This is a genomic window from Streptomyces sp. 3330 (genome assembly GCF_031456635.1).
Lineage (GTDB): Bacteria > Actinomycetota > Actinomycetes > Streptomycetales > Streptomycetaceae > Streptomyces.
On record NZ_JAVDVA010000019.1, the window covers coordinates 1 to 57671 of the forward strand.

A 57671-nucleotide genomic window follows, 5' to 3' on the forward strand; every position below is an offset into this window, starting at 1 on the left:
CGCAAGCAGAACCCCGCCTTCGGCCTCGGGACCTACACCGAGCTCCAGTCCTCCAACCCGGCCGTCCTCGCCTTCCTGCGCGAGGCCCCCCTGACGGCCGACGGAGGGGACGACGTGGTGCTGTGCGTGCACAACTTCTCCCGCTCCGCGCAGCCCACCGAACTGGACCTGCGCCGGTTCGACGGCCGGCACCCCGTCGAGCTCTTCGGCGGGGTCCGTTTTCCCGCCATCGGCGAACTGCCCTACCTGCTCACCCTCGCGGGACACGGCTTCTATTGGTTCCGGCTCACCAGAGCCGCGTCCCGGATCGGCCGCCGCCTGTGAGCGAGCGCCGGGGAAAGGATGGGTCACCGTGACGAAGACCGCACCCCTGCGACCGAGCAGCGCGAGCGGCGTCCGCTCCGTCGGGCCGCTCGCCGCGCTGCTGTGCGAGTGGCTGCCGCGCCAGCGCTGGTTCGCCGGCAAGGACCGGCCGCTCACCGATCTGCGCATGCTGTCGATGACCGAGCTGTACCCGGGCTGTCTGCATCTGCTCGTGCACGCGGATCAGTCGGGCGTCCCCACTCCCGGGGGCACTCCCCCGGCCGGGGACTGCTACCAGTTGCTCCTCGGCGTCCAGGAGCATCTGTCGCCGCGCCTCGGACGGGCGCTGATCGGCAGGGTCGAGGACGGGCCGATGGCCGGGCTGACCGTGCACGACGCGCTGCAGGACCCCCGGTCGGCGCAGCTGCTCCTGGAGCGGATGCGGCACCCCGGCACGCTGGGCCCGCTGTGCTTCGAGTCCGACCCGTCCGTGTCGCTGCCCGCCGGGCTCGCCCCCCGACTGCTGGAGGCCGAGCAGTCCAACACCTCGCTGGTGTACGGGGACGCGTTCATCCTGAAGATCTTCCGGCGTGTCCAGCCGGGGGTGAACCCCGATCTGGAGGTACCGGTCGCGCTGGCCGGGCAGGGATGCGGGCGGGTGCCCGCGCCCGTGGCCTGGTTCCGCACGACGCATCCGCAGGAGGCGACGCTCGGCGTGCTCCAGCCGTTCCTGCCCGACGCGTCGGACGGCTGGACCCTGGCGCTGCGGGCCCTCGCGCGCGGGGAGGACTTCACGGCGGAGGCCGAGGAGCTGGGGCGGGCCACCGCGGACGTCCACCTCGCGCTGGCCGCAGCGCTGCCGGCCGGCCCGGACGCCGAGGACGGGCGGACGGCGGCGGCGATGACCGAGCGGCTGGAGGCCGCCGCGCACCACGTGCCGGCGCTCCGTCCGTTCGTGCCGGGCCTCACCACGGCCTTCGGCGCGCTCTCCGTGTGCGACGCCGGACCGCCCGCCCAGCGCATCCACGGGGACCTGCACCTCGGGCAGGTCCTGCGCGCCGGACGCGACTGGTTCGTCATCGACTTCGAGGGCGAACCGTCCCGTCCGCTGGCCGAGCGCCGCAGTGCCCACTCCCCGGTCCGGGACATCGCCGGGATGCTGCGCTCGTTCGACTACGCCGCCCGCCAGCGCCGTCCGTGGCGGCCGGAGTGGGCGCGCCGCTGCCGGGAGGCCTACTGCGCCGGCTACGCGGCCCGCGCGGGCTGGGACCCCCGCAAGAAGCATGCCCTGCTGCGTGCCTACGAGACGGACCGAGCCGTGTACGAAGTGCTGTACGAGGCCCGTAACCGTCCCGACTGGCTGCCCGTACCCATGGCGGCGATCGAACGACTCGCCGTCCGAGGAGGCTGACCCCTGTGGCCCTGCGTGACACCTCTCCGCCCGAGTCGGCCGGCCCCCGCCCGCGCACGGCGCCCGCGCTCGACCCGGCCGACCGCGGGCGCCTGCTCTCGGGCTCCCACCACGATCCGCACGCCCTGCTGGGCGCGCACCCGGTACCGGGCGGGATCGCCTTCCGGGCGTTGCGGCCGTTCGCGGACGGCGTGAGCGTCGTGATCGACGGCGACCCCGTCCCGCTGGTCTCGGAGGGCGACGGTCTCTTCTCCGTCGTCCTGCCGCTCGACGCGGTGCCCTCGTACACCCTGCTGGTGTCGTACGAGGGCGCCGAGCACAAGGTGGACGACCCCTATCGTTTCCTGCCCGCGCTCGGCGACCTGGACCTGCATCTCATCCGGGAGGGGCGGCACGAGGAGCTGTGGAAGGCGCTCGGCGCGGAGCCGATGGCCCACCAGGGTGTGATCGGCACCCGGTTCACGGTGTGGGCGCCGAACGCCCAGGGGGTGCGCGTCGCCGGGGACTTCTGCTTCTGGGACGGCACCGCCTTCCCGATGCGGTCCCTCGGCGCGTCCGGGGTGTGGGAGCTGTTCCTGCCCGGGATCGGCGAGGGCGCCCGGTACAAGTTCGAGATCACCTCGCGTCACGGACATCGCTTCCTCAAGGCCGACCCGATGGCCCGGCGCGCGGAGGTGCCGCCGGACACCGCGTCGATCGTCCACGCCTCGCACTACGAGTGGGCGGACGAGGAGTGGATGGCCCACCGGGGCGACGTCCCCGTGCACGTGGCGCCGTTCTCCGTGTACGAGGTCCATCTGCCGTCCTGGCGACCGGGACTGACGTTCCGTGAGCTGGCCGAGGAGCTCCCGCCGTACGTCAAGGATCTCGGCTTCACACACGTCGAGTTCATGCCGGTCGCCCAGCATCCGTTCTCCGGTTCCTGGGGCTACCAGGTCACCGGGTTCTACGCGCCGGCCTCGCGCCTGGGCACGCCGGACGACTTCAAGTTCCTGGTGGACGCCCTGCACCGGGCCGGGATCGGCGTGATCGTGGACTGGGTGCCCGCCCACTTCCCGAAGGACGACTGGGCGTTGGGCCGGTTCGACGGGGAGCCGCTGTACGAGCCCGGTGACTCCCGGCGGGCCGAGCATCCGGACTGGGGGACGTACGAGTTCGACTTCGGACGCGTCGAGGTGCGCAACTTCCTGGTGGCGAACGCCACTTACTGGTGCGAGGAGTTCCACGTCGACGGACTGCGGGTGGACGCGGTCGCCTCGATGCTCTACCTCGACTATTCACGGGACTCCGGCCAGTGGTCGCCCAACGTGTTCGGCGGCCGGGAGGACCTGGACGCCATGGCGTTCCTCCAGGAGATGAACGCGACGGTCTACCGACGCAACCCGGGGGTCGTGACGATCGCGGAGGAGTCCACCGCGTGGGAGGGCGTGACCCGGCCCACCGACAGCGGCGGACTGGGGTTCGGGCTGAAGTGGAACATGGGCTGGATGCACGACTCGCTGGAGTACATCGCCAAGGAGCCGGTGCACCGCAAGTACCACCACAACGAGATGACCTTCTCGATGGTGTACGCCTACAGCGAGAACTACGTGCTGCCCATCTCCCACGACGAGGTCGTCCACGGCAAGCAGGCACTGGTCTCCAAGATGCCCGGCGACTGGTGGCAGCGGCGCGCCAATCACCGCGCGTACCTGGGGTTCATGTGGGCCCACCCCGGCAAGCAGCTTCTCTTCATGGGCCAGGAGTTCGCGCAGGGCGCGGAGTGGTCCGAGGCGCACGGGCCCGAGTGGTGGCTGCTGGACCCGGGGTACGCGTCCGCCGGCGATCACCGGGGGGTGCGGGACCTGGTGCGTGATCTCAACACGGTCTACCGGGCCACCCCGGCCCTGTGGGAGCGGGACACCGATCCCGCCGGTTTCCGGTGGGTGGTCGGCGACGCCGCGGAGGACAACGTCTTCGCGTTCCTGCGCCACGACGCCCAGGGCGCTCCGCTCCTCGCCGTCAGCAACTTCTCCCCGGTCGTGCGCCACGACTACCGGCTGGCCGTGCCCGAGGGGGCGCCGGCCTGGCGCGAGGTGCTCAACACCGACGCCGAGTGCTACGGCGGCAGCGGCGTCGTCCACCCCGCCCCGGTCGCGGCGCGGGACGGTGGGATCGCCCTGACCCTGCCGCCTCTGGCCACGGTGTGGCTCGCGCCGTCGTCCGTGTGAACTGTCCCGGGCGGGGCAGTCGGGTGCGTACCACCCACCAGAGAGAGGCCGCATCCCGTGCGCACCGTCGGAGTGGAGGAGGAACTCCTCCTGGTCGACCCGGAGACCGGGGAGCCCCAGGCCCTGTCGGCCGCCGTCCTCGCCCGCGCCTCCCGGCGCGGGGCGGAGGACGGCGTCTTCGAGAAAGAACTGCACAGCCAGATGCTCGAGTTCAACACCCACCCGCAGTCGGGCATGGGCGAACTCGGTGCGGAGATCGTCCGGATACGCGGGGAGGCGGCCCGGCACGCGGAGGCGGCCGGGTGCGCGGTCGCCGCGCTCGCCACCTCCCCGCTGCCGGTGCGCCCCTCCGTCAGCATGAACCGGCGCTACCAGTGGATGGCGGAGCAGTACGGCATCGCGACGCGTGAGCAGATGGTGTGCGGCTGCCACGTCCATGTCTCCGTCGACTCCGACGAGGAGGGCGTCGCGGTCCTCGACGGGATCCGGCCCTGGCTGTCGGTGCTCACGGCCCTGAGTGCCAACTCGCCCTTCTGGCAGGGTACGGAGACGGACTACAGCAGCTATCGCAGCCGGGTGTGGCAGCGCTGGCCGTCGGCCGGGCCGACCGAGCTGTTCGGCTCGGCGGAGCGGTACCACCGGCGGGTGGCGGACATGGTGGACACCGGCACGATCCTCGACGAGGGCATGGTCTACTTCGACGCCCGGCTGTCGGCGCGCTATCCGACGGTGGAGGTGCGGGTGGCGGACGTCTGTCTGCATGCGGACACCGCCGTGCTGATCGCCACGCTGGTGCGGGGGCTCGTCGAGACCGCCGCCCGTGACCGGGAGGCCGGCCGGGAGCCGCTGGACCACAGCGTGAGCCTGCTCCGGCTGGCCGGCTGGCGGGCCGCCCGCTCGGGCCTCACCGAGGACCTGCTGCACCCCGAGACCATGCGCCGCGCGCCCGCCGAGACCGTGGTCCGGGCGCTGCTGGCGCATGTCGAGGACGCGCTGGCGGACAGCGGCGACCTGGAGCGGGCCCGCGCTTCCTGCGACGGACTGCTGCGCGACGGCAACGGCTCCCGGTTCCAGCGCGAGGTGTGGGAGCGCACCGGCAGTCTGCGCGAGGTGGTCACCGCCTGCGTGCAGCACACCCAGGCCTGAGTCCGGCTCCCCTGCCGCCGCGCTTCCGCTTCGCGTGCGGAGCACCGACACGGGCCGGGTTCCGGTCCGGTCGCGCGTTCCGGTCCGGGGTCGGGATCGGCGTGGATCAGGTGCTTCGAGCGCCTGCGGACCGTGCGCTGCACCGGCGGCGGGCCGTCGTGGGCGCCGGGAGGCGGCAGGCCGGGATCATCAACGCGAATTTGTTATTCGTTCCAGGCCACAACCGGTCCCACCTGGGCTAGATTCGACCACCGTCGATAACAGTTCCCGTCGGCGGAGTCACAGCCCGTACACCTCAGGAGCAGCGCATGCGCGACTTCGCCCTCGCTCCCCCGGCCACCACGCCCCTGACCGGAGGCCTCGCCGACACCGTCTTCGAGACAGCCGCCCGCACTCCCACCCTCCCCGTGCTCTCCCGCCGTCCGGACGGCGCCTCCGGCGACTGGGAGGAGGTGACGGCCGTCGAGCTGCGGGACGAGGTGGTCGACCTGGCGAAGGGGTTCGTGGCGTCCGGCATCTCCCCCGGTCATCGCGTCGCGATCATGGCGCGCACCCGGTACGAGTGGACGGTCCTGTGCCACGCGCTGTGGGCGGTGGGCGCCGAGGTCGTCCCCGTCTATCCGACGTCCTCGCGCGAGCAGGTCGAGTGGATCCTGCGGGACTCGAACTGCGTGGGCGTCATCGTCGAGGACGAACAGAGTGTCATGACCGTGGGTTCGGTGTGCGCGGCCCTGCCCTCCCTGCGCAACGTATGGCAGTTGGACGCCGGGGCCTTCGAACACCTCGCACAGCGAGGTGAGTTGGTGCCGATGACCACGGTGGACTCGCTGCGCCGGATCGTGCTGCCCGACTCCACCGCGGTGATCGCCTACACCTCCGGGACCTCGGGCAGGCCCCTGGGCTGCGCGCTGAGCCACCGCAGCCTCGCCAGCCCCTGCGACACCCTGCTGGCCGGCTGGGGGCACACCGCCGCGCCCGCCGGACGCCGTCCGAGCGTCCTCGCCTTCCTGCCGTTCTCCCACGTGTACGGACTGATGATCCAGGGCCTGTGTCTGCGCGGCGGCATCCTGATGGGCCACCAGCCCGACATCGGCGCGGAAGCCCTCGCGGAGGCGCTGCGCACCTTCCGTCCGACGTACCTGTACGCGGTGCCGTCGGTGTTCGAGAAGATCTACAAGAACTTCCTGCGGACGGCCCAGGAGGCCGGCCGCGGCGCCCTGTTCGAGCGGGCGGCGGAGACGGCCCGTGACTTCGCGGCCGCCGTCGAGCGCCAGCGGCTGGGCCGCGGCTCGGGGCCCGGGTTCGACCTGCGGCTGCAGCACGCCCTGTTCGAACGGACGGTGTACCGCAGACTCCGGGCCGCGCTCGGCGGCCGAGTCCACCGCGCCACCTCGGGCGGCTCACCGCTCCACCGCGACCTGTCCCTCTTCTACGAGGGCATCGGCATCTATGTGCACGACGGATACGGGCTGACCGAGACCAGCGGCGGGATCACGATGCAGCCGCTCGGCCGGGAGAAGTCGGGCACCGTCGGACAGGTCCTGCCGGGCACGGACATCCGGGTGGCGGACGACGGGGAGATCCTGGTGCGCGGCCCGTCGGTGTTCCAGGGCTATGTCAACGACGACGCCGCGACGCGGGCCGCGCTGTGGGGCGGCTGGCTGGCCACGGGTGACCTCGGGTTCCTGGACTCCGACGGCTACCTCACGATCACCGGCCGCAAGAAGGACGTCATCATCACCAGCAGCGGCAAGAGTGTGGCGCCCGCCGCGCTGGAGCAGCGGCTGCGGATGCATCCGCTCGTCCATCAGGCCGTGGTCGTGGGGGACAACCGGCCCTGCGTGGGCGCGCTGATCACCCTGGACCCCGACTTCCTGGCCCACTGGCGGGGAACCCTGATGCTGCACGGCGACTCCCAGAGCCGGGAGGCCCGCGAGGAGAACGCCCTGCGGGAGGAGGTCGGGCGGGCGGTGGCCGCGGCCAACAGCACGGTGTCCCGCTCCGAGTCCATCCGCGCGTTCCGGATCCTGCCCCAGGCGTTCGACCAGACCAACGGCCTGCTGACGCCCTCGATGAAGCTGCGCCGCGACTCGATCGTGGCGCACTACGCGGCGGAGATCGAGGCGATGTACCAGGCCCGGGCGCGGCTGCCCCGGCAGAGCACGCCGGAGGAGGTGCTCGGGTGGGACGACGCCGACGACGTGTTCCGCTGACCGGTGGAGCCGGCGGACCCGGGGCCGGACGGGCCGCGGGTCCGCCGACCCGGTGATCACGGGGCTCCGTGACGACGCCGTGGCGGCGGTGCGGCGCCCTCCGCCCTTCCCGCCGAACGGGACTTCGCGGACCCGATCCAGGCCGTCGGACGACGGACGCGTAGCCCGGGCGCCCTCGGGAACCCTGTAGGGGCGACGCCAGAGAGCCGTACGAGAAAGGATGACGGTCCCGGAGACTCAGGGGCCGCACTGAAGACATGGCAACCGAGCCGCGTGGAAACGACGCACTGTCCTCCTGGGCCATTCCCAGCCGCACGGCCCGCTTCGCGGGCGAACCCCAGGACGTGACGGGTGCACGGCTGGCAACGGAGGAGTTCCTCCAGGAGCTGGCCGGCACCGTGCCGCCCACGGCTCCGGAGTGCTGGCACGACATCGTGCTGATCGTGACGGAGCTGGCGGCGAACGCCGTCCAGTACGCGCCCGGCCCCTTCGAGCTGGGCCTGCGCCCCACCTTCGACGGCGTGCACGTGACGCTGCACGACAGCAGCCGCGTGCTGCCGTCCCCCCGGCCGTTCCACCCCGACAGCGGGGGCGGCGGCATCGGCTGGTACCTGGTGCACACGCTGTGCAGTCAGGTCAGCGTGGTGCCGAGCGAGGCCGGTCGGCCCGAGGGCAAGGACGTGCACGTCTTCCTGCCCTGGTGAATCCGTCGGTGCAGCCGGTTCGGTCCGACGGGAGAGCTCGCGTCCGCCTCGTCCCGTCCTGCCGTCTCTCGCCCGCCCCGTCTTGTCAGGCGGGTTCCCCGGCGGTCCGGACCGGCACGAACACGCTGATCGTCTTGCCGCCGTCGTGGTGCTTGTCGATGGTGATGTCCCGGGCCAGGCGGACGACCAGCGGCCAGCCGTAGCCGCCCACCCGGTGGCCGGCCGAGCCGAGGCCCGGTCCGCCCACCGCGGCGGGCTCCGCGTCGCTGTGATCGCGTACGGCCAGCCGGACCCCGTCCCGTACCGGTGTCATCTCGAACCCGGCCAATCCGCCACCGTGCCGGACGGCGTTGGCCGCCAGCTCCGAGACGACCAGCAGCAGGTCGATGACGTCCTCCTCGCGCGCCGGCCGGGTGGAGCGGTTCCAGCGGGCGTCCACCACGGCGCGGGCGTGGGCCCGGGCCGCCGCGGCGGTCCTCACGGAAGTCCCCGCCGTCCCCCGGCCGGGTGCCGAGCGCGCGGGCGCGAGTCCTTCTTCCCTCATACCGATGGCGTTCCCCGCGATGTCAGCCGGCGATAGTGGTCACCGACGGCGTTCAGGTACTCCGGGTCCGTCGTCTCGCTGTCGGTGCGGAATCGGGGCGCGTCCTTGACCTCGTCCCCGGTGCAGCCCAGGGTCACCTTGCGCTCCGCGTGGTCGACGCCCGTCACGACGCCCACCGGCACGACGGCGCTCCTGCCGAACAGCCAGACGCCCGTGTCGACGACCAGGTGCCGCATGCCGAGCGGGTCGGCCTCGCGTTCCACGTGGCCGAGGGTGCCGTCGGCCGTCTGGACGGCGTAGTCGGTGAGGTCCTGTCCTTCGGCGTGTCCGCTCTCCGCCGTGTACGACCAGATTCCGTCGATGGTCACACTGCTCCCTTCTCGCGTTCCACAGCTGCCTTTACCCGCCCGCAGCGCCCGCATTCAAGGCATGTCTGTCCGTTCCTGACCGAAGAGAGGGGGTATCAGCACCCGTCGGAAAATTCTGTGCGGAAAGACAGGCATGAGTCGCGGAACCCGGGGCAGACGGACTCCGTCATCGACCGGCTCGACGAACGGAGTGAATGCCGTGACGGCACACGCAACGACGGCCACGGCAGTACGGGCGGGCACGGAGAGCCCGCGAGGAGGGGTTCCGCTCATCGAGATGCCCACCCAGGTGAGCCCGAAGGACGCGCGGGAGCTCTCGCGCCGGTTCTTCGACCGGCTGGCCGTCGTGGAGGAGGGCACCCACGAGTACCAGTACGTGCGCAACACCCTGATCGAGATGAATCTCTCACTGGTGCGGTACGCGGCCTCCCGCTTCCGCGGCCGGGGCGACTCGATGGAGGACATCGTCCAGGTCGGCACGATCGGGCTGATCAAGGCCATCGACCGGTTCGAGCTGACCCGCGAGGTCGAGTTCACCTCGTTCGCCATCCCGTACATCGTCGGCGAGATCAAGCGGTTCTTCCGGGACACGAGCTGGGCCGTGCACGTGCCGCGCAGGCTCCAGGAGGCGCGGGTCGAACTGGCCAAGGCGACCGAGGAGTTGCAGACGCGGCTGGGCCGCATGCCCACCACGCGTGAGCTGTCGCAGCTGATGTCGCTGTCGGAGGAGGAGGTCATCGAGGCGCGCAAGGCGTCCAACGGCTACACCTCCGCCTCCCTCGACGCGGCCCTGACCTCCGACGGCGGCGCGGACGGCGAATCGGTGCTGGCCGACTTCCTCGGCGCCGAGGAGCCGGCGCTGGAGCTGGTGGAGGACTTCCACTCGCTGGCGCCGCTCATCGCCGAGCTCGACGACCGGGAGCGGCGGATCATCCACATGCGCTTCGTCGAGGAGCGGACGCAGGCCGAGATCGGCAGGGAGCTCGGGATCTCCCAGATGCACGTGTCCCGGCTGATCGGCCGCATGGTCCAGCGGCTGCGCACCGGACTGCTGGGGACCGAGGTCGCCTGACCCCGGGAACATTCGGTCGTGACTCTGCCCGGGACGGCGTTCGCCGTCCCGGGCAAAGCTGTGCGCGTACCCCGCTTCCGCTCGTGCATGCACGGTGACCGCCTCCTGGAAATCCTGTGTGCGTAAAGTGAGTGAGGCTTTGTTGCGCCGTGCTCCGGTGGGTTAGCCTGCGGCGGATTTCCCTCATCGCGCGCACCCGTGAACTGCGGAAATCCACGTACTACATGCGGGACCGTCCACCCGGGCGGCCCGGTTCCGAGCCCCCGCCCGGGGGCTCCTGGGGAGCGGAACGAGGGTAGGCATGACCAGCAACGCGACCGAGTCCCTGGACACGGTTCCCGGTGACCACGAGCTCAGGCAGCTCCTGGCCGGCCTGACGGCCGTGCGCGACGGGGACTTCGGTACCCGGTTGCCCACCGACGGCGACGGTCTGCTGGGTGACATCGCCACCGTTTTCAACGGCATGGTCGACCAGCTGTCCGTCTTCACCTCCGAGGTCACCCGGGTGGCCCGCGAGGTGGGAACCGAAGGCACCCTGGGCGGCCAGGCGGAGGTGCCCGGGGTCTCCGGGACCTGGGCCGACCTGACGGACTCCGTGAACGCCATGGCCGGCAACCTGACGACCCAGGTGCGCGACATCGCCCAGGTGGCGACCGCGGTCGCGAAGGGTGATCTCTCGCAGAAGATCGACGTGCCGGCCCGGGGCGAGATCCTTCAGCTGAAGGAGACCGTCAACACGATGGTCGACCAGCTGTCCGCGTTCGCCGACGAGGTCACCCGCGTCGCCCGCGAGGTCGGCACCGAGGGACGCCTCGGCGGCCAGGCGCAGGTGCCCGGTGTCGCCGGGGTGTGGCGCGATCTCACCGACTCGGTCAACTTCATGGCAGGAAACCTCACCAACCAGGTCCGCAACGTCGCCCAGGTGACGACGGCGGTGGCCAAGGGCGACCTCTCCCAGAAGATCACCGTCGACGCCCGCGGCGAGATCCTCGAACTCAAGAACACCATCAACACGATGGTCGACCAGCTCTCCGCGTTCGCCGACGAGGTCACCCGCGTCGCCCGCGAGGTCGGCACCGAGGGACGCCTCGGCGGCCAGGCCGATGTGAAGGGGGTCAAGGGCACCTGGCGGGACCTCACCGACTCGGTCAACTTCATGGCAGGAAACCTCACCAACCAGGTCCGCAACGTCGCCCAGGTGGCGACCGCGGTGGCCAAGGGCGACCTCTCCCAGAAGATCACCGTCGACGCCCGCGGCGAGATCCTCGAACTCAAGAACACCATCAACACGATGGTCGACCAGCTCTCCGCCTTCGCCGACGAGGTCACCCGCGTCGCCCGCGAGGTCGGCACGGCGGGCAACCTGGGCGGTCAGGCCACGGTCCGCGGGGTGTCCGGCACCTGGAAGGACCTCACCGACAACGTCAACGTCATGGCGTCGAACCTGACGGGCCAGGTGCGCTCCATCGCCCAGGTCGCCACCGCCGTCGCCCGCGGCGACCTCTCCCAGAAGATCACCGTCGAGGCCAAGGGCGAGGTCGCCGCGCTGGCGGACGTGATCAACACGATGGTGGACACCCTGTCCGCGTTCGCCGACGAGGTCACCCGTGTCGCGCGCGAGGTCGGCACCGAGGGACGGCTCGGCGGCCAGGCGCAGGTGCCGAACGTCGCCGGCACCTGGAAGGACCTCACCGACAACGTCAACTCGATGGCCAACAACCTCACCGGCCAGGTGCGCAACATCGCGCTGGTGACGACGGCGGTGGCCCGCGGCGACCTGTCGAAGAAGATCGACGTGGACGCGCGGGGCGAGATCCTCGAACTCAAGACGACGATCAACACGATGGTCGACCAGCTCTCCGCCTTCGCCGACGAGGTCACCCGCGTCGCCCGCGAGGTCGGCACCGAAGGACGCCTCGGCGGCCAGGCCGAGGTGGAGGGCGTCTCGGGAACCTGGAAGCGCCTCACGGAGAACGTGAACGAGCTGGCCGGGAACCTGACCCGGCAGGTGCGCGCGATCGCGGGGGTCACGAGCGCCGTGGCGGAGGGCGACCTGACCCGGTCGATCACGGTGGTCGCCTCCGGCGAGGTCGCCGAGCTCAAGGACAACATCAACTCGATGGTGGAGTCCCTGCGCGAGACCACCCGGGCCAACCAGGAGCAGGACTGGCTCAAGACCAACCTGGCACGCATCTCCGGCCTCATGCAGGGCCACCGCGACCTGCCCGTGGTCGCCGAGCTGATCATGGACGAGCTGGTGCCGCTGGTGTCGGCCCAGTTCGGCGCCTTCCACCTCGCCGAGGACGGCGAGCGCGGCCCGGAGCTGCGGCTCGTGGGCACCTACGGCTACCCCGCCGACGAGGACCGTCCCACCCGCATCCCGTTCGGCCGCTCGCTGGTCGGCCAGGCCGCGCGCAGCCGCCGGACGATCATCGTCGACGAGCTGCCGGCCGGTTACGTCACCATCTCCTCGGGCCTCGGACAGGTGGAGCCCAGTGCCCTGGTCCTGCTGCCCATCGTCTTCGAGGGGCAGGTGCTCGGCGTCATCGAACTGGCCTCGGTCGGCGCGTTCACCCAGATCCACCGGGACTTCCTGGAACAGCTGAGGGTGACCATCGGCGTCAACGTCAACACGATCGTGGCGAACGCCCGCACGGACGAGCTGCTCGACGAGTCCCAGCGGCTGACGGCCGAACTCCAGGCCCGGTCCGCCGAGTTGCAGTCCCAGCAGGAGGAGCTCCAGCACTCCAACGCCGAACTGGAGGAGAAGGCCTCCTTGTTGGTGGCGCAGAACCGCGACATCGAGGCGAAGAACCTCCAGATCGAGCAGGCCCGGCAGGAACTGGAGGCGCGGGCGCAGCAGCTGTCCCTGGCGTCGAAGTACAAGTCGGAGTTCCTGGCGAACATGAGCCACGAGCTGCGCACCCCGCTCAACAGCCTGCTCATCCTGGCCCAGTTGCTGGCCCAGAACCCCTCGCGCAACCTCACCCCGAAGCAGGTCGAGTACGCGGGCATCATCCACTCGGCCGGCTCGGACCTGCTCCAGCTGATCAACGACATCCTGGACCTGTCGAAGGTCGAGGCGGGCAAGATGGACGTCTCGCCGGAACAGGTGTCGCTGCGGCAGCTCATCGACTACGTCGAGGCGACCTTCCGTCCCATGACGACGCAGAAGAGCCTGGAGTTCCAGGTGAGCACGGCCACCGGCGCCCCCGCCGACCTGCTCACGGACGACTCCCGGCTGCGCCAGGTGCTGCGCAACCTGCTCTCCAACGCGGTGAAGTTCACCGAGCAGGGCAGTGTCGAGCTGCGCATCGAGCCGGCCTCCGACGAGGAGGTGCCGAGCAGTGTGGTCCGCGGCAGCACCGTGGTGGCGTTCCGGGTGAAGGACACCGGCATCGGCATTCCGGAGCAGCAGCTGGAGACCATCTTCGGCGCCTTCCAGCAGGCGGACGGCACGACCAGCCGCAAGTACGGCGGCACCGGTCTCGGGCTGTCCATCACCCGGGAGATCGCCCATCTGCTCGGCGGCGCGGTCACCGTGGACAGCACGCCGGGCCGGGGCAGCACCTTCACGCTCTACCTGCCCGTCGCGCGGCGGGACTTCCAGGAGGTCGTCGAGGGCGGCCGGCCCGTGGAGCGCGCCCTCGCCGGGCCGCCCGCGGCGATCCCCGTCGGCTCCCCGGTCCCGCCCGCGGTCACCGGATCGGCCCGGCGTCCGCGTCGGCTGCTGGTGGTGGAGGAACGGCCCCGCGGCCTGCTGACCCTGGTCGCCGAGAGCGTCGTGGCGGACATGGCACGCGGCCGGGAGGACGGCACGTCGGCGGCGCCGGTCGACATCGTCACCGCCGTCGGGGCGCACGAGGCCGCGGGCGCGCTGGCCGCGGAACCCTGCCACTGCGTCGTCCTGGAGCTGGGGATGCCGGACGCGGAGGCGTCCCGGTTCCTGGAGGCCCTCCACGACGACTCGGTGCTGACGGGCGTGCCGGTGCTCGTGCACAGCGGGCACCGCGCCGACCTCGCCCAGGAGGAGAGCCTCCAGTCCCGGGCGGCGGGCAAGCCGATGGAGTTCCTGTCCAGCCTGGACGAGCTGCGCGAGCGCATCACCCTGCATCTCTCCGCCGAACAGCCGGGGGACGTGCTCGCCCTGGTCCGTCCGGACGAGCCCCAGCACGTGGCGCCGCACCTGCCGGACGACGCCGTCGTCGGCCGGACGGTCCTGGTCGTCGACGACGACGCGCGCAACCTGTTCGCGCTCAGCGGGATCCTGGAACTGCACGGCATCCGCGTCCTGCACGCGGAGAACGGCCGGGAGGGGATCGAGACGCTGCGCAACAACCCGGACATCGCGCTGGTGCTGATGGACGTGATGATGCCGGAGATGGACGGGTACACCGCCACGGCGGAGATCCGCCGCATGTCCGAGTACGCCGACCTGCCCATCGTCGCGGTGACCGCGAAGGCCATGCCGGGAGACCGGGAGAAGAGCCTCGACTCGGGGGCGAGCGACTACGTCACCAAGCCCGTCGACACCCACGACCTCATGTCCTGCGTCCGACGCTGGCTGACCGTCTGAGGACGTTCGCCCCGCCCGAGCCACCAGGCGTCCCAGCCGAGGAGACCGCACACCGTGAGCATCCCCGCACAGCCCACCAAGCCCGGCGAGGGCAGGTCCCTGCCCGCCGTGACGGGAGAGCAGCCCGGCCCGGAGGAGGGGGTGAACCTGCCGGAGCCGGAGGGCGCCGGCACGCCCTCCCCCGTGGGCAGGCTCGCGGCCACCGTGGACCGGCTGCGCCGGGAGGTCATGGAGGCCCAGGCGGAGGCGGACGGACGCGCTCTGGTCGAACTCGCCAAGGGCATCCTGGTCGAGCGCCTCGGCTGCGGCCCGAGCGAGGCGGCCCAGCAGCTGTCCGTGCTGGCCGGGCAGTCCGGCCTGAGTCCGCTGGAGTTCGCGGTGGACGTCATCAACCAGGCGGCCAAGGACCGCGTGTCGGAGGTGACCGAGGCGTTCCTCGCGGCGGTCGGACGGCCGGACGATCCCGCCGAGCAGTCGGCGGCCGTGCGGCTGCGGGCCGCCGAGAGCGGGGCCCTGGCGGCGGCGCACGACACCCAGGCCGTCGCCGACTCGCTGCTCCAGCACGCGCTGGGCCCGCTGGGCGCGGTCGCCGTGGCGATCTGGGCGGCGGGCTCCGACGGTTCGCTGACCCTCGCCGGCAGCGCGGGGTTCCCTCCCGGCGAGGCCGAGCGCTGGCGGTACGTGCCGCCGGAGGTGGCCACGGTGGCGCGCAGCGCCCACACCGAGGGGACGACCCAGTGGATCGATTCGCTGGCCGGGACCGGGCTGCCCACCATAGGTCGGCATCTGCACCCGGACGGCGGCCGGGCGGCCGTGCCGGCGGGCACCGCCGGACGGGTGGACGGGATCCTGGAGATCGCCTGGCCCGCCCCGCTGGACCGGCAGCCGCCCGCGGTGGTGCGTCAGGTGGAGGCCCTGGCCGACCTGTGCGCCCACACGCTCCAGGCGTACGCGCACGTCCGGGGCTCCGACCAGGAGCCCCTGGTGCTGCCGGACGCCCTGGAGCTGATGGACCTGACGGACGGGCTGCACGACCCGGCCCTCGTGCTCGTGCCGCACGTCGATCCGGCGGGAAAGCTGGCGGACTTCCGCATCCAGCACGTCAACGACCGCTTCCTCGACCCGGCGGGCCGGCCGCGTGCCGTGATCAACGGGGCCCTGCTCCTCGAGGCCTATCCGATGGCCGCGGGAGGCGGTGACCTCTTCCAGCGGATCGAGCGCGTGCACGCCACCGGCGAGCCGTTCCGCGCGCGCCGGATGAGTCTGACCGCGCTGGTCGGCGAGGTGCCGCTGGCCGCCGTCGCGGACGTCAGCATCAGCCGGCACGGCAACAGCGTGCTGCTGATCTGGCGGATCGAGGACGAGGCCGCCCGCCTGGCGAGTCTGCTGCAGAACGCCCAGCGCCTCGGGCGCATCGGTGGCTTCGAGGAGGACCTGCTCACCGGCGAGACCACCTGGAACGGGCAGCTGTTCACCCTGTACGGGCGGCCGGAGTCGAGCCCGCCGGTGCCGCTGGAGGACCTGGCCGCGCACACCCATCCCGATGACGCGGTCGTCGTCGGCAGGCTGCTGCGCACGCTGCTGCACCGGCGCCGTCCGGCGTCCGCCGCCTTCCGGCTGCAGCGGCCGGACGGGGTCACCCGGCACATGCGGATCGTCGCCGAGCCGGTGCTGGACACCGACGAACGACTGGTCGCCGTACGGGGCGCGTACCAGGACATCTCGGCGCAGCACTGGACGGAGGTCGCGCTGGCCGCCACCCGCGACCAGCTCGCGCAGAGCGAGCAGCACGCCAGCGAGCGCAGCCGGCTGGCCCTGCAGCTCCAGCACGCCATCATGCCGCCGACCCGGGCGCCGCTCGAGGCCCCCGGGCTCCAGGTGGCGGTCCGCTACCGGCCGGCGGAGGAGGAGCACCTGGTGGGCGGCGACTGGTACGACGCCGTCGTCCTGCCCTCCGGGCTGGTGATGCTGTGCGTGGGCGACGTGGCCGGGCACGGCATCGAGGCGGCGACCAGCATGGTGGTGCTGCGCAACGCGCTGCGCGGCCTGGCCGTGACCGGGGCGGGGCCCGGCCAGCTGCTGTCCTGGCTCAACATCGTCGCCCACCATCTGACGGGCTCCATCACGGCGACGGCCGTGTGCGGCCTGTACGACCCCTCCCGGCACACCCTGCGCTGGGCCAGGGCGGGCCATCTGCCCCCGGTCCTGGTGCGCGACGCCCAGGCGGCGCCGCTGCCCCTGCTGCGGGGGATGCTGCTGGGCGCCCTGCCGGAGACGGTGTACGAGGAGGAGGAGGTCCAGCTGGCGGCCGACGACACCCTGCTGATGTACACCGACGGTCTGATCGAGCGGCGCGACCGCTCCGTGGAGGAGTCGCTGACCCAGCTGCTGGTGCAGGCCCGCACGGTGCCGCCGACGCTGGACCAGCAGCTGGACCGGCTGCTCACCTACAGCAGGTCCGACACGGACGACGACACGTGCATCGTGGGCATCCGGCTGCGCTAGCCGGCCCGGGGCCGGAGTGGTCCTGCGCGGACTTGCGTCATGTGTGCATGGTGGAGAGGTTCCGGGGTATTCGCCTGTGCGCGACACCAGGTCGGGGATCCGCGGACGGAAGGGCAGGGCACACGGCACATGACGACCGTTCCGTGCGGCCTTCCCGCACGTCTTCACCCGCCGTCGCCGTGCATCGAAGTCGCCCATTGGGGTAGACGCTCCCGACCGTCAGCTTTCGGAGGTACGTGTGTCCATTGCCCAGAACCCCCTGTCCGTCGAGGTGACCCTGCCTCGCGAGGACGTCGCCCTGGTCACGGTCGAAGGCCATCTCGACCTCGACACGGCGACCGATCTACAGGCCCATCTGGCCAATCAGCTGCATCACGGCCGACGGCATTTCCTCATCGACCTCTCGGCGGTCCCGTTCATGGACTCCTCCGGCATGAACATCATCCTGCGGGTGTACCAGGAAGCCCGGAGCCTGCCGGGCAGCGTGCACGTGATCGATCCCACGCCGGCCGTGCGCCGGGTGCTGGACCTGACCGGGGTCAGCCTCACGGTGCCCATATCCGAGACGGTGGAAGAGGCCCTGGAGCGCGTCGACAAGCAGCAGCTCCCGGAGGGGCCGCAGGACTGACCGGCTGCCCGGGGGCGGCCGTCCCGCGGACGTCGGACAAGGCGCAGCTACGGTCGACTTCCGCCCAATACTTGTCATTTGACAACTGTGTACCTAAGGCAACAGAGTGAGCGGGACAGTGATGCGGGAGGGGAGACGGATGTGCCGGTGGGCGAACCCGACCACCCGGGGACACCGTCAGGCGGAGCGGGCGTCCGTGGCGTCGGCCTCGTGGAGCTGCTCGGCCGCCGCCGAACAGAACGCCTCCAGCCCTCTCAGCAGCGCGGCGCGGTGCACGGCGGGCATCTGCTCCAGCACCTTCTCCAACGCCGCCTCACGACGTGATCTGAGGTCGGCGAGGAAGGCGCTCCCGCGGCGGCTCAGGAAGAGCTCCAGCTCCCGGCGGCTCTCGGCGGCGACCCTGCGCTCGACGAAGCCGACGGCCTGGAGCCGGTCGCACAGGCGGCTGGTGGACGGCGGCGTGGATCCGAGGAACTCGGCGAGGGTGCGCAGGTTGATGCCCTCGTGGTGCTCCAGGATGAACAGCACGCGCAATTGGGAGGCGGAGACCGGCGCCGTCGAGGCACGGCCCCAGAGGACTTCCAGCAACTCCGCCGCCTCTGAGGTCACACGCGCCACCTGGAGTGGCTGCGGACGCGAGGAGGGGGACATCACGGTCACACTCTCGCAGGCTTCTCGGCGGCTGTCAGCCCACCCCCGCCGCCGGGGGCGCCACGGGCCCGGCGCCACGGCATCCGGGAGGACGTCGTGACCGACCGCGAGAACAGACTCGTCGCCGCCGGGCGGGCCCTGCGCTCCGCGGCCCCGCACCAGTTGCCCGACGCCCTGTGCCAGGTGCTGCGCACCCGGTACGGGGCGGAGTCCGTGGAGCTGCGGCTCGCCGACTACGGGCTGACGGTGCTGCTGCCCGTACCGCCCGCGCCGAGCGGCACGAAGCCGGCGCCGCTGCAGGGCAGCGCGCCCGGGCGGGCCTTCGGGTCGCAGCAGCCGTACGTCGAGGAGCCGGCCGACGGCCGGGTGCGGGCGCATCTGCCGGTCACCGTGCGCGGTGACCGGCTGGGCGTGCTGTCTCTGACGCTGCCCGCGCGGACCCGGGAGTCCCTGACCGAACTCGCCGAGCTGGCGGAGCTGCTGGGGCATGAGCTGGTGGTCGCCGAGCGGGACACCGACCTGTACGCGCGGGCCCGCCGCAGGGAACGGCTGACGCTGGCGGCGGAGATGCAGTGGCAGCTGCTCCCGGCCCGCTCGTGCGCCCGGGAGGAGTACGCCCTGGGTGCCCAACTCGAGCCCGCCTACGCCGTCTTCGGTGACAACTTCGACTGGGAGGCGTCCGACGGCCATCTGATGGTCTACGTCACCAACGGGATGGGCGAGGGCATCGAGGCCTCGCTGCTGACCAGCCTCGGCGTCAACGCGCTGCGCAACGCGCGCCGGGCCGGCATCCCGATCGAGGGTCAGGCGGCCCTGGCCGACCAGGCGCTCTACGCCCACTACCGGGGCGAGGCGCACCTGTCGGTCCTGCTGGTGGACGTCGAGCTGTCGACGGGGCGGATGCGGATCGTCGACGCGGGTTCACCGCGGTTGCTGCTCCTGCGCGACCGGGTGCTGTCCCTGGTGGACCTCGACGCGCAGCTGCCGCTCGGCATGTTCGAGGAGACCGACTACGTCGCCCAGGAGCTCACCCTGCTGCCCGGCGACCGGCTGCTCTTCGTCAGCGACGGCGTCCACGGGGTCGCGGCCCCGGACGGCGAGTCGTACGGCGAGCACGCCCTCGCGCGCGCGGTCGGCAACGCCTCCCTGTTGCCGGCGGCGGACGTCCCGGCCGCCGTGCTGCGCGGGCTGGCCGGGCACCGGGAAAGGCCCGAGCCGGACGACGACGCACTGGTCGTGTGTCTCGACTGGTTCGGGAAACGGCCCGCGTCGTAGCCCGCCGCCCGCCGTCCGCCTCCGGCGGGCCACCGGCGGCGAAAGAGAAGCCGACCAGGACTTGAGGAGAGAAACAGGTGCCGGAGCACGAAACGGCCGCAGAACACACCACGCCGGCGCGCGAGGTCGGGAACTTCCTGCACCGCCGCCGCGAGCAGATCGCCCAGCGCTGGGCCGACGAACCGCTGTTCCGCACGGTGTTCACCGTCTCGCGGGACGAGGCGGTGGAGGCCGGCCGGGTCGTCGTCGACGCGCTCGCCCAGGTGGCCGGGACCGGCCGCGTGGCCGACACGGACGCGCCCGGGTTCACCGCGGTCCGCGAGCAGCTGACCAGGATGGTCGCCTCCCGCGCCCGCTTCGGGCTCACCTCGGGCCAGGTGTCCACCGAGGTGGACGGCCTCCGCCCGCCCGCCGTGAACCTGCTGGTGGCGGACCTGCCCGAGGCGACGCCCGAGCACCTCAGGGAGTGCACGACCCTGCTGACGGTGCTCATGGGCACCCTGCGGCTGGTGGTCCTGGAGACCTCGCTGAGCGAGGGCCAGGCGCTCATCGACCGGCAGCAGCTGGAGCTGCTCGAGGCCGCCACCCCGGTCATCCGGCTCTGGGACGGCATCGTCGCCGTACCGCTCATCGGGACGCTCGACAGCGCCCGCAGCCAGGTCGTGATGGAGACCTTGCTGGAGTCGGTCGTCGACCAGCAGGCCCGCTTCGCGATCCTGGACATCACCGGGGTGCCGATGGTCGACTCACTGGTGGCGCAGCACCTGATGAAGACCGTCGCGGCCGTCCGGCTGATGGGCGCGGAGTGCGTCGTCTCGGGCATCCGGCCCGCCATCGCGCAGACCATCGTGCACCTCGGCCTGGACCTGGGGACGGTGGTGACCAGGTCGAGCCTCGCCGACGCCCTGGGGTACGCACTGCACCGGCTGGGCGCGGACATCGTGCTCGCGACGCCCGGCGGTGCGGGTCCCCGGTGAACCACGACCTCTCCCTCCCCGCCGCGGCCCACGTTCCGGTCCTCCGCCTCGGCGACGTCCTGCTGATCACCCTCCAGGGCGATCTGCACGACGGTACGGCGGAGCAGCTCCAGCAGGACATCGCCGAGCAGATCGTCCGCAACCGGGTGACCGGCGTGGTCATCGACATCTCCGGGGTGGAGATCGTCGACTCCTTCCTGGGGCGTGTCCTGGCCGAGATCGCGGCCGGGTCGCGGCTGCTGGCCGCGCGCACCGTGGTGTGCGGCATGCGTCCCGCGGTGGCGATCACGCTGGTGGAGCTGGGGCTGTCGCTCCCCGGCCTGCGGACCGCGCTCAACACCGAGGCGGCCCTCGATCTGCTCGCCATGACGGCTCCGGGCGGCCCGCGCCGGGAGCCTCGGTGAGCGGGACGGTCGCGGGCGTGGAGGCCCGCCTGCCGATCCGCTCGGACCTGGACCTGGTGTGGGTACGGCAGCACGTGCGCCAGGCCGCCGCCGCGCTCGGTTTCGGTCTGGTGGACCAGACCAAGCTGGTCACCGCGGCCAGCGAACTGGCCCGCAACACCCTGGTGTACGGCGGCGGCGGGGAGATGGCGGCGGAGCACGTGCGCGACGGACGGGCGCAGGGGCTGCGGCTGACGTTCACCGACCGGGGGCCGGGCATCGCCGACCCGGAGCGGGCGCTGAGCGACGGCTACACCTCCGGCGGCGGACTGGGGCTCGGGCTGGGCGGGGCGCGCCGTCTGGTGCACGAGTTCTCGCTCGACAGCACGCCCGGTGTCGGCACCACGGTCACGGTGACCTCGTGGGCGGCCCGCTCGCCGCGCCAGCGTGAGGAGTCGCGATGACGTACGTGTGGGACGTCCCGGTGCACGACTCGACGCGGGTGCGGGACGCCCGGGTGGCCGCGGAGGACGCGGCGGCGCTGGCGGGCCTGGAGCGGTCGCGCACGGCCGACGCCGCCCTCGTGGCGACCGAGCTGGCGACGAACCTGCTCAAGCACGCGGGCGGCGGACAGCTCCTCGTGGAGGCGGTCCCCCCGCCGAGCGGACGGCCGGGGGGCCTCGTCGTGCAGGTCGCCGCCATCGACCACGGGCCGGGCATGTCCGACGTCGTCACCGCCCTGGGCGACGGGTTCTCCACGGCGGGTTCGCTGGGCGCCGGACTGGGCACCTGCCGGCGGATCGCCGACGAGTTCGACCTGCACAGCGTCCCGGGCCGCGGGACGGTCGCGCTGGCCCGGATCGGCGGGCCGGCCCGCGTCCGCGGCCGCCGTGAGCCGGACCCCGGACGGGCCGGGGCGGCCACGACGGACGACACCTCCGCCGCGTCCGCCGCGTTCTCCGTGCGGGTCGGCGGCGTCAACATCCCCTTCCGGGGCGCCGCGTGTTCCGGGGACGCCTGGACCTGCGTCCGTGAGGGCGACCGGCTGACCCTGATGCTGGCCGACGGGCTCGGCCACGGCCCCGAGGCGGCCCGCGCCTCGGGCGCGGCGGTCGACGAGGTACAGCGCTCGCCCCACCTGCCGCCGGCCGAACTGCTGCGCCGGCTCGACACCGCGCTGCGTGCCACGAGGGGCGCCGCGGTCGCGGTGGCCCAGCTCGACCTGCGGACCGGACGGCTGCTGTTCAGCGGTGTCGGCAATGTGGGGGCCCGGCTGCGCGAGGGCGACTCCTGGCGTCATCTGCTGTCCCGGCCCGGCATAGTCGGCGCCCACCGGCCCACGACCCTGCCCGAGACCGAGGCGGTCTGGGCCCCGGACCGCCTGCTCGTCCTGCACAGCGACGGGCTGCCCAGCCGCTGGGCGCCGCCCGCCGACCCACGCCTGCTGTCCAGCGATCCCGCCGTCACCGCCGCCGTGACGGTCCGCGACGCCGGTAGTTCCGCCCGCCCGGTGCGTGACGACACCGCCGTGGCCGTCCTGTCCCCGACGCCGCCGGATGGTCCATGAATCACACCTGGCCGATCAGCACCGTCAGCGACGCGTCCCGCGCGCGGATCACCACCGCGCGGGTGGCCGCGGCCTGCGGTGTGCCGCCGCTGGAACGCACCCGGCTCGCCGCGGCCCTCAGCGCGCGGCTGCGCCAGTGCCTGACCAAGGGCGGCAGCTGGACGTTCGTCCTCACGGCCGACGGAGGCTCCCTGCGGGCCGAGGTCTCCCCCGCGCCCGCCGACGGCGAGCGGCCGTGGTGCGTCACCGTGCCGTGCCCGGAGCCGGCCGCGGAGCCGGTCTGCGAGGCCGCGGCGGGCGACGAGAACGCCCTCGCGGAGGCCCTGCTCGGCGCCGACGAGGACACCGCCCTGGTGCTGGAGCGACTGGCCGAGCAGGAGGAGCTCGTCGCGTTCCACCGGGACGAGCTGCACCAGACCAACCAAGGTGTGCTGGCGCTGCACGCCGAGCTGGACGCCGCCGGACGGGCGCAGCGCGAGGCCTTCGCGGCGGAGCGCGCGGCGCGCCGGGAGGCGGAGGACGCCCGGCGCAGACTGACGTTCCTCGCCGACGCCAGCGCGACGCTGACGGCTTCTCTCAACCATGAGGAGATCGCCCGGCTGCTGCCCGAGCTGCTGGTACCGGAGTACGCCCGCACGGCCGACGTCTGGCTCTTCGACGCCGAGGACGAGCGGGGGTCGTCCGTGCCGCGGCCCGCGGCCGCCGTGATCGCGGCCCGCACCGGGCGGCCGCAGTACGCCGCCGCGCACCCCGGGGGTCTGCCCGGGGTGGACGACCAGCCGCCGTCGGCGCTGCATCCGAACCGGTCCCTGCTGTGTGTGCCGCTGCCGGCCCGCAGCGGGCCCCTGGGTGTCGTGACGCTGACCGCGCCCGGCGACCGCTGGAACCCGGACGACGCCGTCATGCTCCTGGAACTCACCCGGCGGGCCGGCGGCGCGCTCGACAACGCCCGCCGTTTCGAGCACAACCGGGACATCGCCGAGACCCTCCAGCGCGCCCTGCTGACCGATCTGCCGGCCACCCCCGGCCTGCGGCTGGCGGCCCGCTACCTGCCGGCGACGTACGGACTGAACATCGGCGGCGACTGGTACGACGCGTTCCGGCAGCCCGACGGCAGTCTGATCACCGTCGTCGGCGACGTGACGGGGCACGGCCTGCACGCGGCCGTGATGATGAGCCAGCTGCGCACCGCGCTGCGCGCCTACGCCGTGGACGGGGGCAGCCCGGGCGTGCTGCTGACCCGGCTGCACATGTTCCTGCACCACCTCCAGCCCGACCTGTACGCGACCGCCGTGATCGCCCGCTTCCAGCCCGACGAGCCGGTGCTGACGTGGGCGGCGGCGGGTCATCCGCCGCCCGTGCTGCGCGGCCCGGACGGGCGGGTGCGCACCCTGGACGCCAAGCCGGGGGCGATGCTCGGCATTCCGCTGCACCAGGAGATCGCCGACCACATGGAGCCGCTGGAGCCGGGCTCCACGCTGGCGCTGTACACCGACGGGCTGGTCGAGCGGCGGGCCCAGGGCATAGACCCGGGCATCGCGCGGCTGGCGGCGGCGCTCGGCGCGTTCCGTACCGAGACGCTGGACGCGGACCTGGACGGCTCGGCGGAGCGCATCCTGGACCCGATGCTGAGCGACTCCGAGCGGGACGACGACGTCTGCCTGCTGCTGTGTCACGTGGACAGTCACGGCGGTCGCCTCCTCGACGGCCCCGCCGGGCCCGGGACCTGAGGAGCGGTCAGCCGTCGGCCGGCTCCTCGGCCTCCCGGGCCGACGTGTGCGCCTGGTGGAAACCGTGGAGCCCGTGTTCCAGCGCGGTGCGCTGGGCCGGGGTCATCGCCTCGAACACGGAGGCGAGCCGTCGCACCCGGCGCTCGGCGACGTCGGTGAGGAGGTGTTGTCCGTAGGCGGTCACCACGAGCTGCACCTCGCGCCGGTCACTGGGCTGCACGGTCCGCTCCAGCAGCCCGGCGGCCTCGAGCCGGTCGCAGAGGCGGCTCGCGGTGGGCAGACCGACGCCCAGGTGCTCGGCCAGGGCCGTCATGTTGAGTTCCGGACGGCTCCGCACCGTCCGCAGCGCCAGCAACTGCCGGGCGGGCAGCCGGGGTCTGGTCTCCTCCGCGGCCGTGAGCCAGCATGCCACCAGGCTCTCGACCGCCTCCGCGAGTTGCCCGGCCTGTGTCCGACGACTCTCCCAGCGGCCGTCGTCGGAGCCGTCCGCGCACCACACCGCCACTATCCTCCGGCCTCCGCGATTGTCATGTACGACGGCCTACCCGAAGGCAACGGGCGTACACAGGCCCTGAGGGGGGTACGTCGGTGACCTCAGGAGAAACGTTCGTCTGCATGCCTCGCCCGGCTGGCGGAACCCGTCCGGGCGCGGTGGGATCGATGAGGTGCGAGCGCCCGCGGGCGGGGCACGCGCATGACGTCGGGGCAGACCGCCTGGAGCCGCAGAAAGGGATGGACATCGTGACACGACCCAGGATCCTGGTAGTGGGCGCGGGCTTCGCGGGAGTGGGGTGCGTCCGCCGTCTGGAACGCGCGCTCTCCGCGGCGGAGGCCGACGTCACTCTGGTGACGCCGTTCGCCTACCAGCTCTATCTGCCGCTGCTGCCACAGGTCGCCTCCGGGGTGCTGACGCCCCAGTCGATCGCCGTATCGCTGCGCCGCAGCAAGAAGTACCGCACCCGGATCATCCCGGGCGGCGCCATCGGCGTGGACCTCAAGTCGAAGGTGTGCGTCATCAGGACCATCACCGACGAGATCGTCAACGAGCCGTACGACTACATCGTGCTCGCTCCCGGCAGCGTGACCCGCACCTTCGACATCCCGGGGCTGACCGAGCACGCCTTCGGGATGAAGACCCTCGCCGAGGCCGCGTACATCCGCGACCACGTCATCAGCCAGCTCGACCTCGCCGACGCCAGCAACGACCCCGCCGAGCGGACCTCGCGGCTCCAGTTCGTGGTCGTCGGCGGCGGCTACGCAGGCACCGAGACCGCCGCCTGCCTCCAGCTGCTCACCCACAACGCGGTCAAGCGCTATCCGAACCTGGATCCGAGCCTGATCAAGTGGCATCTGATCGACATCGCGCCGAAGCTGATGCCGGAGCTCGGCGACAAGCTCGGCCGCAGCGCGCAGGAGGTGCTGCGCAAGCGGGGCATCGACATCTCGCTCGGGGTGTCGATCGCCAAGGCGGGCCCCGAGGAGGTCACCTTCACCGACGGACGGGTGATCCCGACCCGCACCCTGATCTGGACGGCGGGCGTGGTGGCCAGCCCGCTGATCGCGACGCTCGGCGCGGAGACCGTCCGCGGGCGGCTCGCCGTCACCGCGGAGATGAACCTGCCCGGGAACGACGGGGTGTTCGCGCTCGGCGACGCCGCCGCCGTGCCGGACGAGGCCAAGGGCGAGCCGGGCGCGGTCTGCCCGCCCACGGCGCAGCACGCGATGCGGCAGGGCAAGGTCGTCGCCGACAACGTCATCGCGACGCTGCGGGGCCGGGCGAGGCGGCCGTACGTGCACAAGGACCTCGGTCTGGTCGTCGACCTCGGCGGGACCGACGCCGTCTCCAAGCCGCTCGGCATCGAGCTGCGGGGGCTGCCCGCGCAGGCCGTGGCCCGCGGCTACCACTGGGGGGCGCTGCGCACGGGCGTGGCCAAGGCGCGGGTGCTGACGAACTGGACGCTCAACGCGATCGCGGGCGACGACTTCGTGCGCACCGGCTTCCAGGCGCGCCGGGCGGCGAAGCTGAAGGACTTCGAGTACACGGACAGCTATCTGACACCCGAGCAGGTGCGGGCACAGATCGAGGGGCCCGGGTCGGAGACCGCCTGAGGTCGCCCGGCGGGAGAGAGTACGGCGGCGTGAGGGCGGCGGCACGGTCGGTCGGGGCACGGTGGCGGGATCGGATCGCGGCATCCGATCCCGGGCTGCTGCGTCTGGCGGCGGGACTGCGCACGGTCGGTGCGATCTCCCTCACGCTCGCCGTGCTCTCCCTGCTGGGCGCGGACGTCTCGCACCTGGTGGCGGGGGCCATCGCCGCGATGGTCGCCACGTTCGCCATCCGGGAGAAGCAGCGCGACCGGCAGGCCGTCACGCTGGCGCTGGGCCTGCCGGTGGCGTTCGCCTCGATGTCGCTCGCGGCGCTGCTCAGCTCCCGCACGGTGGCCGGCGACCTCTTCTTCGTGGCCCTGATCTTCTGCGCCGTGTACGGCCGCCGGTTCGGCGACCGGGGCACGGCGCTCGGCCTGGTCGGCTTCCAGGTCTACTTCCTGTCCTTGTTCGTCGGGGTCAGCGGTGCGAGCCTGCCGGGGTTCTACGTGGTGCTGGCCGTCGCCTTCGCGTGCAGTGCGGTGGCCCGCTTCGTGCTGGTGCCGCAGACGCCGACCGGGATCCTCCAGCGGCTGCGCGGGGCCTTCAGGGCGCGGCTCGCGCAGTTGCTGGCGGCCCAGCTCGACCTTCTCGACGCAGGTCCTGACGACGTGGAGAAGGCGCTGGCCCATGTGCGTGAGGGCACCGCCCGGCTGCACGAGACGGCCATGCTGATCCAGGGCCGGCTGGAGGAGGGCACTCCGGACCAGGCGACGGCCCGGCTGGTGCAGCGCCGCATCGCCGACGCCGAGATCGCCGCCGAGCGGCTCGGCCTGCTCCTGCTGACCGCCCGCAGCGCCGAACGGGCCGACACCCTGACCCTGCACCTGCCCGGCGCGCCGCTGCCGGAGGGCGGCCATCTCCCGGTGCGGGACGAGGCGCTCGCCGCCCTGCGCCGCGATCTGGGGGCGCTGCGGCTGCTGGTGCGCATTCCCGTCGCCGAGGGCGCCGCCACGGCCCACGTCCGCAACCGGCTGCTCGGCTACCGGGACGAGGAGAACCTGCCGAAGGCCTCCCCCGCCGTCCAGGACGTCTTCCGGGGCGTCGGTGAGGCGGCGCGCGCGGTGCTGGGGCTGCGGGTCGCGCTCGACGGGCCGCAGGACGAGTCCGAGGACAGTCCCGAGACGGCGCGCTCGCGCGAGGAACTGGACGCCGAGGACGCCGCGATCGGCGGGGGCGAGGGGGACGAGGACTCCGCGGCCGGGCAGGAGACGGGGCTGCGGCGCCCCACCACCCGGGCCGCCGTGCAGGTCGCCGTCGGGTCGGCGCTGGCCATCGTCGGGGGCGAGCTGCTCTCCTCGCACCGCTGGTACTGGGCGGTGCTGACCTGCTGGATCGTGTTCATCAACACCGCGTCCACCGGGGAGATCCTGGTCAAGGGCTACCGGCGGCTGCTGGGCACCGTGCTCGGGGTGGTCGCCGGAATCCTGCTGGCGGGGCTGGTCGGGCACCACACGTGGACGGCGTTCGCGGTGGTGCTGCTGTGCGTGTTCGCGATGTTCTACACGGCGCCGCTGTCGTACACGCTGATGTCGTTCTTCGTGACGGCCGCGCTGGGTGTGCTGTACACGCTGCTGCACACCTACAGCACGTCGGTGCTGGTGCTGCGGGTGGAGGAGACCGCGCTGGGGGCGGCCTGCGGGATCGTCGCGGCGGCGCTGGTGCTGCCGGTGCACACGGACCGGCGGACGAACGAGCTGCTGACGACCGTGCTGGACCGGCTGGCCGAGGTCACCGAGTCGGCCGTGGAGCAGCTGAGCGGGGGTCCCCCGGCCGAGCTGCTGGATCTGGCCCGCGATCTGGACCAGGCACTGGCCGATCTGCGGGCGGCCACGCAGCCCCTGACGCACCCGGTCACGCCGTTGCGGACCCGTCGGGACACGGCCCGGTACGTCGTCGCGCTGCTCGAGACCTGTGCGTATCACGCGCGGACCCTGGCGGCCATGGCCGAGCTGCTGCCGACCCAGCGGGCGATCGTGGCGGACCCGGGGCTGCGCCGCGCCGGGCAGCGGATCCGGCACAACATCGGGGCGATCTCGGCGCGCGTGGCGGGCGAGCGGACCACGGCCGAGGTGCTGACCGGGCCGAGCATCGCCTCGCTGCTGATGCCGGGCGGTCCGGGGACGCCGCGCTACGGCCGGGTGACCGACCGCGTGCTCCGTCACCTTCAGCGGTTGGACGAAGCGGTGGTCGGCCTGGCCCGGCCGCTCGGCGCACCGGTGGCCCCGCCGCGCACGTGACAGCGGGTGCGGCCCCGGTCAGAAGTCCGTGGACATGTCGCTCGCCGCGGCGATGCCCCGCAGTTCCTCCGTGTCCTGGTGGCGCTGCCGGATGCAGCCGGCGATCTCGGCGAGGCGGGTGGGGTCGGACGCGGTGCCCGCGTCGGTGACCACCCGGACCGGGCCGGTTCCGTCGACGTCTATCTCCACCAGCTGGTTGTCCAGCCGGCCGGTCACGGCGGTGGCGATGACCAGTGCGGCCTCGTCACGGATCTCCTGGGGCAGCTGTTGGGTGTCCTCCGGATCGAGGGCGAAGTCGAGGCTCTCGGGACGCTGCTCCTCGAGTGCGCGCAGCGCGGGCGCGACGACCTTCAGCAGAAGCTGGTAGTCCTCGCTGTCCATGCGGACGCGCAGAAGGTCGAGGTACATGTCCACGGGCCGTCCGTCGCGCGGGAACTCTGATTCGTTCATCTGGTCCGTGTTCCCACGCAGCCGGACGTCAGACCTTGCGCCAGCGTGCCATGGCGAACGAGAACAGACCGAAGAGCACGAGTCCGGCTGCGACGCAGGCCAGGAGGCCGGGCCCGGCGGGCGTGCCGGCGAACGAACGCAGGGTGTCGTCGATCCCCTTGGCCTCGTTCGGCCGGTATTCGACGGCGGCCCGTACGGCGAAGACTCCCGCGGCCGCGAACACCACGCCACGGGCGGCGCCGCCGCCCACTCCGGTGATGTCCACCAGCCGCCGCATGCGCGGGGACATCTCCCCGAGCCGCATCTTCTTGCGGTACGACCGCATGACGGCGCGGGCGCCGATCCACAGGCCCGCGACGATGATCCCCGCGCCGCCCGCGCCGACTATCCACTGGCCCGCGGGAAGCTCGAGCGCACGGGCGGTGACGTCCCTGGACTGCTCGTCGCCGCCGCCTCCGCTGCCCGATCCGGCGGCGAAGGCCAGCACGGAGTAGGCGACGAAGGAGTAGAAGACGCACCGGACGGACGCGAGCAGCCGCTTCTTGGCGCTGCGCCCTTCGGCGCCGACTCCGCCGAAGACGACCTCCGACAGCCGCCACAGCGCCATGCCGACCAGTCCGATGCCCAGCGCCCACAGCAGTACGGCGCCGAAGGGCTTCTCCGAGATCTCCGCCAGGGCGCCCTGGCGGTCCGCCTGCTGATGGCCGTCGCCGAAGGCGATCTGCAGCGCCAGCAGTCCGACCAGCAGATAGATCACGCCCCGCGCCGTGAGGCCCGCCTTGGCGGCGCCCTTCGTCACCGAGCCCCGTGCGGCTCGCTCCACCCCGACCTTGCCGTTGCGCGCCAGAGCACTCGTGTTCATGCCACCCTCCCCGAAGTCTCCCCGATTCCTGCGGGATCCGCATGCCCCGGCTCACGCGGTGCACACGTCCGGCGCTCGGACCGCGTCAAGCGCCGAAAAAAGCGGGGTGGACGCGGGATCCCGCGCGTCCACCCCGCCCGTCAGGCGTACACGTGGGGATCTCTGCCGGTCGGCGGCCGTACCGCGGCGTCGGCGGACGACGCCGCCTCGAGCCACTGGTGTGCGGTCTCCAGGGCGTGCCTCACGTCGCGCGTGCCGGTGGACACGCACAGGGTGTAGGCGAGGTCGCGCGCCTGGGCCTGTTCCTGGGGCTGCGCCTCGGGGGATCCGGATCGCGTCAGCGCCTCGTACTCGTCGACGAGTCTGCGCAGGACAGCGGGGTGCGGCATGAGCATCGGTCTGCTTCTCCTCCGTTCGGAATGGGTGAATGCGGTGCCGTCAGCGCAGGGCTTCCTGACGCACCCGCTCGCAGCTGCGGCTGATGAGCCGGGACACGTGCATCTGGGAGATGCCCAGCCGGTCGGCGATCCTGCTCTGCGTCATGTCCTCGAAAAAGCGCATGTAGAGAATGGCCCGCTCGCGTTCCGGCAGGCGGCGCAGGCCTTCCTTGGCGGACTCGCGGTCGACCACGACGTCGAAGGAGGCGTCGGAGCCGCCCAGGGTGTCGGCGAGGCTGTAGCCGTCGTCGCCGGCCGAGGTCTCGGCGTCCAGCGACAGGGTGCTGAAGCTCTCCAGTGCCTCCAGGCCGGCGCTCACCTCGTCCTCGGTGAGCCCGGTGTGGGTGGCGATGTCGGCCACCGAGGGCTCGGCCGCCCCGGGGTTCTGGGTGAGCTCCCGGCGGGCGACGCGGACCTTGTTGCGCAGTTCCTGTACCCGGCGGGGCACGCGCAGCGCCCACATCCGGTCCCGGAAGTGCCGCTTGATCTCGCCGGTGATGGTGGGCACGGCGTAGCTCTCGAAGGCCCCGCGCTCGGGGTCGAAGCGGTCGACGGCCTTGACCAGCCCCAGTGCCGCGACCTGCCGCAGGTCCTCGATGGCCTCACCACGGTCGCGGAACCGGCCGGCGATGCGGTGGGCCATGGGCAGCCAGGCGGTGACGAGTTCGTCGCGTACGGCGTCCCGCTCGGGGCCCTCCTCCAGGGTCACGAGCCGGGCGAACCGGCTCATGGTGTCGGGCGCGTCGGCGTGGGTGCGCCGCAACTCAGCGGTGGCGGGGGTGGATACGGAAGGACGGCTTGTCGACATGTCGATAGGCATGCGGTATCGCTCTCCTGAACGGTGGTCTCAGGTACTGGCGACGGAGGAGTCGTGCGGTCCGGGGCATGGGCGACGCCCCGGAGCGACAACTCGCTCCCGTCGGCGCGCCTCCGGTCCGAAGCACGAACCTCCGTCTGCCCTGCCCGTGGACGAACAAACTCCGCCTGCGCGAAAGGCGTTCACCGGCTCGCGTTCCCCGCTCCGGGCCCGGTCGGCGCCGACGTCAGAACACGGGCACGACGGCGGTGATGCGCTTGCCGCCGGACGGCAGACAGGCCACCTTGACGTTGCGGGCCAGCCGGCAGACGATCGGCCAGCCGCGACCGCCGGTGCGCTGCCGGCCCTGTTCGTCGAGCGGATCGTGGGTGACGGGCAGCCGGTCGCTGCGGTCGCTGACGGAGACGCGCACGGCGGGCCCGTCCATGTCGACGTCGAATCCCGTGATGCCGCCGCCGTGCAGGATGGCGTTGCTGGTCAGTTCCGAGGCGACGAGCAGGGCGTCCGAGAGCCCGTCCTCGTCGTACGGGCAGCCGCTGGTCCCGCATCGCCCGCTCACCGCCTGCCGTACGGCACTGCGGACGTCGGCCGGCCGGCACTGCTCGTGCCCGCCGTGTCCGAGGACGCCGTCCTGCGCGTTCCCCCGGTCGGTCGCGTCGTTCGTACGCATCCCTTCGCTCCCCTGACTGGTCCCGGCTGGTCGGACGGCCGCCCTCCGCGGCGGGTTGTGCGCCTCTCCCGCACCCGGCGCCCTGGGCCGCCGGACGGTGCGGTCGTCTCCTGTGCGGCTGGCCGCCCCCCGGGCGGCCAAACCTCCCGGACGAGGAGCATTCGTCTCCCCGATCCGGGTAGGCGGAGTGGATGACGGATGTGGTGGACTCGGACGAACTGCTGCGGCGCATCCAGCGGGCGAGGGCCTGCGCCCACGAGGAACTGCTGGCCTGGCGGGCCCGGAGCGCCGACCTCGCCCGGGCCGACGCGGGACGCGCGGACGACGCGCGCGACGCCCGGACCCGGGGGATCGCCTACGAAGCCGTGCTCAAGGTGCTGGACGAGATCGTGACGCCCGGCCGGAGCGCCGCGCCGCACTGACCGGCCGCCGGCCGGGATTGGCGCGGGTCGTCGCGGGCACCCGGGACGTATGGCTGCCGATCACACGCGAGCGCCCGTTCTGGAGGCCCTGGTCGACTACCGACGGCAGGGCCGGCTGTCGTTCACCCCGCCGGGGCACAAGCAGGCCCGCGGCGCCGACCCCGAGGTCCGGGCGGTGCTGGGGGACGCGGTCTTCCTCGGGGACGTGCTGGCGTCCGGCGGGCTCGACGACCGGCTGACCCGCAACCGGGTGCTGGAGCGGGCCGAGGAGCTGATGGCGGACGCCGTACACGCCGAACACACCTTCTTCTCGACCTGCGGGAGTTCCCTGTCCGTCAAGGCCGCGATGCTGTCCGTGGCCGGGCCGCACGAGAAGCTGCTGATCGGGCGGGACGCACACAAGTCGGTGGTGTCGGGGCTGATCCTGTCCGGGATCGAGCCCGTGTGGGTCGAGCCGCGCTGGGACACCGAGCGCCGCCTGGCGCATCCGCCGTCGGCCGCGGAGTTCGAGAAGGCCTTCGAGGCCCACCCCGACGCGAAGGGCGCCCTGGTCACCAGCCCCACGCCGTACGGCGCCTGCGCGGACCTGCGCGCCATCGCCGACGTCTGCCATCGCCGGTCGGTGCCGCTCGTCGTGGACGAGGCCTGGGGAGCCCATCTGCCCTTCCATCCGGACCTGCCCTCCTGGGCGATGGACGCGGGCGCGGACATCTGCGTGACCAGCATCCACAAGATGGGCAGCGGCCTGGAGCAGGGCTCGGTGTTCCATCTCCAGGGCGGACTCGTCACCCCGGAACTGCTGGACATGCGCGCGGACCTGCTGGGCACGACGAGCCCCTCGGTGCTGCTGTACGCGGGACTCGACGGCTGGCGTCGGCAAATGGCGCTGCACGGCGAGCAGTTGTTGGGCGCTGCTCTCGGACTGGCCCGGGAGGTACGGTCCGCGATCGAGGAGATCGACGGGATGCACGTCGAGGGCCGGGCGGACTTCTGCGGTCCGGGACTCGCCGACGACTTCGATCCGCTGCCGGTGGTGATCGACGTCCAGGGGCTCGGCATCTCCGGTTTCCAGGCCGCGGACTGGCTGCGCGAGCATCAGCTCATGGACATGCATCTGTCCGACCACCGGCGGATCGGCGCGCAGCTGACGCACGCCGACGACCGCGGAACGACCGGCGAACTGCTCGCCGCCCTCAAGGACCTCGCCCATGCCGCGCCGGACCTGGGCCCGGCCCCGCGGGTCGAGGTGCCGGCCCCCGCGGAACTGCGCATGGCGCAGGCGATGCTGCCCCGGGACGCGTTCTTCGGACCCGCGGAGAACGTGCCGCTGAGCGAGGCCGCCGGGCGGATCGCCGCCGAGATGATCACGCCGTACCCGCCGGGGATCCCGGCCGTCCTGCCCGGCGAACGGCTCACCGAGCCCGCGCTGCGCTATGTGGCCACCGGCCTGGCGGCGGGCATGAACCTCCCCGATCCGACCGATCCGGACCTGCGGACGATCAGGGTCGTCGCCCGGAACGCCGCGCCCGAGTGAAACAGGTCACGTGACCGGGTTTCAGGTGCACGAAATCTCCGCGAATGGTTTACGGTTCATTCATACCTGGTGAGCGGGGTCGAAGCGACTCCCTCCTCCGCGCACCACCCTTCGCTGCCCTGGCTGGCCTCCCCCGTCCAGCCAGGGCTTTTCCTTGCCCGCGTGGCCCGTGTGCGGAAAGTGCGGCCCGCCGAGGTGCCCGGGGCGTCGGCAGCGGCTGAAATGGGAAGGGGAAGCACCCCTACCGATCGTCGGCGAGGAGCTCCGGGCCATGACCAAAGCGACCAAACTGCTGACCGCGCTTCCCCCGCCCCAGCGTCAGCGTCTGATGACACTCGCCCGCGAGGTGTCCTTCCCCGAGGACGCCCGGATCTTCGACGCGGGCGGCACCGCCGACCGCTTCTGGGTGATCCGCTCCGGCGCGGTCTCGCTCGTCCAGCAGGTGACGTCCCTGCGGCGGGTCACCGTGGCGAGCCTCGGCGCCGGCGACCTGCTGGGCTGGTCGTGGCTCTTCCCGCCGTACCGGTGGGACTTCGGCGCCGAGGCCTTCAGCCCCGTCCGCGCCTACGAGTTCGAGGCGGCGCCGGTGCTCGCCCTGTGCGACGAGGACCCGGCACTCGGGATGTCGCTGATACGGATCGTGGCCGAGATCCTCGCGCACCGGCTGGAGACGACCCGCGGCAAGCTGATGGACCAGTACGGGGCGCACGGGCGCGGGGTGTAGGCCCCGCGCCGGGCTCAGACGCGGTACCGGCGCAGGAGCCGGGACGGGCTCAGACGCGGTACCGGCGCAGCGCGGGGACCGCGGCCGCCAGTCCCAGCATCGACACGACGACCAGCAGGCCGCCGCCCGCGACCGCGACGCGGGGCCCGAAGGCGGCGCCCGCCGTGCCGTGCAGGGCGTCGGCCAGCCGGGGGCCGCCCGCGACGACGACCGTGAAGACGCCCTGCATACGACCGCGCATCTCGTCGGTGGCGGCGGACAGCAGGATCGCCCCGCGGAAGACCATCGAGACCATGTCGGCGACACCGGCGCACACCAGGAACACCACGGCGAGCCACAGGCTGCCGCTCAGTCCGAACCCGGCGATGGCCGCGCCCCAGGCGACGACCGCGCCGATCACCATCCAGCCGTGCCGCCGCGCCCGGGAGAAGGTGCCGGAGAAAAGCCCGCCCAGCACCGCGCCGATCGGGATCGCCGCGAACAGCAGGCCGAGGGCGAGACCCTCGCCGTAGGGGGCGTACGTCTCGGCGGCGAGCTGCGGGAACAGGGCCCGGGGCATGCCGAAGACCATGGCGACGACGTCGGCGAGGAAGGACAGCAGCAGGACGTTGTGCCGGGAGATGTAGCGGAAGCCCTCCGCGATCTCGCGCACTCCGGCGCGCCGGGGGGTGGCGCTCGCCGGCGGCGGCAGCGCGGGCAGCCGGGCCACGGCCCACAGCGTCACGCAGAGTGCGACGGCGTCGAGGAGGTACAGCTCGGGCAGGCCGACGACGGGGATCAGCGAGCCCGCGAGCAGCGGCCCGGCGACCAGACCGGTCTGCATGACGGTCGAGCCGAGGGCGTTGGCGGCGGCGAGTTCGTCCGCCGGGACCAGCCGGGCGATGGAGGCGTTGCGGGCGGGCGCGTTGAGGCCGAAGAACGCCTGCTGGGCGGCGAGCAGCACCATCAGCACGGCCACCGAGCCGAGCCCCGAGACCGCCTGGAGCCAGAACAGCACCGAGGTGACCGCGATACCGCTGTTGGTGACCAGCAGCAGCTTGCGCCGGTCGACGGTGTCGGCCACCGCGCCGCCCCACAGCGCGAACACCACCATCGGCACGAGCCCGGCGAGGCTCGCGTAGCCGACCCAGGCGGAGGAGCCGGTGATGTCGTAGATCTGCTTGGGCACCGCGACGGCGGTGAGCTGGCTGCCCACGGCCGTGACGATGGTCGAGGACCACAGGCGCCGGTAGGCGGGCCGGCGCAGCGGCCGGGTGTCCATCGCCCAGCGGCGCCAGCCGCGCCGGGGCCGGTCCCCGGGACTCGGATCGGCCTCCTCCGCCTCGGGTGCCGTGCTGCTCTCGCTCGTGTCCACGCGATTCCTGGTTGCTCGATACATCTTTCGGTCCGGAGGTCACTATCCCAGCACCTGCGGCGCTTTACTCGCCCAGTGGACAGGTCATCTCGGATTCCGGACGGATCGGGGCGGACCCGTGACGGATCAGGCCCCGGCGACGAGCGTCACGCCGAGGACGATCATCGTGGCCGCGACGAGCCCGTCCAGGACGCGCCAGGCGGCCGGCCGGGTCAGGAACCGGCCGAGCAGCCGGGCCCCGAAGCCCAGCGCGGCGAACCAGCACAGGCTGGCGAGGGCGGCTCCGAGACCGAAGGTCCAGCGCAGCGGGCCGCGGTCGGCGGCGACGGAACCGAGCAGGAAGACCGTGTCGAGGTAGACGTGCGGGTTGAGCCAGGTCAGCGCCAGACAGGTCAGCACCGCCCGGCGCAGGGAGCCCGTGCTCTCCCCCTCGGCCACCAGGGCGCCCGTGGGGCGGAGCGCCCGCCGCGCGGCCAGCGCCCCGTAGCAGAGCAGGAACAGGCCGCCGATCCAGCCGACCGCGGTCAGCGCCCCGGGCCAGGCCACCACCAGCGCGCCCACCCCTCCCACACCCAGGGCGATGAGCAGCGCGTCGGACAGGGCGCAGATCCCGACGACGGCGAGGACGGCGTCCCGGCGGACGCCCTGACGCAGGACGAAAGCGTTCTGGGCGCCGATGGCGACGATGAGCGACAGACCGGTGCCGAATCCGGCGACCGCGGCGGTGAGGGTGTGGGACATGACGTCCACGCTAAGGAAGCGATCACTGCACGTACAGCTAAAGATTCTTACGTATCATTAGCTTTCGTGATGACCCGATGATGACGGACCTTCCGCTCGACCAGGTGCGCACCCTGCTCGCGGTGGTGGACGAGGGCACCTTCGACGCGGCCGCCGCCGCCCTGCACGTGACGCCGTCGGCGGTCAGTCAGCGCGTGAAGGCCCTGGAACAGCGCACGGGCCGGGTGCTGCTGCTGCGCACCAAGCCGGTGCGGCCCACGGAGTCGGGCGAGATCGTCATCCGGTTCGCCCGCCAGCTCGCCCGGCTCGAACGGGACACGCGGTCCGAGCTGGGCATGAGCGGCGAGGGCGAACCCGCCCGGGTCACGGTCGCGGTGAACGCGGACTCGCTCGCCACCTGGTTCCTGCCGGCCCTGACCCGGGTGCCGCGGGAACCGCGGTTCTGCTTCGAGCTGCACCGCGAGGACGAGACCCGCACGGCGGAACTCCTGCGGGAGGGGCTGGTGATGGCCGCGGTGACCTCGTCGCCCGAGGCGGTGACCGGCTGCTCCGTGCGGGCCCTGGGCACGATGCGCTACCTGGCCGCCGCGACCCCGGACTTCGTCGCGCGCCACCTGGGCGACGGCCCGCTGCACGAGACCCTCGGCCGGGCGCCGGTGATGACCTTCGACCGGAGCGACGACCTCCAGGACGCCTTCGTGCGCGGGCTGAGCGCTGGCTCCCACGGCGCGAGTCAGGTACGCCAGGCCGTGCCGACCTCGGAGGGTTTCGTGGCCGCCGTGGTCGCGGGCCTGGGGTGGGGCATGGTGCCCGAGGTGCAGGGCGGCCCGCTGCTGCGCTCCGGCCGCCTGGTCCCGCTGGCCCCCGAACGCCCGCTGGACGTCCCGCTGTACTGGCAGCAGTGGAAGCTGGACTCCCCGGCGCTGGCGGCCGTCGCGGACGCGGTGGCGGCGACCGCGGCCGAGGCGCTCAGGAGCTGAGCCGGTCCAGCGTCGCCTGCGCGCTGTCCAGCAACATCTCCAGCGCCGCCGGGTAGGCGCTGGTCACCATGCGGGCCGACAGCAGCGGGGCCGCCTCGGCGATCCGGGGATGGGTCTCGGCGGGCAGCCGGGCGTACGTCGAGCGCCACATCGCGTCGTCCGCGCGCTGCGCGGCCCGGGGCAGGGCCAGGGAGGCGGCCTCCAGGGCCGCGAAGGCCAGGGTCTGGTCGATGAAGACGTGGTAGATCCGCACGGTGTCGGCCGGCGGGAACCCGGCGCTGCGCAGCACGTCGAGAACAGCCTCGTCGGCGGCGAGTTCGTTGGCCCGGCCGCTGACCCGGCTCGCGGTGAGCTGGGCGGCCTGCGGGTGGGCGACGTAGGCGGCGTGGATGCGCAGCCCGACGGTGTGCAGATCCGTGCGCCACTCCCCCGTCGGCCGCCAGCCCCGCAGCGCCTCGCCGACGAGCGCGTCGCCGATGGCCAGGGTCAGCTCGTCCATGCCGCGGAAGTACCGGTAGAGGGTGCTCGGATCGCAGTCGAGGGCGATGCCGAGGCGGCGGGCGCTGAGCCCGGCGCTGCCGTGTTCGCGCAGCAGGCGCAGCGCCGCCTCGACGATCAGCCGCTCGGACAGCACGGTGCCGCTCCTGGTGGGCCGGCGACGGCGCCGCTTCTCCTCGGGTACCACCTGCTTGGCCACGCCTCGCCCCTCACTCCTCGTCCGCGCCCTGCGCACAGCACTCGGCGCTCAGCGCTCCGCTCGCGGTCCTGCCGTGCCGCGGGCTTTGCTTGCGGTACCGCAAGGCCTTGCGGACGTGCGGCCCTGCCGTGCCGCGCGTCGCCGGGCGGCGGGCGCGGACCCGCCTCACTCTTATGCCAACGCCATTGACCTTACGCCCGGGCGCGGCGTTGTATCGCTCTCAGGGCCCCCCTTCGCACCACCTCGTTCGCATCCCCAGCCGAGGGAGTTCTCCTCATGCGTGTCCTTCTCGTGGGCGCCGGCGGTGTAGGCACCGCCATCACCCGGATCGCCGCCCGCCGCCCGTTCTTCGAGGCGTTCGTGGTCGCCGACTACGACCCCGCCCGGTCCGCCGCCGCCGTCGCCGCGCTCGACGACGACCGCTTCCACGCCGAGCGCGTCGACGCCGGTGACATGGCGGCCGTGGCCGACCTGCTCGCCCGCCACCGCTGCGACGTCCTGCTCAACGCCACCGACCCGCGGTTCGTGATGCCGCTGTTCCACGCGGCGCGCAGCGCCGGGGCCACCTATGTCGACATGGCGATGTCGCTGTCGCGGCCGCACCCGGACCGGCCGTACGAGGAGTGCGGGGTCCGGCTCGGCGACGCGCAGTTCGCCGAGGCCGACGACTGGGCCGAGGCGGGCGCCCTGGCACTGGTCGGCATGGGGGTCGAGCCGGGGCTGTCGGACGTCTTCGCCCGCTACGCCGCCGACGAACTCTTCGACGAGATCGAGGAGATCGGCGTCCGCGACGGCGCGAACCTCACCGTCGAGGGCCATGACTTCGCGCCCTCCTTCAACATCTGGACCACCATCGAGGAGTGCCTCAACCCGCCGGTGGTCTACGAGGCCGACCGGGGCTGGTTCACCACCGCGCCCTTCAGCGAACCCGAGGTCTTCGACTTCCCCGAGGGCATCGGGCCGGTGGAGTGCGTGAACGTCGAGCACGAGGAGGTGCTGCTCGTGCCGCGCTGGGTGAAGGCGCGCCGGGTCACCTTCAAGTACGGCCTGGGCAACCAGTTCATCGAGACCCTCAAGACGCTGCACCTCCTGGGGCTGGACCGCACCACGCCGGTGACCGTGCCGAGCGCGTCGGGGCCGGTACCCGTCTCGCCCCGGGACGTGGTGGCCGCCTGCCTGCCCGACCCGGCGACCCTGGGCGAGCTGATGCACGGCAAGACCTGCGCGGGCACCTGGGTGCGCGGCGTGAAGGACGGCGCGCCGCGCGAGGTGTACCTCTACCACGTGGTCGACAACCAGTGGTCCATGGCCGAGTACGGCAGCCAGGCCGTGGTGTGGCAGACCGCCGTCAACCCGGTGGTGGCCCTCGAACTGCTCGCCACGGGCGCGTGGTCCGGCGCGGGCGTCCTGGGCCCCGAGGCCTTCCCGCCCCGCCCGTTCCTCGACCTGCTGACGGCGTACGGCTCCCCGTGGGGGCAGCGGGAGCAGTGAACGTTTTCCGGGCTCATCCTGTTTCACCGTCCCGCCTCCGGAGACCCGATCACGAGCAACGCATCCGGAAAGGCACAGACGACGAGATCGCAGGTGACTTCGATGGACGACTGGCGAGAGCACGCCGAGTGCCGCCACGAGGACCCCGACCTCTTCTTCCCGATCGGTACCTCCGGTCCGGCTCTGCTCCAGACGGAGCAGGCGAAGGGGGTCTGCCGACGCTGCCCCGTGCGCGAGCAGTGTCTGGAGTGGGCCATGGAGACGGATCAGACCCTCGGGGTCTGGGGCGGCACGAGCGAGAACGAACGGCGCGCCCTCAAGCGGCGCATCAGGGCCCGGCGCAGTGCGTGAAGGGCGCCCGGTCCGGGAGGGCGGGCGCCGCGCGCGGCCGGCCGGGCGGCTCCGGGGCCGAAGACCCCTGCCCGAGCGGTACACCCACCGGCCGTTCCGGCGCGGCGACGCCCGCGCCGGAACGGCCGGTGGCACGTCGGCCGCCCCGGTCGCTCCGGTCGGCCGGAGCGACCGGGGGACAGGGCGCCCCGGCGCTCTCCTAGGCGTCTGCGGGCGCAGCCGCCGCGGGCAGTCGCAGGGTGAAGACGCTGCCCGCGCCCGGGGTGCTCGTCGCCCGCGCCGTGCCGCCGTGGGCGTCCGTCAGCTGGCGGACGATGGGCAGGCCGAGACCACTGCCGCCGGTGCGGCGGCTGCGTGACTTCTCCGCCCGCCAGAACCGCTCGAAGACGTGCGGCAGATCCTCGGCGGCGATGCCCGAGCCGGTGTCGGCGACCTCCAGGACGACGCACCCGCCGTCTCCGCGGGCGGTCAGGGTGACCGCCCCGCCGGGCGGGGTGTGACGTACCGCGTTGGTGACGAGGTTGCCGAGCGCCTGCCGCAGCCGCACCGGGTCGGCGTCCAGCCAGGGAACCCCCTCGGTCCCGGTGCGCAGGCGCACGCCCGCCGTGTCGGCGGCGACCCGGTGGGCGGCGGCGACCTGGGCGAGCAGATCGTCGGCGGGCACCGGTTCACGGTGCAGCCGCAGGGTGCCCGCGTCGGCGGCCGCGAGGTCGCGCAGGTCGTCGATGACGCGCTGGAGGACCAGCGCCTCCTCGTGCAGGGCGCCGAGCAGCTCGGTGTCGGGCTCCACCAGGCCGTCGCGGGTGACCTCCAGCCATCCCCGGATGTTGGTGAGCGGGCTGCGCAGTTCGTGGGCCACATCGCTGACCAGCGCCTTGCGCTGGGCCTCCAGCCGTTCCCGGCGTTCGGCCAGGTCGTTGAAGGCCTCCGCCAGGATCCCGGTCTCGTCGCGTGTCGTGACGGGCACACGCGCGTGCCGGTCCGGGGGCTGCTGAGCGGCCTCGGTCAGGGCGCGCAGCGGCCGGACCAGGCGGGTGGCGACGACGGCGGTGACGGCGACGGTGACGGCCAGCACCAGCCCGGCCGCGCCGGCCACCTTGGCCTTGTTGGCCGGGGACATGACCCAGCGGGGAGCCGCGCCGTCGTCGCCGACGCCGAGGAACAGTTCGGCGACCGGGGCGGCATAGGGGTCGAGCTGGGCGCGGCGGGCGGTCTCGAAGCAGGTCTGGGCCGCGCGCAGGGCCGTCTTCGCGTCCTTGCCGCCCGGGTCCCCGTCGGCCACCATCTTGGCGACCACGGGCGCGAGGGTGAGACGGCCGGACGGGCCGGGCACGGCCGTGCCGAAGAGCAGCGGCATGCCGGGATCCAGCCCCGCTCGGGTCAGACAGCCGCCGGCCCGGACCTGAAGCGCGGTCAGCGCCTTCTGCTCCGTGGGCGCGGGGGTGTCGAGCCGCCCGTCGCACTCGTCCAGCGCGTATCCGGGGACGGCGGTGGAGTCGGCGGCGGTGACGAGCGGGCGTCCGCTCGGGCTGTGCGTGACGGTGGTGTCGACGCCGTAGCGGGAGAGGCAGCGCTGCCGGGCGCGGGCCGAGGCGTCGAGCTTCTCGCGTTCGAGCGGGGTCAGCCGGTAGGGGCCCACCACCCGCGGGTCGGTGCCGCTCAGCTGCGCGCCCGGCTCGCTGTAGGTGTCGGTGCGCAGCGGGTCGACGGTGGCTGCGGCGCGCGGTGGCAGCGGGGTGCCGCGCGGTGCCGAGTCGGCCAGGGGCGTGCGGTCGGCGGTGGTCAGGGCGATACGCCGGCCGGTGCGCGCGGACAGGTCACGGACCGTCGCCCGGACACCCGTCCAGTCGGGGTGGGTGGCCGCGTAGCCGCTGAGCCGGGCGAGGATGTCCATGTCGTCGGCGAGCGCCTGGCCCTGCTCCTCCCGCAGCGCGCGGGTGGTGGTGGTGACGGCGAGCCAGGCGGTGGCGGCCACCGAGCACACGGCGATCAGGACGGACGCGATCAGCAGACGGACCAGCAGGCGCTTGCGCAGCGGTATGCGGGCGCGGCCGCGGTTCACGCGTGGCCGCCGCTGAGCTTGTAGCCGACGCCGAACACCGTCAGCAGCCGCACGGGTCTGCGCGGGTCGGCCTCGATCTTCCGGCGCAGGTTCATGATGTGCACGTCTATCGCCCGTTCGGTCGAGGCCCGGTCGAAACCTCGGGTGCATTGGAGCAACTGCCGCCGGGAGAAGACCCGTTCGGGCTCCGTGGCCATGGCCAGCAGGATCTGGAACTCGGCCGGCGTGCACTCCACGGGCTCTCCGGCGCAGCGCACCTCGTGCCGCTCGGGATCGACGGCGAGCCCGGCGGCCCGGACGACGGGGTCGTCCCGCCGGTCGGCGCCGGCCCGCCCGCTGCGCCGCAGGACGGTGCGGATGCGGGCCATCAGCTCACGCGGGCTGTAGGGCTTGGTCATGTAGTCGTCGGCGCCCAGTTCCAGGCCGAGCAGCACGTCGTCCTCGCCCGCCCGGGCGGTCAGCATCAGCACCGGGATGTCGTCGTCGCGGCGCAGCACCCGGCACACCCCGAAGCCGTCGACGACCGGCAGCATGAGGTCGAGGACGACGAGGTCGGGCCGGTCGCGCCGCACCGCGTCCAGCGCGGCCGCGCCGTCGTGCACGACGGTGGCGGTGTGCCCCTCGGAGAGCAGCGAGCGGCGGATGAGTTCGGCCTGCATGGCGTCGTCCTCGGCGACCAGTACGTGAGCGCACACGCGACAACTCCGTTTCTCGGCGGGCCAGAGAGGCATGGTCGCCCATGACGACCACGGCGTGCGGGGCGGGGTCCGGGGCGAGGAGCGGCGCCCTCGTGTGCTCCTCGGCTACGCCGACGCGGCCGTGGGCGGGACCGCCCTGGTCACGGCGGCCCGGATCTGCGTGCGCCGGCCGGGTGTACGCGCCGGTGCGGCCCCGGCGGAGACCGCGGGGGCGGGTGAGCCGGACGCGGGCGGGGCGGTGGCGCCGGGCCGGTGGTCCGGTACGGCCGCGGCGCCGCCGCCGTGTCCGGTGCGCGGGAGGGACACGGCGAGCGGCACGCCCCGGCGGCGAAGGGTGATCATCGTCCGACCTTCTCCGACGGATGTGAGGAACCCGTCAGGTTCCGCGGGCCGTCCGGACGTTCACGGCCTGCCGGGCTTGCCCCGGCCGTGGAGCCAGGTCCCGAACAGCGCGTCGAGGTCCCGCCCGGACACCCGTTCCGCGAGCCGCTCGAACTGGGCGGTGGTGCCGTGGCCGTAGCGGTGCGCGGCGGCCCAGGCCCGCAGGACGCGGAAGAAGGCGCGGTCTCCGACGGTGGTGCGCAGGGCGTGCAGGGTCATGGCGCCGCGGGCGTAGACGGGGGCCCCGAAGATGTTCGCGCCGCTGCCGGGGTCGCCGGGCGGGAACGCCCACAGGCCGTCGGTGGCGGGGCGGGCGTAGAGGGCGTCGAAGGCCTGCTGGGCGGTGTTGCCCCCGTGCTGCTCCTCGTAGAGCCACTCGGTGTAGGTGGCGAAGCCCTCGTTCAGCCAGATGTCCTTCCAGGAGGTGAGGGAGACGGAGTCGCCGAACCACTGGTGGGCGCTCTCGTGGACGAGGGTGCCGAGGTCGGGCGCCCGGTCGTACACGGGCCGCGACTGGGTCTCCAGGGCGTAGCCGACGTCCGGGGCGTGGTCGACGATGGAACCGGCGGCGCGGAACGGGTAGGGGCCGAACAGCGTGCTCTCCCACTTCAGCACGGACGGCAGCCGCTCCAGGACGGGCGCGGCGGCCGCGGCCTCCCGCGGGTCGACGGCGTCGTAGACCCGCAGGCCGTCGGGGGTCGTGTACTGCGTGATCCGGAACTTCCCCACGGTGGCGGTCGCGAGATAGGCGGCCATGGGTTCGCTCTGGCGCCAGCGGTAGGTGGTCCGTCCGTTCGTGGTGCGCCGGCCGAGCAGGACGCCGTTGGCGACGGCCGCGCGGTCCTCGGGGACGGTGATGGTGAAGTCGTAGGAGGACTTGTCGAGAGGGTGGTTGTTGGCCGGGAACCAGGTCATGGCGCCCTGGGGCTCACCGGCGACGAAGGCCCCGTCGTCGGTGGGGATCCAGCCGTCGGGCGAGCCGTCGGGGTCGGTGACGGGGCCGGGGGTGCCGTCGTAGGTGACGGTGACCTGGAACCGCTCGCCCGCGCGCAGCGCGCGCCGCGGGGTGACGACGAGTTCCTGGCCGTCGCGCCGGTGTGCGGCCTTGACGTGGTCCACGGTGAGGCCGGTGACCTTCAGCCCCTGGAGGTCGAGGTCGAAGCGGGTGAGCCGCCGGTTGGCGCGGGCGGTGAGCACGGCCTTGCCGTCGAGGTGCCGGCTGCCCGGGTCGTAGCGCAGGGTCAGGTCGTAGTGGCTCACGTGGTAGCCGCCGTTGCCGGCGAGCGGGAAGTAGGGGTCGCCGACGCCTGCCGTGCCCGTCGGTCCTGCCGCGGTGGCGGGTCCGGCCGCCGTGAGCAGCGCCGCCAGGGCGACGGGGACGGTGAGGGCGACGGTGTCGCGGCGCAGCAGGGTGGTGGCGCGTCTGCGAGGGTGTGTCACGTGCGCTCCTGGGGGGGGGTGGCGTGTGATCAAACGTCCCCAGACTAGGGACCGGACGCCCCGGTCCTCGCCCTCATTCAGGTCAAGCCGAGCGGTGTCGGCGGGCGTTCGGCGGTTACGCTCGACAGGACCCTCCGACTCCGAGGACGGCCCGCCCATGAGTGTCCGTGTGCGTCGCGTCTACGACCCGCCCGAGCCCGACGACGGGGTGCGGGTCCTGGTCGACCGGCTGTGGCCGCGCGGGGTGTCCAAGGACGCGGCCCGGGTGGACGAGTGGCCCAAGGGCCTCACTCCGTCCACCGAGCTGCGTCGCTGGTACCACGCGGGCGAGGGGTCGTACGAGGAGTTCGCGCGGCGCTACGAGGCGGAGCTGGCCGAGCCCGAGGCGGCCGGACTTCTCGACCGGTTGCGCGGGTCGGTCCGCGAGGGGCCGGTGACGTTGCTGACGTCCGCGAAGTCCCCGGAGCACAGCCACACGGCGGTGCTGGTCCGCCTGCTGGAGGCGGACCGGGGCTGACGACCGGGAGGGCGTTCTCGGGGAACGGCCGGGAACGCGAAGGCCGTTCGCGCGGCCGGCCCCGCACGACCACGCCACCGTCCCACCCGTCGGCCCGCCCGTCGGCCCGCCCACCGGCCCGCCCGTCGAACCGTGCCTCGTCGCCGTCCGTCGACCCTGCCCGCCTACCCGCCAGCCCGTCAGCCTGTCTGCCGGGCCGCGGCCCGTCCCGCGGCCAGTCCCGAGAAGAGGCAGCCGCCGAGGAAGGTGCCTTCCAGGGCGTTGTAGCCGTGCACGCCGCCACCGCCGAAGCCGGCCACCTCACCCGCCGCGTACAGCCCCTCGACCGGCTGTCCGTCGGCGCCCAGGGCGCGCGAGTCGAGGTCGGTCTGGATGCCGCCGAGGGTCTTGCGGGTGAGGACGTGCAGTTTGACGGCGATGAGCGGGCCCGCCTCGGGGTCCAGGACGCGGTGCGGGGTGGCGACCCGGCCGAGCCGGTCACCGATGTAGCGGCGCGCGTTGCGGATGCCCTGGATCTGGGAGTCCTTGGCGTACGGGTTGGCCAGCTGGAGGTCCCGGGCCTTGATCTGCCGGCGCAGGGTGTCCACGTCGAGCAGCGCCTTCTCCGTCAGCCCGTTCATCTTCTCGACGAGCTTGTCGAGGGTGCCGGCGACGACGAAGTCCGCGCCGTGGTCGAGGAACGCCTGCACCGGCGCCGGAGCGCCCTTGCCCAGCAGCCGGTCGCGCAGGACGGCCTTGCGGTCCTTGGCGGTGATGTCGGGGTTCTGCTCGGAGCCCGAGAGCGCGAACTCCTTCTCGACGATCTTGCGGGTGAGGATGAACCAGGAGTGGTCGTACCCGGCGATGTCCTCGGTCGTCCGCAGGTATTTGAGCGTGTTGAGGGTGTCGTAGCCCGGAAGGCACGGGTCGGGCAGGCGGCGGCCCAGGGCGTCGAACCACAGGGAGGAAGGGCCGGGCAGGATGCGGATGCCGTGGCCGGGCCAGATCGGGTCCCAGTTCCGGATGCCCTCGGTGTAGTGCCACATGCGGTCGCGGTTGACCAGCCGGACACCGGCCTCGGCGCTGATGTCGAGCATGCGGCCGTCGACGTAGGCGGGGACACCGGTGACCATCTCGGCGGGCGGCGTGCCCAGCCGCTGCGGCCAGTAGCGCCGGACGATCTCGTGGTCGGCGCCGATGCCGCCGCTGGTGACGACCACGGCCTGGGCGGTCAGCTCGAAGTCGCCCGCGCGGTCGCGGTTGGAGGCGACGCCGCGCGCGGAGTCGTCGGGGGCGAGGACCGTGCCGCGCACCCCGCGGGCGGCGCCGTCCTCGATCACCAGCTCGTCCACCCGGTGCCGGTGGTGGAAGGTCAGCAGCCCGTCCTTCGACGCCTGCTTGGCGTACCGCACGAACGGGTCGACGACGCCCGTGCCGGTCCCCCAGGCGACGTGGAAGCGGGGCACGGAGTTGCCGTGTCCGTCGGCGCGCAGGTCGCCGCGTTCCGCCCAGCCGACGGTCGGCACGAAGGAGATCCCGTGCCCGGCGAGCCAGCTCCGCTTCTCCCCCGCCGCGAACTCGACGTAGGCGCGCGCCCAGCGCACCGCCCAGGAGTCCTCGTCGTCGGTGCGGTCGAACTGCGCGCTGCCCTGCCAGTCGTTCCAGGCGAGGTCGAAGGAGTCCTTGATGCCGAGGCGGCGCTGCTCCGGTGAGTCGACGAGGAAGAGACCGCCGAAGGACCAGAACGCCTGGCCGCCGAGGTTGGCGGCGTTCTCCTGGTCGACCAGGGCGACCCGCCGGCCCCTGCTGGTGAGTTCGTGCGCCGCGACCAGGCCCGCGAGGCCCGCTCCGACGACGATGACGTCCGCGTCCATGGCGTCCGCTGCCTTTCTCGAAGAGGTCATTCCGGGGTGCCGCTGCCGTCGGTCAGCAGCGCGGTGAGCAGTTGCTTCAGCCAGACGCGGGCACCCTCGACGTCCTTGTCCAGCAGCAGTTGGGCGGTGACTCCGTCGTAGGCGGCGACCACGGCGTGGGCCGCGCTGTCGACGTCCCCGAGCACGGCCGGCGGTTCGGCGAGGCCCCGGGCCCGGGCGAGCCGGTCGGCGATCGCCCGCCGCAGCCGGGCCCGGTGTTCGAGCAGCGTCTGCGCGACGTCCGGGGCGCGCGCCGCGTGCACCAGGAAATCGGTCTTCACCAGGAGCCAGTCCAGGTCGAGGAGGAGCACCTCGGTGACCCGGTCGACGGCGGCGGGCACGTCGAGGTCGGGTCCGTCGAGGGCGAGGGCCCCGGACACCTGCTCCGCGATCAGGTCGGCCCGTTGCCGGTAGAGGGCGAAGAACAGCTCGTCCAGGCTGTCGAAATTGGAGTAGAAGGCGCCCCTGCTGTATCCGGCGGCCTCGCAGACCTCCTCGATGGAGACCCGGCCGAAGCCCTTGGCGGCGAACACCGCGAAGGCGGCGTCGAGCAGCCTGGCCCGGGTGCGGACCCGGCGCCGGGTGACGCGCCCGGTCGTCCGCCCGGTCTGCTCGGTCTGCTCCGTCGCCATCTCGGACCTCCGTTCGATACGGGAATGTATCCGATACACCGATGTATCGAAAGCCCTCTCGAGCCAAGCCGCGACACAGACCGCGGCACCTGACACGGAACATCCGAAGGGAACATACTTTCGATTAAGGAGTAGGCTGGGACCATGACCGCGCACCACCTCCAGGGCTCCCTGTTCGACCAGGCCGACGAACTGCGCCTCGGCCCCCTCGACGGGCTCCGCCGGACCACGCTCGGCGCGGGCGCCTGGATCGACGTGCTACCGGGCTGGCTCGCCGGGTCGGACGCCCTGTTCGAGCGGCTGGCGACCGAGGTGCCCTGGCGTGCCGAGCGCCGGAAGATGTACGACAACGTCATCGACGTCCCGCGTCTGCTGGCGTTCTACGGAGTCGGCGAGGAGCTGCCCCACCCGGTGCTCACCGAGGCGCGCCGCGCGCTGTCCGCGCACTACGCCGAGGAGCTGGGCGAGCCCTTCGTCACCGCGGGCCTGTGCCACTACCGCGACGGCCGGGACAGCGTCGCCTGGCACGGCGACCGGATCGGCCGCGGCGCCCGGGAGGACACCATGGTCGCGATCCTCTCCGTGGGCTCCCCGCGCGACCTGCTGCTGCGCCCGGCGGGCGGGGGCGAGACGGTACGGCGTCCGCTCGGCCACGGCGACCTGATCGTGATGGGCGGCTCCTGCCAGCGGACCTGGGAGCACTGCGTCCCCAAGTCCACCCGGGCCGCCGGAGCGCGCATCAGCGTCCAGTTCCGCCCCGGCGGGGTGCGCTGAGGCGGAGCGGACGGCGCCTGTGCCCCCTCCTCCGCGGACGGGATTCCCGCCCGGCACGCAGGGAACCCCACCGGCCGCATCAGGGCGGTGATCTGCTTTGCTGTCCCCGTCGACGACGGATCTCCAGGACACGGGACGGCCATGCGGGCAGACGTACGGCAAGTGGCGGACGGCACCTACCTGGTGCACGGCAGCAACACCAACTGGGTGATCCTCACCGAGGGGGACGCCGTCACCCTGATCGACACCGGTTACCCGGGAGACCGGCAGCTGCTCCTGGACTCCCTGGCCGCCGTGGGCAGTTCACCGGAGGCCGTCACGGCCGTGCTGATCACCCACGCCCACAACGACCACCTGGGCTCCGCCGAGCACCTGCGCTCCGCGTACGGCACGCCGGTGTATCTGCACGAGGCCGAAGTGCCGCACGCCCGACGGGAGTTCCTCCAGCAGGTGAGCGTGGGCGAGGTGCTGAGGAACGCCTGGCGGCCCGGTGTGCTGCCCTGGATGGTGCACGCGCTGCGCTCCGGCGGCACCGAGCAGCACCCGGTGACCGCGCCCGAGGCGTTCCCCGGCGCCGGCGGCCCGCTGGACCTGCCCGGCCGGCCCGTCCCGGTGCACACCCCCGGCCACACCGGCGGTCACGCCGTCTTCCACCTCCCGCGGGTGGGCGTGGTCGTCTCCGGCGACGCCCTGGTGAGCGGCCATCCGACCTCCCGGCTGGCGGGGCCGCAGCTGCTGCCGGACATGTTCCACCACGAGCGCGCCCGGGCGGTGGAGTCCCTGGACGTCATCGAGGGACTGGCGGCCGACCTGCTGCTGCCCGGGCACGGCCCGTCGCACCGGGGGTCCGTGAAGGCGGCGGCCCAGCAGGCCCGCGAACGCGCCGTCTAAGGTCAGGCCATGGCTTTGCAGATCAGCGCCACCAACCCGGAGCATCCGGCACTCCTCCTGGAGCTGCCCTGGCACCTGCCCCTGGAGGAGTGGCCCGAGGAGGTCCTCGTCCCGCTGCCGCGCGGCATCTCCCGCCACGTGGTGCGCTACGCCCAGGCCGGCGACGAGGTGATCGCCGTCAAGGAACTCGCCGCGCGCCCCGCGCTGCGCGAGTACGAGCTGCTGCGCGACCTGGACCGGCTCGGCATCCCCGCCGTCGACCCGCTGGCCGTCGTCACCGGCCGCACCGACGAGGGCGGCGTCCCGCTGGAGTCCGTACTGGTCACGCGGCATCTGGGCGGCTCGATGCCGTACCGCTCGATGTTCGAGACGACGATGCGCCCGGCCACCATGCACCGGCTCATGGACGCCCTCGCCGTACTGCTGGTGCGACTGCATCTGGCCGGGTTCGCGTGGGGCGACTGCTCGCTCTCCAACACGCTGTTCCGCCGGGACGCGGGCGCCTACGCCGCCTACCTCGTCGACGCCGAGACCGGCGACCTGCACCCTCAGCTGAGCCCCGGCCAGCGCGACTACGACCTCGACCTCGCCCGCGTCAACATCAGCGGCGAGCTGCTCGACCTGGAGGCGTCCGGGGCGCTGCACCCCTCGGTGGACCCGATCGAGTTCGGCACCGAGATCTGCGCCCGCTACGGGGCGCTGTGGCAGGAGCTGACCCGCACCTCGGTCTACCCGGCGGGCAAGTACCACTACATCGAGCGCCGGATCCGCCGGCTCAACGAACTCGGCTTCGACGTCGCCGAGATGCAGATCGAGCACTCCCCCAACGGCGACACGGTCACCTTCGTGCCCAAGGTCGTCGACGCCGGCCACCACCAGCGCCAGCTGCTGCGCCTGACCGGTCTGGACACCGAGGAGAACCAGGCCCGGCGGCTGCTCAACGACCTCGAGAGCTGGATGGCCACCCAGGACGACTACGCCCCGGGCGACCCCCTCGCCGCCCGCCCGGAGGTGCTGGCGCACCGCTGGGTGCGGGACGTCTTCCGGCCCACCGTGCGCGCGGTCCCGCTCGAGCTGCGCGGCTCCATGGACGCGGCGGAGATCTACCACGAACTCCTCGAACACCGCTGGTACCTCTCGGAGCACGCGCAGCACGACATCGGCCTCGACACCGCCGTCGAGGACTACATCACCAGGATCCTGCCCAAGGCCCGGGAGACCCTGGAGCCGACGATCCCGGAGTGAGCCGGCCGGAGTGACTCAGTCGTGGGGCACGACGGCGACCGGGCAGTCCGCGTGGTGCAGGACGCCGTGCGCCACCGAGCCGATCCGGGCGCCCACGGCCGTGCGGTGGGCGCGGCGGCCGACCACCATCAGCTGCGCCCGCCCGGACACCGACAGCAGCACCTGCCCTGCGCTGCCCATCTCCACGTGTTCCACCACCGGCACGTCGGGGAACCGCTCCCGCCACGGCCGCAGGGCGTCGGCCAGCGCCTTCTTCTCGTACGGCTCCAGGCCGCCGGCGTCGTCGAGGAGCTTGAGCGAGCCGGGGCTGTAGGCGAACACCGGCGGGAGCGTCCAGGCCCGTACCGCGCGGACGCCCGCGCCCCGGGCGGCCGCCGTCTCGAACGCGAAGCGCAGCGCGGGGGCGCTGTCCTCGGGCTCGCCCTGCTGGCCGACGACGATCTCGTGGCCGGCGACCTCGGACGACGGCTGGTCTCCGGCGCGGACCAGCACGACCGGACGCGCGGCCTCGGCGATCACCTGCTGTCCGACCGAGCCGAGCAGGAACCCGACCACGGGGCCGTGTCCGCGTGAGCCGAGCACGAGCAGTTCCGCCTCCGCCGCGGCGGCGACGAGCGTGTCGACCGGGCTGCCCTCCCCGACGTCGGCGGTGACGGCGAGCCCGGGGTGCCGCTCGGCGACCGCCGCGACGGCCTGCCGGACGGAGTCCCGCACCCACCGCTCCTGGGCGTCCCGGTCCGCCACCTCGGCCGCCGCGTTCGGCTGGAACCGCCAGGCGTGCACCACCCGCAGTTCCCGGTCGCGCCGGACGGCCTCGCGGGCCGCCCAGGCGAGCGCCGCGAGACTCTCGTCCGTCCCGTCGACCCCTGCCGTGATCGGGACCGTCATCCCGCCGCCTCCTCGTGTCGTGATCACATCCGTCGGCCCCAGTCTTCACTACGCTCCGGTCATGGCACTCGAGTGGGAGCAAGTGGTCGTCGACTCGGCCGACCCGGTGGCGCTGGGGCGCTGGTGGGCCGCGGCCCTCGGGTGGGTCGTGATCCACGACGCGGCGGACGAGTACGAGATCCGGCCCGGACGGGACCGGCCGCCGGGTCTGATCTTCGTCCCGGTGCCGGAGGGCAAGACCGTCAAGAACCGGCTCCACCTGGACTTCCGGCCGGAGGACCAGCAGGCCGAGGTCGCCCGCCTGCTGTCCCTGGGCGCCCGCCGGGCGGACGTCGGACAGGGCGAGCAGCCGTGGGTGGTGCTGGTCGACCCCGAGGGCAACGAGTTCTGTGTGCTGGGGGCGCGGCGGCCGTCTTGACCGTGTGTGCCCTGTCCTGTCCTCGCAGCGCACGGTCCGGAGGTATGCCGCAGCGGACCGGCGCGATCGAACATACGATGGGCGGAGCCGGCGCGGGCTTCGCCGTGCCGCCGTGAGTGACGACCCTCTCGGGGTGGGAGACGTATGGCACAGGCCGCCGATTCGGCGCGGACCGTCATCCTGACCGTGGACGACGACCCGGGGGTCTCCCGTGCCGTCGCCCGTGACCTGCGACGCCGCTACGGCGGCTCCTACCGGATCGTGCGCGCCGAGTCCGGGGAGTCCGCGCTGGAGGCGCTGCGCGAGCTGAAACTCCGCGGCGATCTGGTGGCCGTCATCCTCGCCGACTACCGGATGCCGCAGATGAACGGCATCGAGTTCCTCGAACAGGCCCTGGACGTGTACCCGGGCGCCCGTCGCGTGCTGCTGACCGCGTACGCGGACACGAGCGCGGCGATCGACGCGATCAACGTCGTCGACCTCGACCACTATCTGCTGAAGCCGTGGGACCCGCCGGAGGAGAAGCTCTACCCGGTCCTGGACGACCTGCTGGACGCCTGGCGCGCCAGCGACCACCGGCCGGTGCCCGCGACGAAGGTGGTCGGGCACCGCTGGTCGGCGCGGTCGTCGGAGGTGCGGGAGTTCCTGGCCCGCAACCAGGTGCCCTACCGCTGGTACTCCGCCGACGAGCCGGAGGGGCAGCGGCTGCTGGCGGCGGCCGGGGTCGACGGGCAGCGGCTGCCGCTGGTGGTGACCGCCGACGGCACGCCCCTGGTCGAGCCGGACGCGCCCGAGCTGGCCGCCCATGTGGGACTGGCGACGACGCCGACGGCCGACTTCTACGACCTGGTGGTGATCGGCGGCGGCCCGGCCGGGCTCGGCGCGGCGGTGTACGGGGCCTCCGAGGGCCTGCGCACGGTGCTGGTGGAGCGGTCCGCGACCGGTGGCCAGGCCGGTCAGAGCTCCCGCATCGAGAACTACCTGGGCTTCCCGGACGGCGTGTCCGGGGCCCAGCTCACCGACCGGGCGCGGCGGCAGGCCTCCAAGTTCGGCGCCGAGATCCTCACCGCGCGCGAGGTCACCGGGCTCGAGGTCAACGGCTCCGCGCGCGTCGTGCGGTTCTCGGACGGGTCGGCGGTGGCCGCGCACAGCGTGATCCTCGCGACGGGCGTGTCCTACCGGCAGCTGGCGGCGCCGGGCTGCGACGACCTGACCGGCTGCGGGGTGTTCTACGGGTCCGCGCTCACCGAGGCCTCCTCCTGCCAGGGGCAGGACGTCTACATCGTGGGCGGCGCCAACTCGGCCGGCCAGGCGGCCATGTACCTGGCGCGGGGCGCCAAGTCCGTCACGCTGCTGGTGCGCGGCGAGTCCCTGGCGGCCTCGATGTCGTACTACCTGATCCAGCAGATCGACGAGTCGCCCAACATCACCGTGCGCCCCGGCACGGTCGTCGACGCCGCGCACGGGGACGGCCACCTGGAGCAGCTCACACTGCGGGACGTGACGACCGGCGCGACCGAACTCGTCGACGCGCAGTGGATGTTCGTGTTCATCGGCGCGGCGCCGCTGACCGACTGGCTGGACGGCACGGTGCTGCGCGACGAGCGCGGGTTCATCCTCGCCGGGCCCGACCTCACGCCGGACGGGCGGCCGCCCGCGGACTGGGCGCTGGACCGGCCGCCGTACCACCTGGAGACCAGCATTCCCGGTGTGTTCGTGGCGGGCGACGCGCGCGCCGAGTCCGCGAAGCGCGTCGCGTCCGCCGTAGGAGAGGGAGCCATGTCCGTGATGCTCGTCCACCGGTATCTGGAGCAGTCATGAGCGGGCAGCCGATGCCGTGCAGCCCCACCGAGATCAGCTCGCTCTTCCTGTTCGAGAAGCTCTCCCCGGAACAGCTGGGACGGCTGTGCAGCGAGGGCCGGGTGGAGAGGTTCGAGCCCGGCCCGGTGTACACCGAGGGTGATCCGGCGACCTGCTTCTACGTGATGGTCGAGGGCACGGTCGTGCTGTACCGCCGGGTCGGCGGGGACGACGTCGAGGTGAGCCGCACCTCGCAGCGCGGGGTGTACGCCGGGGCCATGCAGGCCTACCTGGGGGACCAGGTGCCGCAGGTCTACAACAACTCGATGCGGGTGACCGAGCCGACGCGGTTCTTCGTGCTGCCCGCCGAGTCGTTCTCGGCCGTCATGCGGGAGTGGTTCCCGATGGCGGCGCACCTGCTGGAGGGGCTGTTCTTCGGCTCGAAGAACACCCAGCGCGCCGTCGGACAGCGTGAACGGCTGCTGGCCCTGGGCTCGTTGTCGGCGGGCCTGACGCACGAGCTGAACAACCCGGCCGCGGCGGCGGTCCGTGCCACCGCGACGCTGCGGGAGCGGGTGGCGAAGATGCGGCACAAGCTGGCCGTCATCGCCTCCGGGGCGTACGACGCGGAGGCGCTGACCCGGCTGATCGAGATCCAGGAGCGGACGGCCGAACTGGTCGCCAAGGCACCGGTGCTGAGCCCGCTGGAGGCCTCCGACCGGGAGGACGAACTCACCGACTGGCTGGACGACCACGGCATCCAGGAGGGCTGGCGGATCGCGCCGACGTTCGTGCAGGCCGGGCTGGGCGTGGACTGGCTGGAACAGGTCGCGGCCACCGTCGACGAGGACACCCTGCCGGGCGCGATGGGGTGGCTCAACTACACGGTCGAGACCGAGCTGCTGATGGACGAGATCGACGACTCCACCAGCCGCATCTCGCACCTCGTCGACGCCGCCAAGCAGTACTCCCAGCTCGACCGCGCCCCCTACCGGGTGGTCGACGTGCACGAACTCCTCGACAGCACCCTGCTGATGCTGTCGGGCAAGATCGGGCAGCGCATCGAGGTCGTCAAGGACTACGACCGCGCGCTCCCGGCGATCCCGGCCTACCCGGCGGAGCTCAACCAGGTGTGGACGAACCTCGTCGACAACGCCGTCTTCGCCGTCAACAGCGCGGGCGGCGACGGCACGTTGACCGTGCGCACGGCCCGCGAGGGCGATCGGCTGCTGGTGGAGTTCCGCGACACGGGCCCCGGCATCCCGGCGGACGTCCGGGGCCGCATCTTCGACCCCTTCTTCACCACCAAGCCGGTGGGCGAGGGCACCGGGCTCGGCCTGGACATCTCCTGGCGGATCGTCGTCAACAAGCACCACGGCAGCCTCCAGGTGGAGTCGGTGCCGGGCGACACCCGCTTCCAGGTGCTGCTGCCGCTGACCGCTCCCGATCCCGAGAGCACACCCGACCCCGAGACCGCCGAGGAGCCCGTATGACCGACGTAGACCCCATCGACCCGAGCGTCCCGCCCAGCAGCGCCGGCTGCGTGGACTGCGACGCGTCGGGCGGCTGGTGGTTCCACCTGCGGCGCTGCACGAGCTGCGGCCACGTCGGCTGCTGCGACTCCTCCCCCGCGCAGCACGCCACCGCCCACTACAAGGCGACCGGGCATCCCCTCGTGCGCAGTTTCGAGCCGGGCGAGGAGTGGTTCTGGGACTACTCCACCGACGAGCTGTACGAGTCGGGGCCCGAGCTGGCCCCGCCGGCCAGTCACCCCGCGGACCAGCCCGTGCCGGGTCCGGCCGGGCGGGTGCCGGAGGACTGGGCGCGCTCGCTGCACCGCTGAGGGCGGGCCGCCCGGATCGTGCGCACGGCTCCGTTCCTGGTCGCGGGCCGCGTCGTCGGTGCCGCGTGCCAGGATGGAGCCGTGTCGCAGACCGTGTTCGCCACTCCGTTCATCGGCCGGGAGGAAGAGCTGGCCCGGCTCTCCGGCGTGCTCGAGCGCGCCCGGGCCGGTGAGTCGCGCGCGGTGCTGATCGCCGGTGACGCCGGCGTGGGCAAGACCCGGACCCTGGACGAGGTCGCCGCACGGGCGGCCCGCTCCGGCATGACCGTGCTCACCGGGCACTGCGTCGACCTCGGCGACGTAGGGCTGCCGTATCTGCCGTTCACCGAGATCCTGGGCCTGCTCGCCGCCGACGAGCGGTACGCCGCCGTCCTCGCCGCGCACCCCCTGGTCGACCGGCTGCTCGGCGCGGGCACGGAGGCCGACGCGGCGGGTTCCGCCGCCCGGTCCGGCAGCGGGGAGGGACGGCTGAGGCTGTTCGAGGGGATGGCGGCGCTGCTCGCCGACCTGTCGGACGTCACCCCGCTGCTCCTCGTCCTGGAGGATCTGCACTGGGCCGACCAGTCCTCCCGGGACCTGCTGCGCTTCCTGCTCAGCCGCGGCTTCCTTCAGCGGCCCGCGGGCAACGGCTCCGGTCACCGGCTGGCGGTCCTGGCCTCCTACCGGGCGGACGACCTGCACCGGCGGCACCCGCTGCGCCCCCTGCTGGCGGAACTCGTGCGGCTGCCGGCCGTGGACCGGCTGGAGTTGCGGCCGCTGGCGGACCCCGAGGTGGCCCGGCTGCTGCGGGCCCTGGAGGACCGGCCGCTGCCGGACGCCACGGTGCGCCGGATCGTGGAGCGCGCGGAGGGCAACGCCTTCTACGCCGAGGAGTTGCTGGCGGCGACGGACACGGAGGCCGGCGGGATGCCCAGCGGGCTGGCCGACCTGCTCCTCATCCGCGTGGAGCAACTCCCCGACACCGCCCAGCAGGTGCTGCGGACCGCCGCCGTCGCCGGCCGGCGCGTGGACCACGATCTGCTGCGGGACGCGGTCGGACTGCCCGAGGACGAGCTGGAGTCGGCGCTGCGGGAGGCCGTCGGCCACCAGCTCCTGGTCGCGGGCGACGACGGCGCGTACGCGTTCCGGCACGCCCTCGCACGCGAGGCGGTGTACGCCGATCTGCTGCCGGGTGAGCGGTCGCGGATGCACGGCGCGTTCGCCGCGCTGCTGACCGGCCGGGGCCACCGGGCCGAGACCGCGGCGGAGCGCGCCCATCACTACCGCGAGAGCCATGATCCGGGCGAGGCGCTCGCCGCCTCGCTGGAGGCCGCCGACCACGCCCGGCGGGTCGGCGCGCCCGCCGAGGAGCTGCGCCATCTGGAAGCCCTGCTCGACCTCTGGGAGTCGGTGCCCGCGACGGCCCTTCCGTCGGGTGAGGGGTCCGACCGGGTCACGCTGATGCTGCGTGCCTCGGCGGCGGCCGCGCACGCCGGGGAGGCGCACCGCGCGGTCTCCCTGACCCGGGCCGCGCTCGCGGGCGTCGGCCAGGACGCCGACTCCGAACTCGCCGCGCGGGTGCGGTACACGCTGGCCGGCACGCTGCTGCATGTCGACAGCCTCACGGCCGCGTTCGCCTACAGCAGCGAGGCGTTGGCGATGATCCCCGCCGATCCGCCGTCGCCGACCTGGGTGTGGGCCGCCGCCACTCACGTCCTGGCGGCCCGTCAGGTGGGTGACTCGGAGACCGCCCTGCGGGTCGCCCGCGCGGCGCTGCGCGCCGCCGAGCACCTCGAACTGACGGACGCCCGTGCCGACCTGCTGGTCTCGCTGGCCAACCTCGAGGGCGACGGACGCCGCTCCGCCGAGGGCCGCGCGCGGCTCGTACAGGCACGGGAACTGGCCCGGCACGGCGGCAACGCGCCGGTGGAGATGCGGGCCCTGTTCACCCTGGCCATCGGCGCCTACGAGGCCGGAAACCCTGAGGAGTGCCTGCCCTGGCTCGCCGAGGGCCTGGACCGCGCCCGCCGGGC

The 57671-nt window shown here is 73.0% G+C and carries 52 protein-coding genes (1 of these 52 running past the window's edge); 33 read left to right on the forward strand and 19 right to left on the reverse strand.

The genetic code is table 11. The annotated features are described in order from the left end of the window. From J2X68_RS27930 to J2X68_RS27955, 6 genes are all read left to right on the forward strand, one after another. Positions 1-324, forward strand: a 324-nt coding sequence (locus J2X68_RS27930) for an alpha-glucosidase C-terminal domain-containing protein (protein WP_310435340.1), incomplete at its 5' end; no start/stop codon positions are given. A gap of 28 nt (positions 325-352) precedes the next feature. After that, on the forward strand, positions 353-1714 hold the full coding sequence (locus J2X68_RS27935) for a maltokinase N-terminal cap-like domain-containing protein (protein WP_310435341.1): 1362 nt from the start codon (positions 353-355) through the stop codon (positions 1712-1714). Between the two features lie 5 nt (positions 1715-1719). Beyond that, positions 1720-3924 (forward strand): 1,4-alpha-glucan branching enzyme, encoded by a 2205-nt coding sequence (glgB, locus tag J2X68_RS27940; protein ID WP_310435342.1) that lies wholly within the window; start codon positions 1720-1722, stop codon positions 3922-3924. A 57-nt stretch (positions 3925-3981) separates the two neighbouring features. Then, on the forward strand, positions 3982-5070 hold the full coding sequence (locus J2X68_RS27945; protein WP_310435343.1) for a glutamate--cysteine ligase: 1089 nt from the start codon (positions 3982-3984) through the stop codon (positions 5068-5070). Between the two features lie 308 nt (positions 5071-5378). Beyond that, complete coding sequence (locus J2X68_RS27950; protein WP_310435344.1) at positions 5379-7283, forward strand: AMP-dependent synthetase/ligase; 1905 nt, start codon at positions 5379-5381, stop codon at positions 7281-7283. A 257-nt stretch (positions 7284-7540) separates the two neighbouring features. Further along, a complete protein-coding gene (locus tag J2X68_RS27955; protein ID WP_310435345.1) occupies positions 7541-7987 on the forward strand; it encodes an ATP-binding protein in 447 nt (148 codons plus the stop codon). An 85-nt stretch (positions 7988-8072) separates the two neighbouring features. Here J2X68_RS27955 and J2X68_RS27960 read toward each other — a convergent pair whose 3' ends face one another. Together J2X68_RS27960 and J2X68_RS27965 are read right to left on the reverse strand one after the other, a co-directional pair. Continuing rightward, positions 8073-8468, reverse strand: coding sequence for an ATP-binding protein (locus J2X68_RS27960; RefSeq protein WP_310435346.1), 396 nt, complete (start codon positions 8466-8468; stop codon positions 8073-8075). A gap of 59 nt (positions 8469-8527) precedes the next feature. Beyond that, entirely contained in the window at positions 8528-8899 is a 372-nt protein-coding gene (locus tag J2X68_RS27965) for a PRC-barrel domain containing protein (protein WP_310435347.1), read from the reverse strand. Between the two features lie 190 nt (positions 8900-9089). On the opposite strand from J2X68_RS27965, the gene J2X68_RS27970 reads away from it, so the two are divergent. The 4 genes from J2X68_RS27970 to J2X68_RS27985 all read left to right on the forward strand — a co-directional run bounded on the left by J2X68_RS27970 (position 9090) and on the right by J2X68_RS27985 (position 17680). Further along, positions 9090-9971 (forward strand): RNA polymerase sigma factor SigF, encoded by an 882-nt coding sequence (locus J2X68_RS27970; RefSeq protein WP_399041001.1) that lies wholly within the window; start codon positions 9090-9092, stop codon positions 9969-9971. A 301-nt stretch (positions 9972-10272) separates the two neighbouring features. Then, positions 10273-14547 carry a HAMP domain-containing protein gene (locus J2X68_RS27975; protein WP_310435348.1) on the forward strand — a complete coding sequence of 1425 codons (4275 nt, stop codon included), beginning with the start codon at positions 10273-10275 and terminating at the stop codon, positions 14545-14547. A gap of 54 nt (positions 14548-14601) precedes the next feature. Next, positions 14602-17052, forward strand: coding sequence for a SpoIIE family protein phosphatase (locus J2X68_RS27980; RefSeq protein WP_399041003.1), 2451 nt, complete (start codon positions 14602-14604; stop codon positions 17050-17052). 238 nt (positions 17053-17290) lie between these two features. Next, positions 17291-17680: an STAS domain-containing protein gene (locus tag J2X68_RS27985; RefSeq protein ID WP_310435349.1), complete on the forward strand. Its 390-nt coding sequence runs from the start codon at positions 17291-17293 to the stop codon at positions 17678-17680. Positions 17681-17857: 177 nt separating this feature from the next. On the opposite strand, the gene J2X68_RS27990 is transcribed toward J2X68_RS27985, so the two are convergent. Beyond that, positions 17858-18331 (reverse strand): MarR family transcriptional regulator, encoded by a 474-nt coding sequence (locus J2X68_RS27990; RefSeq protein WP_310435496.1) that lies wholly within the window; start codon positions 18329-18331, stop codon positions 17858-17860. 96 nt (positions 18332-18427) lie between these two features. On the opposite strand from J2X68_RS27990, the gene J2X68_RS27995 reads away from it, so the two are divergent. The 6 genes from J2X68_RS27995 (at position 18428) to J2X68_RS28020 (ending at position 24263) form a co-directional block, all read left to right on the forward strand. Further along, positions 18428-19606, forward strand: a complete 1179-nt coding sequence (locus J2X68_RS27995) for a PP2C family protein-serine/threonine phosphatase (protein ID WP_310435350.1) — start codon at positions 18428-18430, stop codon at positions 19604-19606. A 77-nt stretch (positions 19607-19683) separates the two neighbouring features. Further along, entirely contained in the window at positions 19684-20583 is a 900-nt protein-coding gene (locus J2X68_RS28000) for an STAS domain-containing protein (protein WP_310435351.1), read from the forward strand. Then, on the forward strand, positions 20580-20987 hold the full coding sequence (locus J2X68_RS28005) for an STAS domain-containing protein (RefSeq protein ID WP_310435352.1): 408 nt from the start codon (positions 20580-20582) through the stop codon (positions 20985-20987). The genes J2X68_RS28000 and J2X68_RS28005 overlap by 4 nt, the downstream gene beginning before the upstream one ends. Then, a complete protein-coding gene (locus tag J2X68_RS28010) occupies positions 20984-21430 on the forward strand; it encodes an anti-sigma regulatory factor (RefSeq protein WP_310435353.1) in 447 nt (148 codons plus the stop codon). Before J2X68_RS28005 ends, J2X68_RS28010 begins: the two co-directional genes overlap by 4 nt. Continuing rightward, positions 21427-22533, forward strand: a complete 1107-nt coding sequence (locus tag J2X68_RS28015; RefSeq protein ID WP_310435354.1) for an ATP-binding protein/SpoIIE family protein phosphatase — start codon at positions 21427-21429, stop codon at positions 22531-22533. Before J2X68_RS28010 ends, J2X68_RS28015 begins: the two co-directional genes overlap by 4 nt. Next, positions 22530-24263 carry a SpoIIE family protein phosphatase gene (locus J2X68_RS28020; protein WP_310435355.1) on the forward strand — a complete coding sequence of 578 codons (1734 nt, stop codon included), beginning with the start codon at positions 22530-22532 and terminating at the stop codon, positions 24261-24263. Before J2X68_RS28015 ends, J2X68_RS28020 begins: the two co-directional genes overlap by 4 nt. Before the next feature lie 7 nt (positions 24264-24270). On the opposite strand, the gene J2X68_RS28025 is transcribed toward J2X68_RS28020, so the two are convergent. Beyond that, the gene (locus J2X68_RS28025) at positions 24271-24768 is read right to left on the reverse strand and encodes a MarR family transcriptional regulator (protein WP_310435356.1); all 498 of its coding nucleotides are present in this window, start codon (positions 24766-24768) and stop codon (positions 24271-24273) included. A gap of 227 nt (positions 24769-24995) precedes the next feature. On the opposite strand from J2X68_RS28025, the gene J2X68_RS28030 reads away from it, so the two are divergent. Together J2X68_RS28030 and J2X68_RS28035 are read left to right on the forward strand one after the other, a co-directional pair. Further along, positions 24996-26372, forward strand: coding sequence for an NAD(P)/FAD-dependent oxidoreductase (locus tag J2X68_RS28030; RefSeq protein ID WP_310435357.1), 1377 nt, complete (start codon positions 24996-24998; stop codon positions 26370-26372). A gap of 29 nt (positions 26373-26401) precedes the next feature. Beyond that, positions 26402-28648, forward strand: coding sequence for an FUSC family protein (locus J2X68_RS28035; RefSeq protein ID WP_310435358.1), 2247 nt, complete (start codon positions 26402-26404; stop codon positions 28646-28648). A gap of 18 nt (positions 28649-28666) precedes the next feature. Here the strand turns inward: J2X68_RS28035 and J2X68_RS28040 are convergent, their stop codons facing one another. The 5 genes from J2X68_RS28040 to J2X68_RS28060 all read right to left on the reverse strand — a co-directional run bounded on the left by J2X68_RS28040 (position 28667) and on the right by J2X68_RS28060 (position 31884). After that, positions 28667-29098 carry a hypothetical protein gene (locus tag J2X68_RS28040; RefSeq protein WP_020126252.1) on the reverse strand — a complete coding sequence of 144 codons (432 nt, stop codon included), beginning with the start codon at positions 29096-29098 and terminating at the stop codon, positions 28667-28669. 28 nt (positions 29099-29126) lie between these two features. Further along, positions 29127-29960, reverse strand: coding sequence for a DUF1206 domain-containing protein (locus tag J2X68_RS28045; protein WP_310435359.1), 834 nt, complete (start codon positions 29958-29960; stop codon positions 29127-29129). Positions 29961-30100: 140 nt separating this feature from the next. Further along, positions 30101-30355, reverse strand: coding sequence for a DUF5133 domain-containing protein (locus J2X68_RS28050; protein WP_310435360.1), 255 nt, complete (start codon positions 30353-30355; stop codon positions 30101-30103). Between the two features lie 43 nt (positions 30356-30398). Then, the gene (locus J2X68_RS28055; RefSeq protein WP_310435361.1) at positions 30399-31217 is read right to left on the reverse strand and encodes a SigB/SigF/SigG family RNA polymerase sigma factor; all 819 of its coding nucleotides are present in this window, start codon (positions 31215-31217) and stop codon (positions 30399-30401) included. 223 nt (positions 31218-31440) lie between these two features. Continuing rightward, positions 31441-31884, reverse strand: a complete 444-nt coding sequence (locus J2X68_RS28060; protein ID WP_310435362.1) for an ATP-binding protein — start codon at positions 31882-31884, stop codon at positions 31441-31443. Between the two features lie 191 nt (positions 31885-32075). Between J2X68_RS28060 and J2X68_RS28065 the strand changes: the two genes are divergently transcribed. The 3 genes from J2X68_RS28065 (at position 32076) to J2X68_RS28075 (ending at position 34564) form a co-directional block, all read left to right on the forward strand. Next, positions 32076-32306, forward strand: coding sequence for a hypothetical protein (locus J2X68_RS28065; protein ID WP_310435363.1), 231 nt, complete (start codon positions 32076-32078; stop codon positions 32304-32306). A gap of 49 nt (positions 32307-32355) precedes the next feature. Then, a complete protein-coding gene (locus tag J2X68_RS28070; RefSeq protein WP_310435364.1) occupies positions 32356-33840 on the forward strand; it encodes an aminotransferase class I/II-fold pyridoxal phosphate-dependent enzyme in 1485 nt (494 codons plus the stop codon). Positions 33841-34111: 271 nt separating this feature from the next. Further along, positions 34112-34564: a cyclic nucleotide-binding domain-containing protein gene (locus tag J2X68_RS28075; protein ID WP_310435365.1), complete on the forward strand. Its 453-nt coding sequence runs from the start codon at positions 34112-34114 to the stop codon at positions 34562-34564. A 49-nt stretch (positions 34565-34613) separates the two neighbouring features. Here J2X68_RS28075 and J2X68_RS28080 read toward each other — a convergent pair whose 3' ends face one another. Both J2X68_RS28080 and J2X68_RS28085 read right to left on the reverse strand, forming a co-directional pair. Beyond that, on the reverse strand, positions 34614-35918 hold the full coding sequence (locus J2X68_RS28080; RefSeq protein ID WP_310435366.1) for an MFS transporter: 1305 nt from the start codon (positions 35916-35918) through the stop codon (positions 34614-34616). A 126-nt stretch (positions 35919-36044) separates the two neighbouring features. Further along, positions 36045-36659, reverse strand: coding sequence for a LysE/ArgO family amino acid transporter (locus J2X68_RS28085; protein WP_310435367.1), 615 nt, complete (start codon positions 36657-36659; stop codon positions 36045-36047). Between the two features lie 77 nt (positions 36660-36736). On the opposite strand from J2X68_RS28085, the gene J2X68_RS28090 reads away from it, so the two are divergent. Continuing rightward, positions 36737-37639 carry a LysR family transcriptional regulator ArgP gene (locus J2X68_RS28090; RefSeq protein WP_310435368.1) on the forward strand — a complete coding sequence of 301 codons (903 nt, stop codon included), beginning with the start codon at positions 36737-36739 and terminating at the stop codon, positions 37637-37639. Here J2X68_RS28090 and J2X68_RS28095 read toward each other — a convergent pair. Next, the gene (locus J2X68_RS28095) at positions 37629-38336 is read right to left on the reverse strand and encodes a TetR/AcrR family transcriptional regulator (protein ID WP_310435369.1); all 708 of its coding nucleotides are present in this window, start codon (positions 38334-38336) and stop codon (positions 37629-37631) included. The two genes, J2X68_RS28090 and J2X68_RS28095, sit on opposite strands and share 11 nt — an antisense overlap. A gap of 276 nt (positions 38337-38612) precedes the next feature. On the opposite strand from J2X68_RS28095, the gene J2X68_RS28100 reads away from it, so the two are divergent. After that, the gene (locus J2X68_RS28100) at positions 38613-39827 is read left to right on the forward strand and encodes a saccharopine dehydrogenase C-terminal domain-containing protein (RefSeq protein WP_310435370.1); all 1215 of its coding nucleotides are present in this window, start codon (positions 38613-38615) and stop codon (positions 39825-39827) included. Between the two features lie 102 nt (positions 39828-39929). Beyond that, entirely contained in the window at positions 39930-40178 is a 249-nt protein-coding gene (locus J2X68_RS28105) for a WhiB family transcriptional regulator (protein WP_310435371.1), read from the forward strand. 199 nt (positions 40179-40377) lie between these two features. Here J2X68_RS28105 and J2X68_RS28110 read toward each other — a convergent pair whose 3' ends face one another. From J2X68_RS28110 to J2X68_RS28125, 4 genes are all read right to left on the reverse strand, one after another. Next, positions 40378-42240 (reverse strand): HAMP domain-containing sensor histidine kinase, encoded by a 1863-nt coding sequence (locus tag J2X68_RS28110; protein ID WP_310435372.1) that lies wholly within the window; start codon positions 42238-42240, stop codon positions 40378-40380. After that, positions 42237-42935, reverse strand: coding sequence for a response regulator transcription factor (locus tag J2X68_RS28115; protein WP_310435373.1), 699 nt, complete (start codon positions 42933-42935; stop codon positions 42237-42239). The genes J2X68_RS28110 and J2X68_RS28115 overlap by 4 nt, the downstream gene beginning before the upstream one ends. A gap of 108 nt (positions 42936-43043) precedes the next feature. Continuing rightward, on the reverse strand, positions 43044-43280 hold the full coding sequence (locus tag J2X68_RS28120) for a hypothetical protein (RefSeq protein ID WP_310435374.1): 237 nt from the start codon (positions 43278-43280) through the stop codon (positions 43044-43046). Between the two features lie 60 nt (positions 43281-43340). Further along, a complete protein-coding gene (locus J2X68_RS28125; protein ID WP_310435375.1) occupies positions 43341-44759 on the reverse strand; it encodes a M1 family metallopeptidase in 1419 nt (472 codons plus the stop codon). A gap of 157 nt (positions 44760-44916) precedes the next feature. Between J2X68_RS28125 and J2X68_RS28130 the strand changes: the two genes are divergently transcribed. Further along, positions 44917-45276 (forward strand): DUF488 family protein, encoded by a 360-nt coding sequence (locus J2X68_RS28130; protein ID WP_310435376.1) that lies wholly within the window; start codon positions 44917-44919, stop codon positions 45274-45276. Between the two features lie 179 nt (positions 45277-45455). Here the strand turns inward: J2X68_RS28130 and J2X68_RS28135 are convergent, their stop codons facing one another. Then, positions 45456-47129, reverse strand: a complete 1674-nt coding sequence (locus tag J2X68_RS28135; RefSeq protein ID WP_310435497.1) for an FAD-binding dehydrogenase — start codon at positions 47127-47129, stop codon at positions 45456-45458. A 26-nt stretch (positions 47130-47155) separates the two neighbouring features. Continuing rightward, entirely contained in the window at positions 47156-47800 is a 645-nt protein-coding gene (locus tag J2X68_RS28140; protein WP_310435377.1) for a TetR/AcrR family transcriptional regulator, read from the reverse strand. A gap of 144 nt (positions 47801-47944) precedes the next feature. Between J2X68_RS28140 and J2X68_RS28145 the strand changes: the two genes are divergently transcribed. The 3 genes from J2X68_RS28145 to J2X68_RS28155 all read left to right on the forward strand — a co-directional run bounded on the left by J2X68_RS28145 (position 47945) and on the right by J2X68_RS28155 (position 50710). After that, entirely contained in the window at positions 47945-48574 is a 630-nt protein-coding gene (locus J2X68_RS28145; RefSeq protein WP_310435378.1) for an alpha-ketoglutarate-dependent dioxygenase AlkB, read from the forward strand. 141 nt (positions 48575-48715) lie between these two features. Further along, positions 48716-49465, forward strand: coding sequence for an MBL fold metallo-hydrolase (locus tag J2X68_RS28150; RefSeq protein ID WP_310435379.1), 750 nt, complete (start codon positions 48716-48718; stop codon positions 49463-49465). 9 nt (positions 49466-49474) lie between these two features. Continuing rightward, the gene (locus J2X68_RS28155) at positions 49475-50710 is read left to right on the forward strand and encodes a DUF4032 domain-containing protein (protein WP_310435380.1); all 1236 of its coding nucleotides are present in this window, start codon (positions 49475-49477) and stop codon (positions 50708-50710) included. A gap of 15 nt (positions 50711-50725) precedes the next feature. On the opposite strand, the gene J2X68_RS28160 is transcribed toward J2X68_RS28155, so the two are convergent. Further along, positions 50726-51598: a universal stress protein gene (locus tag J2X68_RS28160; protein ID WP_310435381.1), complete on the reverse strand. Its 873-nt coding sequence runs from the start codon at positions 51596-51598 to the stop codon at positions 50726-50728. Positions 51599-51659: 61 nt separating this feature from the next. Here J2X68_RS28160 and J2X68_RS28165 point away from each other — a divergent pair, with 61 nt between their 5' ends. The 5 genes from J2X68_RS28165 to J2X68_RS28185 all read left to right on the forward strand — a co-directional run. Then, positions 51660-52016, forward strand: coding sequence for a VOC family protein (locus J2X68_RS28165; protein ID WP_310435382.1), 357 nt, complete (start codon positions 51660-51662; stop codon positions 52014-52016). A 144-nt stretch (positions 52017-52160) separates the two neighbouring features. Beyond that, positions 52161-53837 carry an FAD-dependent oxidoreductase gene (locus J2X68_RS28170; RefSeq protein ID WP_310435383.1) on the forward strand — a complete coding sequence of 559 codons (1677 nt, stop codon included), beginning with the start codon at positions 52161-52163 and terminating at the stop codon, positions 53835-53837. Next, a complete protein-coding gene (locus J2X68_RS28175) occupies positions 53834-55309 on the forward strand; it encodes an ATP-binding protein (RefSeq protein WP_310435384.1) in 1476 nt (491 codons plus the stop codon). The genes J2X68_RS28170 and J2X68_RS28175 overlap by 4 nt, the downstream gene beginning before the upstream one ends. Further along, entirely contained in the window at positions 55306-55659 is a 354-nt protein-coding gene (locus J2X68_RS28180; RefSeq protein ID WP_310435385.1) for a UBP-type zinc finger domain-containing protein, read from the forward strand. Before J2X68_RS28175 ends, J2X68_RS28180 begins: the two co-directional genes overlap by 4 nt. Before the next feature lie 81 nt (positions 55660-55740). Continuing rightward, positions 55741-57671, forward strand: the 5' portion of a protein-coding gene (locus J2X68_RS28185; protein WP_310435386.1) for an AAA family ATPase. Its footprint extends 1057 nt past the window's final position; the window shows 1931 of its 2988 coding nt (coding positions 1-1931); the start codon lies at positions 55741-55743; the stop codon falls past the right edge of the window.

Bases quoted from the DNA above. Each gene is read 5' to 3' on its own strand.
- J2X68_RS27950 (WP_310435344.1), top strand. From the start codon at position 5,379: ATGCGCGACTTCGCCCTCGCTCCCCCGGCCACCACGCCCCTGACCGGA.
- J2X68_RS27955 (WP_310435345.1), top strand. From the start codon at position 7,541: ATGGCAACCGAGCCGCGTGGAAACGACGCACTGTCCTCCTGGGCCATT.
- J2X68_RS27975 (WP_310435348.1), top strand. From the start codon at position 10,273: ATGACCAGCAACGCGACCGAGTCCCTGGACACGGTTCCCGGTGACCAC.
- J2X68_RS27990 (WP_310435496.1), bottom strand. From the start codon at position 18,331: ATGTCCCCCTCCTCGCGTCCGCAGCCACTCCAGGTGGCGCGTGTGACC.
- J2X68_RS28015 (WP_310435354.1), top strand. From the start codon at position 21,427: ATGACGTACGTGTGGGACGTCCCGGTGCACGACTCGACGCGGGTGCGG.
- J2X68_RS28020 (WP_310435355.1), top strand. From the start codon at position 22,530: ATGAATCACACCTGGCCGATCAGCACCGTCAGCGACGCGTCCCGCGCG.
- J2X68_RS28030 (WP_310435357.1), top strand. From the start codon at position 24,996: ATGGACATCGTGACACGACCCAGGATCCTGGTAGTGGGCGCGGGCTTC.
- J2X68_RS28040 (WP_020126252.1), bottom strand. From the start codon at position 29,098: ATGAACGAATCAGAGTTCCCGCGCGACGGACGGCCCGTGGACATGTAC.
- J2X68_RS28045 (WP_310435359.1), bottom strand. From the start codon at position 29,960: ATGAACACGAGTGCTCTGGCGCGCAACGGCAAGGTCGGGGTGGAGCGA.
- J2X68_RS28050 (WP_310435360.1), bottom strand. From the start codon at position 30,355: ATGCTCATGCCGCACCCCGCTGTCCTGCGCAGACTCGTCGACGAGTAC.
- J2X68_RS28055 (WP_310435361.1), bottom strand. From the start codon at position 31,217: ATGCCTATCGACATGTCGACAAGCCGTCCTTCCGTATCCACCCCCGCC.
- J2X68_RS28060 (WP_310435362.1), bottom strand. From the start codon at position 31,884: ATGCGTACGAACGACGCGACCGACCGGGGGAACGCGCAGGACGGCGTC.
- J2X68_RS28065 (WP_310435363.1), top strand. From the start codon at position 32,076: ATGACGGATGTGGTGGACTCGGACGAACTGCTGCGGCGCATCCAGCGG.
- J2X68_RS28070 (WP_310435364.1), top strand. From the start codon at position 32,356: ATGGCTGCCGATCACACGCGAGCGCCCGTTCTGGAGGCCCTGGTCGAC.
- J2X68_RS28075 (WP_310435365.1), top strand. From the start codon at position 34,112: ATGACCAAAGCGACCAAACTGCTGACCGCGCTTCCCCCGCCCCAGCGT.
- J2X68_RS28085 (WP_310435367.1), bottom strand. From the start codon at position 36,659: ATGTCCCACACCCTCACCGCCGCGGTCGCCGGATTCGGCACCGGTCTG.
- J2X68_RS28090 (WP_310435368.1), top strand. From the start codon at position 36,737: ATGATGACGGACCTTCCGCTCGACCAGGTGCGCACCCTGCTCGCGGTG.
- J2X68_RS28100 (WP_310435370.1), top strand. From the start codon at position 38,613: ATGCGTGTCCTTCTCGTGGGCGCCGGCGGTGTAGGCACCGCCATCACC.
- J2X68_RS28105 (WP_310435371.1), top strand. From the start codon at position 39,930: ATGGACGACTGGCGAGAGCACGCCGAGTGCCGCCACGAGGACCCCGAC.
- J2X68_RS28120 (WP_310435374.1), bottom strand. From the start codon at position 43,280: ATGATCACCCTTCGCCGCCGGGGCGTGCCGCTCGCCGTGTCCCTCCCG.
- J2X68_RS28130 (WP_310435376.1), top strand. From the start codon at position 44,917: ATGAGTGTCCGTGTGCGTCGCGTCTACGACCCGCCCGAGCCCGACGAC.
- J2X68_RS28135 (WP_310435497.1), bottom strand. From the start codon at position 47,129: ATGGACGCGGACGTCATCGTCGTCGGAGCGGGCCTCGCGGGCCTGGTC.
- J2X68_RS28140 (WP_310435377.1), bottom strand. From the start codon at position 47,800: ATGGCGACGGAGCAGACCGAGCAGACCGGGCGGACGACCGGGCGCGTC.
- J2X68_RS28145 (WP_310435378.1), top strand. From the start codon at position 47,945: ATGACCGCGCACCACCTCCAGGGCTCCCTGTTCGACCAGGCCGACGAA.
- J2X68_RS28150 (WP_310435379.1), top strand. From the start codon at position 48,716: ATGCGGGCAGACGTACGGCAAGTGGCGGACGGCACCTACCTGGTGCAC.
- J2X68_RS28155 (WP_310435380.1), top strand. From the start codon at position 49,475: ATGGCTTTGCAGATCAGCGCCACCAACCCGGAGCATCCGGCACTCCTC.
- J2X68_RS28160 (WP_310435381.1), bottom strand. From the start codon at position 51,598: ATGACGGTCCCGATCACGGCAGGGGTCGACGGGACGGACGAGAGTCTC.
- J2X68_RS28165 (WP_310435382.1), top strand. From the start codon at position 51,660: ATGGCACTCGAGTGGGAGCAAGTGGTCGTCGACTCGGCCGACCCGGTG.
- J2X68_RS28170 (WP_310435383.1), top strand. From the start codon at position 52,161: ATGGCACAGGCCGCCGATTCGGCGCGGACCGTCATCCTGACCGTGGAC.
- J2X68_RS28175 (WP_310435384.1), top strand. From the start codon at position 53,834: ATGAGCGGGCAGCCGATGCCGTGCAGCCCCACCGAGATCAGCTCGCTC.
- J2X68_RS28180 (WP_310435385.1), top strand. From the start codon at position 55,306: ATGACCGACGTAGACCCCATCGACCCGAGCGTCCCGCCCAGCAGCGCC.